Origin of the sequence: Kitasatospora sp. NPDC101176, from assembly GCF_044768035.1 — a bacterium.
Classification (GTDB): domain Bacteria; phylum Actinomycetota; class Actinomycetes; order Streptomycetales; family Streptomycetaceae; genus Kitasatospora.
The window spans coordinates 1-52382 of sequence record NZ_JBIWPA010000021.1; the positions used below are offsets into that span (position 1 = coordinate 1).

At 72.9% G+C, this 52382-nt stretch carries 39 protein-coding genes; 12 read left to right on the forward strand and 27 right to left on the reverse strand.

The genetic code is table 11. From position 1 onward, the window contains the following. Positions 1 to 218: 218 nt before the first annotated feature. From ACIRS1_RS25475 to uvrA, 11 genes are all read right to left on the reverse strand, one after another. Entirely contained in the window at positions 219 to 506 is a 288-nt protein-coding gene (locus ACIRS1_RS25475) for an RNA polymerase-binding protein RbpA (protein ID WP_030308030.1), read from the reverse strand. A 206-nt stretch (positions 507 to 712) separates the two neighbouring features. Further along, the gene (gene secG, locus ACIRS1_RS25480) at positions 713 to 949 is read right to left on the reverse strand and encodes a preprotein translocase subunit SecG (RefSeq protein ID WP_360216041.1); all 237 of its coding nucleotides are present in this window, start codon (positions 947 to 949) and stop codon (positions 713 to 715) included. An 87-nt stretch (positions 950 to 1036) separates the two neighbouring features. Continuing rightward, positions 1037 to 1822, reverse strand: a complete 786-nt coding sequence (tpiA, locus tag ACIRS1_RS25485; protein ID WP_402843800.1) for a triose-phosphate isomerase — start codon at positions 1820 to 1822, stop codon at positions 1037 to 1039. A gap of 4 nt (positions 1823 to 1826) precedes the next feature. Then, on the reverse strand, positions 1827 to 3029 hold the full coding sequence (locus ACIRS1_RS25490) for a phosphoglycerate kinase (RefSeq protein ID WP_402843803.1): 1203 nt from the start codon (positions 3027 to 3029) through the stop codon (positions 1827 to 1829). Positions 3030 to 3180: 151 nt separating this feature from the next. Beyond that, the gene (gene gap, locus ACIRS1_RS25495; protein WP_402843806.1) at positions 3181 to 4185 is read right to left on the reverse strand and encodes a type I glyceraldehyde-3-phosphate dehydrogenase; all 1005 of its coding nucleotides are present in this window, start codon (positions 4183 to 4185) and stop codon (positions 3181 to 3183) included. A 301-nt stretch (positions 4186 to 4486) separates the two neighbouring features. Beyond that, the gene (whiA, locus tag ACIRS1_RS25500; protein WP_218199523.1) at positions 4487 to 5467 is read right to left on the reverse strand and encodes a DNA-binding protein WhiA; all 981 of its coding nucleotides are present in this window, start codon (positions 5465 to 5467) and stop codon (positions 4487 to 4489) included. After that, positions 5458 to 6543: a uridine diphosphate-N-acetylglucosamine-binding protein YvcK gene (yvcK, locus tag ACIRS1_RS25505; protein ID WP_387901889.1), complete on the reverse strand. Its 1086-nt coding sequence runs from the start codon at positions 6541 to 6543 to the stop codon at positions 5458 to 5460. Before yvcK ends, whiA begins: the two co-directional genes overlap by 10 nt. 76 nt (positions 6544 to 6619) lie before the next feature. Further along, positions 6620 to 7450, reverse strand: a complete 831-nt coding sequence (gene rapZ / locus ACIRS1_RS25510) for an RNase adapter RapZ (protein ID WP_402844002.1) — start codon at positions 7448 to 7450, stop codon at positions 6620 to 6622. Between the two features lie 172 nt (positions 7451 to 7622). Then, positions 7623 to 9680: an excinuclease ABC subunit UvrC gene (gene uvrC, locus ACIRS1_RS25515; protein ID WP_387901829.1), complete on the reverse strand. Its 2058-nt coding sequence runs from the start codon at positions 9678 to 9680 to the stop codon at positions 7623 to 7625. Between the two features lie 63 nt (positions 9681 to 9743). Beyond that, entirely contained in the window at positions 9744 to 10181 is a 438-nt protein-coding gene (locus ACIRS1_RS25520; protein ID WP_402843811.1) for a Rieske (2Fe-2S) protein, read from the reverse strand. 128 nt (positions 10182 to 10309) lie between these two features. Continuing rightward, the gene (uvrA, locus tag ACIRS1_RS25525) at positions 10310 to 13222 is read right to left on the reverse strand and encodes an excinuclease ABC subunit UvrA (RefSeq protein WP_402843814.1); all 2913 of its coding nucleotides are present in this window, start codon (positions 13220 to 13222) and stop codon (positions 10310 to 10312) included. 268 nt (positions 13223 to 13490) lie between these two features. On the opposite strand from uvrA, the gene ACIRS1_RS25530 reads away from it, so the two are divergent. Next, positions 13491 to 14225 (forward strand): maleylpyruvate isomerase family mycothiol-dependent enzyme, encoded by a 735-nt coding sequence (locus ACIRS1_RS25530; protein ID WP_402843817.1) that lies wholly within the window; start codon positions 13491 to 13493, stop codon positions 14223 to 14225. Positions 14226 to 14279: 54 nt separating this feature from the next. Then, a complete protein-coding gene (locus tag ACIRS1_RS25535; RefSeq protein WP_402843820.1) occupies positions 14280 to 14933 on the forward strand; it encodes an MBL fold metallo-hydrolase in 654 nt (217 codons plus the stop codon). A 65-nt stretch (positions 14934 to 14998) separates the two neighbouring features. On the opposite strand, the gene ACIRS1_RS25540 is transcribed toward ACIRS1_RS25535, so the two are convergent. The 4 genes from ACIRS1_RS25540 to zapE all read right to left on the reverse strand — a co-directional run bounded on the left by ACIRS1_RS25540 (position 14999) and on the right by zapE (position 20273). Then, positions 14999 to 15985 (reverse strand): TerC family protein, encoded by a 987-nt coding sequence (locus ACIRS1_RS25540; RefSeq protein ID WP_402843823.1) that lies wholly within the window; start codon positions 15983 to 15985, stop codon positions 14999 to 15001. A 247-nt stretch (positions 15986 to 16232) separates the two neighbouring features. After that, entirely contained in the window at positions 16233 to 16811 is a 579-nt protein-coding gene (locus ACIRS1_RS25545) for a TerD family protein (RefSeq protein ID WP_360216011.1), read from the reverse strand. Between the two features lie 248 nt (positions 16812 to 17059). Further along, positions 17060 to 19153, reverse strand: a complete 2094-nt coding sequence (gene uvrB / locus ACIRS1_RS25550; protein ID WP_360216008.1) for an excinuclease ABC subunit UvrB — start codon at positions 19151 to 19153, stop codon at positions 17060 to 17062. Between the two features lie 37 nt (positions 19154 to 19190). Then, positions 19191 to 20273, reverse strand: coding sequence for a cell division protein ZapE (gene zapE / locus ACIRS1_RS25555; RefSeq protein WP_387901837.1), 1083 nt, complete (start codon positions 20271 to 20273; stop codon positions 19191 to 19193). A 63-nt stretch (positions 20274 to 20336) separates the two neighbouring features. Here zapE and ACIRS1_RS25560 point away from each other — a divergent pair, with 63 nt between their 5' ends. From ACIRS1_RS25560 to msrB, 4 genes are all read left to right on the forward strand, one after another. Next, positions 20337 to 21128 carry a pyrimidine reductase family protein gene (locus ACIRS1_RS25560; RefSeq protein ID WP_402843828.1) on the forward strand — a complete coding sequence of 264 codons (792 nt, stop codon included), beginning with the start codon at positions 20337 to 20339 and terminating at the stop codon, positions 21126 to 21128. A gap of 50 nt (positions 21129 to 21178) precedes the next feature. Continuing rightward, positions 21179 to 21640: an indole-3-glycerol phosphate synthase gene (locus ACIRS1_RS25565; protein WP_360215996.1), complete on the forward strand. Its 462-nt coding sequence runs from the start codon at positions 21179 to 21181 to the stop codon at positions 21638 to 21640. 134 nt (positions 21641 to 21774) lie between these two features. Next, on the forward strand, positions 21775 to 23184 hold the full coding sequence (gene murC, locus ACIRS1_RS25570) for a UDP-N-acetylmuramate--L-alanine ligase (RefSeq protein ID WP_402843832.1): 1410 nt from the start codon (positions 21775 to 21777) through the stop codon (positions 23182 to 23184). 22 nt (positions 23185 to 23206) lie between these two features. After that, positions 23207 to 23614: a peptide-methionine (R)-S-oxide reductase MsrB gene (gene msrB / locus ACIRS1_RS25575; protein ID WP_402843835.1), complete on the forward strand. Its 408-nt coding sequence runs from the start codon at positions 23207 to 23209 to the stop codon at positions 23612 to 23614. Between the two features lie 115 nt (positions 23615 to 23729). Here the strand turns inward: msrB and ACIRS1_RS25580 are convergent, their stop codons facing one another. From ACIRS1_RS25580 to ACIRS1_RS25610, 7 genes are all read right to left on the reverse strand, one after another. Then, positions 23730 to 24923, reverse strand: a complete 1194-nt coding sequence (locus tag ACIRS1_RS25580) for a cytochrome P450 (RefSeq protein ID WP_402843838.1) — start codon at positions 24921 to 24923, stop codon at positions 23730 to 23732. Next, the gene (locus ACIRS1_RS25585; protein ID WP_402844004.1) at positions 24920 to 25558 is read right to left on the reverse strand and encodes a GTP-binding protein; all 639 of its coding nucleotides are present in this window, start codon (positions 25556 to 25558) and stop codon (positions 24920 to 24922) included. The genes ACIRS1_RS25580 and ACIRS1_RS25585 overlap by 4 nt, the downstream gene beginning before the upstream one ends. A 55-nt stretch (positions 25559 to 25613) precedes the next feature. Continuing rightward, positions 25614 to 25967, reverse strand: a complete 354-nt coding sequence (locus tag ACIRS1_RS25590; protein WP_360215984.1) for a DUF742 domain-containing protein — start codon at positions 25965 to 25967, stop codon at positions 25614 to 25616. Beyond that, positions 25964 to 26395: a roadblock/LC7 domain-containing protein gene (locus tag ACIRS1_RS25595; RefSeq protein ID WP_360215981.1), complete on the reverse strand. Its 432-nt coding sequence runs from the start codon at positions 26393 to 26395 to the stop codon at positions 25964 to 25966. Before ACIRS1_RS25595 ends, ACIRS1_RS25590 begins: the two co-directional genes overlap by 4 nt. Further along, positions 26392 to 28263: an ATP-binding protein gene (locus ACIRS1_RS25600; protein ID WP_402843851.1), complete on the reverse strand. Its 1872-nt coding sequence runs from the start codon at positions 28261 to 28263 to the stop codon at positions 26392 to 26394. The genes ACIRS1_RS25595 and ACIRS1_RS25600 overlap by 4 nt, the downstream gene beginning before the upstream one ends. Before the next feature lie 105 nt (positions 28264 to 28368). Continuing rightward, the gene (locus tag ACIRS1_RS25605; RefSeq protein WP_402843854.1) at positions 28369 to 29379 is read right to left on the reverse strand and encodes an MBL fold metallo-hydrolase; all 1011 of its coding nucleotides are present in this window, start codon (positions 29377 to 29379) and stop codon (positions 28369 to 28371) included. 164 nt (positions 29380 to 29543) lie between these two features. Further along, complete coding sequence (locus ACIRS1_RS25610; RefSeq protein WP_402843856.1) at positions 29544 to 30290, reverse strand: hypothetical protein; 747 nt, start codon at positions 30288 to 30290, stop codon at positions 29544 to 29546. Positions 30291 to 30699: 409 nt separating this feature from the next. Here ACIRS1_RS25610 and ACIRS1_RS25615 point away from each other — a divergent pair, with 409 nt between their 5' ends. The 3 genes from ACIRS1_RS25615 to ACIRS1_RS25625 all read left to right on the forward strand — a co-directional run bounded on the left by ACIRS1_RS25615 (position 30700) and on the right by ACIRS1_RS25625 (position 34048). Next, positions 30700 to 32058, forward strand: a complete 1359-nt coding sequence (locus tag ACIRS1_RS25615) for a DUF692 domain-containing protein (protein ID WP_402843859.1) — start codon at positions 30700 to 30702, stop codon at positions 32056 to 32058. 46 nt (positions 32059 to 32104) lie between these two features. Beyond that, a complete protein-coding gene (locus ACIRS1_RS25620) occupies positions 32105 to 33196 on the forward strand; it encodes a TIGR04222 domain-containing membrane protein (RefSeq protein ID WP_402843861.1) in 1092 nt (363 codons plus the stop codon). Positions 33197 to 33265: 69 nt separating this feature from the next. Continuing rightward, positions 33266 to 34048, forward strand: a complete 783-nt coding sequence (locus tag ACIRS1_RS25625) for a TIGR04222 domain-containing membrane protein (RefSeq protein ID WP_402843864.1) — start codon at positions 33266 to 33268, stop codon at positions 34046 to 34048. Positions 34049 to 34159: 111 nt separating this feature from the next. Here ACIRS1_RS25625 and hemQ read toward each other — a convergent pair whose 3' ends face one another. The 4 genes from hemQ to ACIRS1_RS25645 all read right to left on the reverse strand — a co-directional run bounded on the left by hemQ (position 34160) and on the right by ACIRS1_RS25645 (position 44494). Then, entirely contained in the window at positions 34160 to 34885 is a 726-nt protein-coding gene (hemQ, locus tag ACIRS1_RS25630; RefSeq protein ID WP_360215960.1) for a hydrogen peroxide-dependent heme synthase, read from the reverse strand. Beyond that, complete coding sequence (hemG, locus tag ACIRS1_RS25635; RefSeq protein WP_402843867.1) at positions 34882 to 36315, reverse strand: protoporphyrinogen oxidase; 1434 nt, start codon at positions 36313 to 36315, stop codon at positions 34882 to 34884. Before hemG ends, hemQ begins: the two co-directional genes overlap by 4 nt. A 192-nt stretch (positions 36316 to 36507) precedes the next feature. Further along, positions 36508 to 37407: a hypothetical protein gene (locus tag ACIRS1_RS25640; RefSeq protein WP_402843870.1), complete on the reverse strand. Its 900-nt coding sequence runs from the start codon at positions 37405 to 37407 to the stop codon at positions 36508 to 36510. A gap of 31 nt (positions 37408 to 37438) precedes the next feature. Beyond that, on the reverse strand, positions 37439 to 44494 hold the full coding sequence (locus ACIRS1_RS25645; protein WP_402843872.1) for a ricin-type beta-trefoil lectin domain protein: 7056 nt from the start codon (positions 44492 to 44494) through the stop codon (positions 37439 to 37441). Positions 44495 to 44838: 344 nt separating this feature from the next. Between ACIRS1_RS25645 and ACIRS1_RS25650 the strand changes: the two genes are divergently transcribed. Continuing rightward, positions 44839 to 49230 (forward strand): ricin-type beta-trefoil lectin domain protein, encoded by a 4392-nt coding sequence (locus ACIRS1_RS25650; RefSeq protein ID WP_402843875.1) that lies wholly within the window; start codon positions 44839 to 44841, stop codon positions 49228 to 49230. A 66-nt stretch (positions 49231 to 49296) separates the two neighbouring features. On the opposite strand, the gene hemE is transcribed toward ACIRS1_RS25650, so the two are convergent. After that, positions 49297 to 50310 carry a uroporphyrinogen decarboxylase gene (gene hemE, locus ACIRS1_RS25655; RefSeq protein ID WP_387901895.1) on the reverse strand — a complete coding sequence of 338 codons (1014 nt, stop codon included), beginning with the start codon at positions 50308 to 50310 and terminating at the stop codon, positions 49297 to 49299. A gap of 236 nt (positions 50311 to 50546) precedes the next feature. Between hemE and ACIRS1_RS25660 the strand changes: the two genes are divergently transcribed. Next, on the forward strand, positions 50547 to 51209 hold the full coding sequence (locus ACIRS1_RS25660) for a DUF3000 domain-containing protein (protein ID WP_360215942.1): 663 nt from the start codon (positions 50547 to 50549) through the stop codon (positions 51207 to 51209). Positions 51210 to 51529: 320 nt separating this feature from the next. Next, positions 51530 to 52246: a response regulator transcription factor gene (locus tag ACIRS1_RS25665; protein WP_360215939.1), complete on the forward strand. Its 717-nt coding sequence runs from the start codon at positions 51530 to 51532 to the stop codon at positions 52244 to 52246. The last annotated feature ends 136 nt before the right edge of the window (positions 52247 to 52382 follow it).

Sequence of the window (52382 nt, forward strand, 5' to 3'; positions counted from 1 at the left end):
GCCCCTCAAACGCGCCCAACACCGCAACTGGCCACCACCACAACCAGCAACAGTCACGATCAGCCAGCGAGACACGAATTAAGTCACCGGCATTGCGCCTAGGCCCTGTCCGGCGGACGGGGGCCGGCAGCGGCCGCCGACGCGAAAGGGGCGCCACCGTCGATGACGGTGGCGCCCCTTCTCAGCACTCGGCCCGCGGCCCGCGGGTCGGTCCGACCTCAGATCTCGCCGCGCAGCTTGGCCAGCGCCTCGGCGAGGATCGCCTCGCCGTCGGCGTCGGTGCGCCGCTCGCGGACGTAGGCGAGGTGGGTCTTGTAGGGCTCGTTGCGCGAGGGCGCGGGCGGGTTGTGCTCGTCCTGCCCGGCCGGGAAACCGCAGCGCGGGCAGTCCCAGGTGTCCGGGATGACGGCCTCGGCGGCGAAGCTCGGACGGGTCTCGTGCTTGTTAGCGCACCAGAAGGAGATCCGGTTGCGGGGGGCGGACTCGCCGCGCTCCGCCTCGCCCATCGGGCCGGCTCCGACCCTGCTGCCACGGATGGCGTTGCCACTTGCCACGGTCTGACTCCCTGCGTGCTGGTGCGCCGACCCGCCGCGGTGCGCGTCGGTGGCGAAAGTCGTCCTAGTGTAAGCAGGAGTTAAGCGTCCACCGCCATCGCCTCCGCCCCCCGACCGTCCCAGGATAGGCGCTCGGGCGACGGGGCGTCAGGGTTACGTCAGCTCTTGTACTTCAGCACCAGGCTCAGCACGATGATGCTGGCGAACCAGCCGACACCGACCACGATCGTGATGCGGTCCAGGTTGCGCTCCGCCACCGCCGAACCACCACCGGTGGACATGGCGCCGCCACCGAACATGTCCGACAGGCCGCCGCCCTTCCCCTTGTGCAGCAGCACCAGCAGGATCATCAGCAGACTGAAGATGATCAGGGCAATCGAGAACCCGAGAACCACGACGGGACCAACTCTCTCGTATCTTCGGCGAAGGGGCCGGGCCGCGTTCGGCGGTCCGGCCCCAAAGCCTACGTTGCTGCAGCGGCGTTAGCCTACTGCCTGCTCACGGTAGCGCACGATCTTGACGAACTCGTCGGCGTCCAGGGAGGCGCCGCCGATCAGGCCGCCGTCGACGTCGGGCTTGGCCATCAGGCCGGCCGCGCTCGACGACTTCACCGAACCGCCGTACAGCACGCGGACCTTGCCGGCCAGCCCGGCGTCGTACAGCTCGGCCAGGCGCTGCCGGATGGCGGCGCAGACCTCCTGCGCGTCCTCCGGGGTGGCCACCTCGCCGGTGCCGATCGCCCAGACCGGCTCGTAGGCGACCACGACGGACTCGGCCTGGTGGGCCGGGACGTCGGCCAGGCCGCCGTCCAGCTGGGCCAGGGTGTACTCGACGTGGGTGCCGGCCTTGCGGACGTCCAGCGGCTCGCCGATGCACAGGATCGGGGTGACCCCGGCCCGGTAGGCGGCCTTGACCTTGGCGTTGACGATCTCCTCGTCCTCGCCGTGGTACTGGCGGCGCTCCGAGTGGCCGATCACCGCGTAGGTGCACTTGAGCTTGGCCAGCATCGGGCCGGAGACCTCGCCGGTGTAGGCACCGGAGTCGTGCTGCGAGATGTCCTGCGAGCCGTACTTGATCTTCAGCTTGTCGCCGTCGACCAGGGTCTGCACCGACCGCAGGTCGGTGAACGGGACCAGGACGGCGACCTCGACGGCCTCGTAGTCCTTGTCGGCCAGCGCGAACGCCAGCTTCTGGGTGTGCTGGATGGCCTCGAGGTGGTTGAGGTTCATCTTCCAGTTGCCCGCCATCAGCGGGAGACGCTCAGTCATTGCTTCAGCCTTCCAGGGCGGCGAGACCGGGGAGGGTCTTGCCCTCCAGGTACTCGAGGCTCGCGCCACCGCCGGTCGAGATGTGTCCGAATGCGTTCTCGTCGAAGCCCAGGATGCGGACGGCCGCGGCGGAGTCGCCGCCGCCGACCACGGTGAACGCGTCGCTGTCCAGCAGGGCCTGCGCGACGGCCTTGGTGCCGTTCGCGTAGTCGGGGTGCTCGAAGACGCCCATCGGGCCGTTCCAGAACACCGTGCCGGCGTCGGCCAGCTTGGCCGCGTACAGCTCGCGGGTCGCCGGGCCGATGTCCAGGCCCTCCTGGTCGGCCGGGATGGCGTCCGAGGCGACGACGGTGGGGTTGGCCGGGGCCTTGGTCTTGAGGTCGGGGAACTCGGCGGAGACCAGGACGTCCACCGGCAGGACGAACTCGACGCCCCGCTTCTCCGCCTCGGCCAGGTACTCCAGGACGGTCGGGATCTGGTCCTTCTGCAGCAGGGAGATGCCGACCTCGTGGCCCTTGGCCGCGAGGAAGGTGTACGCCATGCCGCCGCCGATGAGGATCCGGTCGGCCTTCTTCAGCAGGTTGTCGATCACGCCGAGCTTGTCCGACACCTTGGCGCCGCCGAGCACGACCACGTACGGGCGGGCGACCTCGTCGGTGAGCTTCTTCAGCACGCCGACCTCGGTGGCGATCAGGTCGCCGGCGGCGTGCGGCAGCAGCGCCGGCAGGTCGAACACCGAGGCGTGCTTGCGGTGCACGGCGCCGAAGCCGTCGCCGACGTACAGGTCGGCCAGGGCGGCGAGCTGCTCGGCGAAGGCGCCGCGCTCGGCGTCGTCCTTGCTGGTCTCGCCGGCGTTGAAGCGCAGGTTCTCCAGCAGCACGACCCCGCCGTCGGCCAGCGCGGCCACGGCGGCGCGGGCGCTCTCGCCCACGGTGTCGGTGGCGAAGGCGACGTCCTTGCCGAGGATCTCGCCGAGGCGCACGGCCGCCGGCGCGAGCGAGTACTGCGGGTCCGGCTCACCCTTGGGGCGGCCGAGGTGGGAGGCGACGACGACCTTGGCACCGCGCTCGACGAGCTTGGCGATGGTCGGGGCGACCGCACGGATCCGACCGTCGTCGGTGATCGTGCTGCCGTCCAGCGGGACGTTCAGGTCGGCGCGGACGAACACGCGCTTGCCGGCGACGTCGAGGTCTTCGATGGTCTTCACGGGTTCTTCGGTCTCCTGGGGACATGGTTGGTGCGCAGAGGCGGCACGGCGCAGGGGCCGCCTGAGAAGTCCTTGTACGCATGACCAGGGCCCGGTCGGCATGGTGCGCCGCCCGGGCCCTGGCCCTCACCTCACGTCAGCTCCCACTGCGTCAGAGCTGCCCGCCGACGAGGGCGGTCAGGTTGACGAGGCGGTTCGAGTAGCCCCACTCGTTGTCGTACCAGCCGAGCACCTTGACCTGGTTGCCCTGGACCATGGTGAGCTGGGAGTCGAAGATGCAGGAGGCCGGGTCGTTGACGATGTCCGACGAGACGATCGGGTCCTCGGTGTAGGTCAGGATGCCCTTGAGCGGACCCTCCGCGGCCTTCTGGAAGGCGGCGTTGACCTCGTCCTTGGTGACCTCGCGCTCGAGGGTGACGACCAGGTCCGTGATGGAGCCGGTCGGGACCGGGACGCGCAGCGAGGTGCCGTCCAGCTTGCCCTTCAGCTCCGGCAGGACCAGGGCGGTCGCCTTGGCGGCGCCGGTCGAGGTCGGGATGATGTTCTGCGACGCGGCGCGGGCGCGGCGCAGGTCCTTGTGCGGGAAGTCCAGGGTGACCTGGTCGTTGGTGAACGCGTGCACCGTGGTCATCAGACCCTTGACGATGCCGAAGCTCTCGTTCAGCACCTTCGCCATCGGCGCCACGCAGTTGGTGGTGCAGGAGGCGTTGGAGATGATGTCGTGGTTGGCGGCGTCGTACTTGTCGTCGTTGACGCCCATCACGATGGTGACGTCCTCGTCGGTGGCGGGCGCCGAGATGATGACCTTCTTGGCACCGGCGCCGAGGTGCTTCTTCGCAGCCTCGGCCTTGGTGAAGATGCCGGTGGACTCGACGACGATGTCGGCGCCCAGGGCGGCCCACGGCAGGTTGGCCGGGTCACGCTCGGCGGACACCTTGAAGGTGTGGCCGTCGACGGTGATGCTGTCCTCGGTGTGCGAGACCTGGCCGGGGAAGGTGCCCAGCGTGGTGTCGTACTTGAGCAGGTGAGCCAGGGTCTTCGTGTCAGTCAGGTCGTTGACACCGACGATCTCGATGTCCGCGCCCTGGGCCTTGACCGCGCGGAAGAAGTTGCGGCCGATGCGGCCGAATCCGTTGATGCCTACCCGGATCGTCACGAACCGATCTCCTCGTTAGGTACGCCGGAGCTAAGCCGACGGGGGTGAGATTTGGGAAGTCCCCGACCGCCTATGACCCTACCCCTCCCGGGCCTTTCGGGGCACATCGCGCCACGTGCCAAGACGGGGCGTGGCGCGGCGTAAACCCGATTTCAGGCCGACCGTCCTTGCCCGCCCAGGCAGTTGGTCCCGGGCCAGTGGTCTCGACCAATTTCGGGTCCCGGAGACGAGGACGGCCGGTGCCCGCAATCCGGACACCGGCCGCAAATCGCTCACCCCGAGCGGTCACTGTGCGTGATCGTCAGTTGAGCGCCATCTCGTCGGTCAGATTGGCCTCGGTGCTCGGCAGCCCGAGCTCGGAGGCGCGCTTGTCGGCCATCGCCAGCAGGCGGCGGATCCGGCCGGCCACCGCGTCCTTGGTCAGCGGCGGGTCCGCCAGCGCGCCCAGCTCCTCCAGCGAGGCCTGCTTGTGCTGCATCCGCAGCTGACCCGCCGCGGCCAGGTGCTCGGGCACCTCGTCGCCGAGGATCTCCAGGGCCCGGGCGACCCGGGCACCGGCCGCCACGGCCGCGCGGGCCGAGCGGCGCAGGTTGGCGTCGTCGAAGTTGGCCAGCCGGTTGGCGGTGGCCCGGACCTCGCGCCGCATCCGGCGCTCCTCCCAGGCCAGCACCGACTCGTGCGCGCCGAGCCGGGTCAGCAGCGCGCCGATCGCGTCACCGTCGCGGATCACCACCCGGTCCACGCCGCGCACCTCGCGGGCCTTGGCCGGGATCCCGAGCCGACGGGCCGCGCCGACCAGGGCGAGGGCCGCCTCGGAGCCGGGGCAGGTGATCTCCAGCGAGGAGGAGCGGCCGGGCTCGGTGAGCGAGCCGTGCGCCAGGAAGGCCCCGCGCCAGGCCGCCTCGGCGTCGCAGGTGGCGCCGGAGACGACCGCCGGGGGCAGCCCGCGGATCGGTCGGCCGCGACCGTCCACGAGACCGGTCTGGCGGGCGAGCAGCTCGCCGTCCTTGACCACCCGCACGACGAAGCGGCTGCCGCGCCGCAGCCCGCCGGGGGCCATCACCACGAGGTCGGAGGAGTGACCGAAGATCTCCAGCAGGTCCTTGCGCAGCCGTCGTGCGGCCGCGCCGGTGTCCAGCTCCGCCTCGATCACGATGCGGCCGCTCACGATGTGCAGCCCGCCCGCGAACCGCAGGATCGCCGACACCTCCGCCTTGCGGCAGCAGGCCCTGGTGACCGGGAGCCGGCTGATCTCGTCCTTCACCGCTGGAGTCATCGCCATGGCCCGATCCTTCCATGTGTCCGGAAAATCCGGTCGTACGCGGCTGCCAACAGCTCCGGGTCGTGTCGCGGGGTGCCGTCGGTGCGGGCCACCCGGCCGAGCACCAGAGCGGCCCCCATCCGTTCGGCGGCCTTCTCCAGACCGGCCAGGTCCGCCTGGCCGAAGGCGCCGCCGGTGACGGCTCGCTCGTCCACCAGGATCGCATCCACGGCGAGCTCCGGAGCGTGGTCGGCGATCACCTCCAGGTGGCGCTGCGGGGTGAAACCCTCGGTCTCGCCCGGCTGCGGGGCCAGGTTCAGGGTGAGCAGGCGCCGGGCGCGGGTCTCGGTGAGGGCCTTGGCCAGCTCGGGCACCAGCAGGTGCGGCAGCACGCTGGTGAACCAGGAGCCGGGCCCGAGCACCACCCAGTCCGCCTCGCGGACCGCGGTGACCGCCTCCGGGACGGCCGGAGGCTCGTCCGGGAGCAGCCGGATCGACTGCACGGTGCCCGGCGTGACCGCGACGCTGGCCTGCCCGCGGACGGCCGACACCTCGCCGGGCCGCTCCGGGTCGTGCCCGCGCACGGAGGCCTCGATGTCCAGCGGCACCGCCGACATCGGCAGCACCCGGCCCTGGACGTTCAGCAGCCGGCCGACCCACTCCAGGGCGGCCACCGGGTCGCCCAGCTTCTCCCAGAGCGCGACGATCAGCAGGTTGCCGACCGCGTGACCGCCCAGGTCGCCGCTGCCGGTGAAGCGCTGCTGGATCACCTCGGACCAGGTGCGGCCCCAGTCGTCGTCCCCGCACAGCGCGGCCAGCGCCTTGCGCAGGTCCCCGGGGGGCAGCACGCCCAGCTCGGCGCGGAGCCGGCCGCTGGAGCCGCCGTCGTCGGCGACGGTGACCACCGCGGTCAGGTCGCTGGTGAGGCGGCGCAGCGCGGAGAGCGAGGCGGACAGCCCCTGGCCGCCGCCGAGCGCGGTGATCCTGGGGGCCGGGTTGGCCCGGGCGGGGCTGCTGCGCGGCCGGCTCGGGGCCGACGGCCGGGGCGGGCCACCCGCCCGGTCGGCACTCCTGTTCTGCGGCTGCCGCCCGGGCACGTATCCCGCCACACTCACCTCGCGTTCCTCGTCGCCGCCACCGGTCCTCGCCGGCGGCCCGGCAGGGAGGCGGCGGTTACTCCCGTCCCATGTCACGGTGGACGAGCACCGTTTCCACTCCGTCCGCGATGAGACGCTTGGTCAGGCGCTCGGACATCGCGACGCTGCGGTGCTTGCCACCGGTGCAGCCTACGGCAAGCGTCATGTAGCGCTTCCCCTCGCGCCGGTACCCCTCGGTGACGATGCGCAGCAGCTCGGCGTAGCCGTTGAGGAACTCGTTGGCCCCGGGCTGCTGGAACACGTAGTCGGCGACGTCCGCGTCGGTGCCGGTGCGGGCCCTCAGCTCGGGCACCCAGTGCGGGTTGGGCAGGAAGCGGCAGTCCACCACGAGGTCGGCGTCGACGGGCAGCCCGTACTTGAAGCCGAAGGACATCACGGTGGCGCGCAGCTCGGGCTCGTCGTGGTCGGCGAACTGGGCGTCGAGCTTGGCCCGCAGCTGGTGCACGTTGAGGTTGGAGGTGTCGATCACCAGGTCGGCCTCGCCGCGCAGGTCCCGCAGGAGGTCGCGCTCCTGGGCGATGCCGTCGACGATCCGGCCGTCGGCCTGGAGCGGGTGCGGGCGGCGCACGCTCTCGAAGCGGCGCACCAGCGCCTCGTCGGAGGAGTCCAGGAAGACCACCCGGAGGCGGACGCCGCGCTTCTCCAGCTCGTCGAGCGAGGTGAGCAGGTCGTCGAAGAACTGGCGGCCGCGGACGTCCACGACCACGCCGATCCGGGCGACGTTCCCCTGCGAGCGCGCGCCCAGGTCGACCATCGTCGGGATCAGGGCCGGCGGCAGGTTGTCCACCACGAACCAGCCCAGGTCCTCCAGGCACTTCGCTGCGGTGGAGCGGCCGGCTCCGGACATGCCGGAGATGATCACCAGCTCCGGCGCGTTCTCGGCCACGTCTGACACGGTCACTTCGGTTCCCCGCTCTCGGTCTTTCTGCTGGGGAGAACGCGCAGGGCGCGGCCGGCCTTCCCCGGCCCGGACGGGCGGGCGGGGGCCGGGCGCGTCGGCTGACGGGCGGCGTCGGCCGTCATGGCGTCTCCTGGGATGGTGCGGTCTGGGGCGCTGCGGCCACCGGCTCGGCGGCGTGGTCGGCCCCGTCCTCGATGATCTCGCCGGTCGCGGTGTTCACCGCGGGTGCGGCGGGTGTACGGGACGACAACGCCGCCGCAACAGTCTCCGCCGTGCGGCGTCCGATGCCGGGTACGGCGCAGAGTTCGTCGACGGTGGCGGCCCGGAGCCTCTTCAGCGAGCCGAAGTGCTTGAGCAGCGCCTGGCGGCGAGTCTCGCCGAGGCCCGGGACGGAGTCCAGTTCCCCGGCGGTGAGTCGCTTGGAACGCTTGCTGCGCTGGTAGCCGATCGCGAAGCGGTGGGCCTCGTCGCGGACCCGCTGGAGCAGGTAGAGGCCCTCACTGGAGCGCGGCAGCACGACCGGGTCGTCCTCACCGGGCAGCCACACCTCCTCCAGCCGCTTGGCGAGGCCGCACAGCGCGACGTCGTCGATGCCGAGTTCGTCCAGGGCCCGCCGGGCGGCGGCGACCTGCGGCTGGCCGCCGTCGACGACCAGCAGCTGCGGCGGGTAGGCGAAGCGCCTGGGGCGGCCGTCCTCGGTGCGGTGGTCGTCCCCGGCGGCGCCCGGGTCGTCCTCCTCGGGGACGGCCCACTCGCCGGTCTGCTCGCGCTCCTGGAGGTAGCGGCGGAAGCGGCGGCTGATCACCTCGTGCATCGAGCGGACGTCGTCCTGGCCCTCGAACCCCTTGATCTGGAAACGCCGGTACTCGCTCTTGCGGGCCAGGCCGTCCTCGAAGACGACCATCGAGGCGACCACGTCCTCGCCCTGGAGGTGCGAGATGTCGAAGCACTCGATGCGCAGCGGCACCGAGTCCAGTTCCAGGGCGTCGGCGATCTCCTGCAGGGCGCGGCTGCGGGTGGTGAGGTCGGAGGCGCGCTTGGTCTTGTGCAGGGCCAGCGCCTGCTGGGCGTTGCGCTGCACCGTCGCCATCAGGTCCCGCTTGTCGCCGCGCTGCGGGATCCGCAGGTCGACCTGGCTGCCGCGCAGGCCGCTCAGCCACTCCCGGACCGGCGCGGCCGGCTCGGGCAGCGCGGGCACCAGCACCTCGCGCGGGACGGACTCGTTGCGCTCGTCCTGGCCGGCCCCGCCGTAGAGCTGCTGGAGGGCGTGCTCGACCAGGGCAGCGGTGTCGACGTCCTCCACCTTGTCGGTGACCCAGCCGCGCTGGCCGCGCACCCGGCCGCCGCGGACGTGGAAGATCTGGACGGCGGCCTCCAGTTCGTCCTCCGCCAGGGCCAGCAGGTCAGCGTCGGTGGCGTCGGCGAGCACGATGGCGTTCTTCTCCATCGCGCGCTTGAGGGCGCCGATGTCGTCGCGCAGCCGGGCCGCCCGCTCGTACTCCATCTCCTCGGCGGCCTCGCGCATCTGGTCTTCCAGCCGGCGCAGGTAGTTGCCGGTGCGCCCGGCCATGAAGTCGCAGAAGTCCTCGGCGAGCGCCCGGTGTTCGTCCGCCGAGACCTTGCCGACGCAGGGTGCGGCGCACTTGCCGATGTAGCCGAGCAGGCAGGGTCGGCCGACCTGGCGGGCGCGCTTGAACACGCCGTTGGAGCAGGTGCGGACGGGGAAGACGCGCAGCAGCAGGTCGACCGTCTCGCGGATCGCCCAGGCGTGCCCGTACGGGCCGAAGTAGCGCACGCCCTTCTTGTGCGCCCCGCGCATCACCTGGACCCGCGGGTACTCCTCGTTCAGGGTGACCGCGAGCTCCGGATAGCTCTTGTCGTCGCGGTACTTGACGTTGAACCGCGGGTCGAACTCCTTGATCCAGGAGTACTCCAGCTGGAGCGCCTCGACCTCGGTGTCGACCACCGTCCACTCCACCGAGGCCGCGGTGGTGACCATGGTCGCGGTCCGCGGGTGCAGGCCGGCCAGGTCCTGGAAGTAGGACGACAGGCGCGGCCGCAGGCTCTTGGCCTTGCCGACGTAGATGACCCGCCCGTGGGCGTCGCGGAACTTGTAGACGCCCGGTGAGGTGGGGATCGCGCCCGGAGCCGGGCGGTAGGTGCTCGGGTCAGCCATGGGTCCACCGTACCGAGTGGGGCCGGTGCTGCGGAGGGGTGATCGACGGGGAGGTCAACTGCGTCAGCTCGGGGTCACCTTGAGGTTCCCGCCCTCGACCGCGACGGCGTAGGCGGGCAGCGGCGTGGGAGCCGGGCCGTCCAGCACGGCGCCGTCGGTGACGGAGAACCGGCTGCCGTGGCAGGGGCAGTCGATCTGCTGGTCCTTCACCTGGTCGACGATGCAGCCGGCGTGGGTGCACTTGGCGCTGAAGGCCTTGTACTGCCCTTCGGTCGGCTGGGTGACGACGATCTTCTGCTCGCGGAAGACCTTTCCGCCGCCCACCGGCACCGCCGAGGCCGCGCCGAGGTCCACCGGGCCCTTGGCGCTGCCGCCGCCGGAGGAGGAGGACGAACCGCAGCCGGTGACCGCCACGGCGCCGCCGGTCGCCAGCACGGCCGCGGCCCCGCAGAGCAGGGTGCGGCGGGAGGCGGTGGGGCTGGTCTCGGGGGCCTCGGACATCGGTGTGCTCCTACGGTTGCTGCTGCTGCGAGGGACCACGGAATTCTATGCCGCACGCGCCCGGCCGCTCCCGCCGCTCCCGCCCTCCGGGGGCGACGGGAAGGCCGGGCGCGGCCGGGCGGGCGGGCCTACTTCTTCGCCGCGGCGGCGCGCTTGCGCGGCGCCCGCTTGGCCGGGGCGGCGACCGGGGCGTCCGCGAAGTCCCCCGGCAGGATGTCCCGGAGGAACTTGCCGGTGTGGCTCTCGGGGACGGCCGCGATCTGCTCCGGGGTGCCCTCGGCGACGACCGTGCCGCCGCCGGAGCCGCCCTCGGGGCCCATGTCGACGACCCAGTCGGCGGTCTTGATGACATCGAGGTTGTGCTCGATGACGATCACCGTGTTGCCCTTCTCCACCAGGCCGCTGAGCACCTTGATCAGCTTGCTGATGTCCTCGAAGTGCAGGCCGGTGGTCGGCTCGTCCAGCACGTAGACCGTCCGCCCGGTGGAGCGCTTCTGCAGCTCGGAGGCGAGCTTGACGCGCTGCGCCTCACCGCCGGACAGCGTCGGCGCGGACTGGCCGAGCCGGACGTAGCCGAGGCCGACGTCGTTGAGCGTCCGCAGGTGCCGGGCGATCGCCGGGACGGCCTCGAAGAAGGCCAGCGCCTCCTCGATCGGCATGTCCAGCACCTCGGCGATCGACTTGCCCTTGTAGTGGACCTCCAGCGTCTCCCGGTTGTACCGGGCGCCGTGACAGACCTCGCACGGCACGTAGACGTCGGGCAGGAAGTTCATCTCGATCTTGATGGTGCCGTCGCCCGAGCAGTTCTCGCAGCGGCCGCCCTTGACGTTGAAGGAGAACCGGCCCGGCAGGTAGCCGCGGACCTTGGCCTCCTGCGTCTCCGCGAAGAGCCGGCGGACGTGGTCGAACACGCCGGTGTACGTCGCCGGGTTGGAGCGCGGGGTGCGGCCGATCGGCGACTGGTCGACGTGCACCACCTTGTCCACCTGGTCGGTGCCGGTGATCCGGGTGTGCCGGCCGGGCACGCTGCGGGCGCCGTTCAGCTCCCGGGCGAGGTGGGTGTAGAGGATGTCGTTGACCAGCGTCGACTTGCCGGAGCCGGAGACGCCGGTGATCGCGGTGAACGTGCCCAGCGGGAAGCCGACCGTGACGTCCTTGAGGTTGTGCTCGCGGGCGCCGTGGACGGTCAGCTGGCGCTTCTTGTCCCGCTCGCGGCGGCTCGCCGGGATCGGGATGGACCGCTTGCCGGACAGGTACTGGCCGGTCAGCGACTCCTTGTTGCCGAGCAGCTGCTTCAGCGAGCCGGAGTGCACCACCCGGCCGCCGTGCTCGCCGGCGCCCGGGCCGATGTCGACCACCCAGTCCGCGGTCTTGATGGTGTCCTCGTCGTGCTCGACCACGATCAGCGTGTTGCCGATGTCGCGCAGCCGCACCAGCGTCTCGATCAGCCGGTGGTTGTCCCGCTGGTGCAGGCCGATGGACGGCTCGTCCAGCACGTACAGCACGCCGACCAGGCCGGAGCCGATCTGGGTGGCCAGCCGGATGCGCTGGGCCTCGCCGCCGGACAGCGTGCCGGCCGCCCGGTTCAGCGAGAGGTAGTCCAGGCCGACGTCGACCAGGAAGCGCAGCCGCTCGTTGACCTCCTTGAGGACGCGCTCGGCGATCTGCTTGTCCCGGTCGTTGAGCTTCATCGCGCCCAGGAACTCGGCGCAGTCGCTGATCGACATCGCCGAGACGTCGGCGATCGACTTCTCCTCGACCGTCACCGCCAGCACCACCGGCTTGAGCCGGGTGCCCTGGCACGTCGGGCAGGGCACCTCGCGCATGTAGCCCTCGAAGCGCTCGCGGCTGCTGTCGCTCTCCGCCTCGGTGTGCCGGCGCTGGATGAACGGCACGGCGCCCTCGAAGCCCGTGCTGTACGAGCGCTCGCGGCCGAAGCGGTTGCGGTAGCGGACCTGCACCTCGTGCTTGTGCCCGTACAGCAGCGCCTTCTTCGCCCGGGCCGGCAGACCGGCCCACGGGATGTCGGTGCGGAAGCCCAGCTCCCCGGCGAGCGCGTCGATCAGGCGCTGGAAGTACTCCTTGGCGTGCCCGGCCGACCACGGGTGGATGGCGCCCTCGTCCAGCGAGCGCTCGGCGTCGGGCACCACCAGCTCCGGGTCCACCTCCATCCGGTTGCCCAGGCCCGAGCAGTCCGGGCAGGCGCCGAACGGCGAGTTGAAGGAGAACGAGCGCGGCTCCAGCTCCTCGAACGACACGTCGTCGTACGGGCAGTAGAGGTGCTCGGAGTACATCCGCTCGCGCTCCGGGTCGTCCTCGGGGAGGTCGACGAAGTCGAGCACGACCATGCCGCCGGACAGCCGCAGGGCCGTCTCCACCGAGTCGGTGAGCCGCCGCTTGGCGCTCTCCTTGACGGTCAGGCGGTCGATCACCACCTCGACGGTGTGCTTCTCCTGCTTCTTGAGCTTCGGCGGCTCGGCGAGCTGGATCGTGGCGCCGTCCACCCGGGCGCGCGAGTAGCCCTTGGACTGGAGGTCGGCGAAGAGGTCGACGAACTCGCCCTTGCGCTCGCGCACCACCGGGCTGAGCACCTGGAAGCGGGTGCCCTCGGCGAGCTCCAGCACCTTGTCGACGATCGCCTGCGGCGACTGCTTGGCGATCGGGCGGCCGCAGTGCGGGCAGTGCGGCTTGCCGATCCGGGCGAACAGCAGGCGCAGGTAGTCGTAGACCTCGGTGATCGTGCCGACGGTCGAACGGGGGTTGCGGTTGGTGGACTTCTGGTCGATCGAGACGGCCGGGGAGAGGCCCTCGATGAAGTCCACGTCGGGCTTGTCCATCTGCCCGAGGAACTGGCGGGCGTAGGAGGACAGGGACTCCACGTAGCGGCGCTGGCCCTCGGCGAAGATCGTGTCGAAGGCGAGCGAGGACTTGCCGGAACCGGAGAGGCCCGTGAAGACGATGAGGGAGTCGCGGGGCAGGTCGAGCGAGACGTTCTTGAGGTTGTGCTCGCGAGCACCGCGGACGATGAGGCGGTCGGCCACTGCTTCTGGCGCCTTTCTCCGGACGAGAGGGCTTGCGGTGTGAGAGGTGTGCTTCTTCCAGGATGCGGCAGCCAGCCTATAGCTCAGACGTTCGAATATCGACTTTGTCCAGCGGAGTCCACCCGAACGAGTGAGAGCGTCCGCCGCGCCGTCCGCACACGGACCGAAAACACCCCTGCTCAGGGCGCGCGTTCGGCGGTAGCGTCGGCTGGTCAACGAGCGAGGCCCCCCGTGGGCAACGCGCCGTCGCCCACGGAAGGCCGATCCGATGACCGACCCGCAGTCCGCCGCCGCCACCGCCGCCCGGCACCTGGCCCTGGTCGAGGAGAGCACCGAGCACCTGCTGGACACCGCCGCCGCCCTGGCGCCCGGGGCCCTCGCCGAGCCCTCGGCACTGCCCGGCTGGAGCCGCGGCCACGTGCTGGCCCACCTCGCCCGCAACGCCGACTCCCTGGTCAACCTGCTGACCGGCGCCCGCACCCGCACCGACATCCCGCAGTACTCCAGCGAGCAGGCCCGCGACCAGGGCATCGAGGAGGGCGCCGGCCGCCCGCTGGACGTCCAGCTCGCCGACCTGCGGGACTCCCACCTGCGCTTCGCCGAGGCCGCCGGGCAGATGACCGCCGAGGACTGGGCGACCGAGGTGCGCCACCGCTCCGGCGCCGTCTTCCCGGCCTGCGACCTCGTCTGGAAGCGCCTCGCCGAGGTCGAGTACCACCTGGTCGACCTCGACGCCGGCCGCACCCCCGCGCACTGGCCGGAGGAGTTCGCGGCGGTCGAGTTCCGCAGGCTCGCGAGCAGGCTGGCCGGCGCCGACCTGCCCGCCGTCGCCCTGGTCGTCGACGGCACCGGGGAGCGGGCCACGATCGGCACCGGAGGGCCCGCGCCCACCGTCGGGGGCCCCGTCCGGGCCCTGACCGCCTGGCTCTCCGGCCGCTCCGACGGCGACGGCCTGCGGCACGCGCCCGACGCGCCCCTCCCCCCGCTTCCCCCCATGGGCTGACGGCGCGAGGATGACCCTGAACCCTGTAGCTGGCCCCGGACGAGGAGCGGACGGATGACGTACCACGGAGCGGTCAAGGTCGGCGGACCGCCGGACGTGCGCGAGCTGGCCCACCTGATCATCACCAAGGTGGCCGTCGGCCCGTACGACAACAACGCCTACCTGCTGCGCTGCCGGGCCACCGACGAGCAGCTGCTGATCGACGCGGCCGCCGACGCCCCGGTGCTGCTGGAGACCGTCGGGGACCAGTTGGCCACCGTGGTCACCACCCACCGGCACCACGACCACTGGGGCGCGCTCGCCGAGGTGGTCGCCACCACCGGCGCCCGCACCGCGGCCGGGGAACACGACGCCGAGGGCGTCGAGGTGCCCACCGAGCTGCTGCTCGCCGACGGCGACGTGCTGCGCGTCGGCCAGGTCGGGCTGACCGTCCGGCACCTGGTCGGGCACACCCCGGGCGCGATCGTGCTGGTCTACGACGACCCGCAGGGCCACCCGCACGTGTTCACCGGCGACTGCCTCTTCCCCGGCGGCGTGGGCAACACCTGGGGCGACCCGGAGGCCTTCCGGACCCTCTTCCGCGACGTCAACGAGAAGATCTTCGACGCCCTCCCCGACGAGGCCTGGGTGTACCCCGGCCACGGCAACGACACCACCCTCGGCGCCGAGCGCCCCCACCTCGCGGAGTGGCGCGAGCGCGGCTGGTGAGCCGCGGACGGCCGGAGCCCCCGCGACCGGTGCGGTCACGGGGGCTCCGGGCGTGCGGGGCTCGGTCAGGCGTCGAGCTTCTCGGCCTCCGCCCGCTCGGCGCGCTCGGCCTTCTTCGAGGCGCGCAGGCTGGTCACCGTGGTGACGGCCAGGACGACCACGATGAAGCCGAGCGAGACCGGGATGCCGATCTCCGGGGCCCAGGTCGCGCCGGCCTCGTGGGCGGCGTGCAGCACCAGCTTCACGCCGATGAAGCCGAGGATCACCGACAGGCCGTAGCTCAGGTGGACCAGCTTCTTCAGCAGGCCGCCGATCAGGAAGTACAGCTGGCGCAGACCCATCAGGGCGAAGGCATTCGCGGTGAAGACGATGTACGGGTCCTGGGTCAGGCCGAAGATCGCCGGGATGGAGTCCAGGGCGAACAGCACGTCCGTCGTCCCGATCGCCAGCATGACGATCAGCATCGGGGTCATCAGCCGTCGGCCGTTCTCCCGGATGAAGAGCTTGGTGCCGTGGTACGTGTCGGTGGACGGGAAGCGCCGCTCGATCGACTTGAGCAGGCGGTTCTCCTCGAACTCCTCGTCCTCCTCGTCGGCCCGGGCCTCCTTGATCAGCTTCCACGCCGTCCAGATCAGGAAGGCGCCGAAGATGAAGAACACCCAGGAGAACTGGGTCACCAGCGCCGCGCCGCCGGCGATGAACACCGCCCGCAGCACCAGCGCGATGATCACGCCGAACATCAGCACGCGCTGCTGGTAGATCCGCGGCACGGCGAACTTGCCCATGATCAGGATGAAGACGAAGAGGTTGTCGACACTGAGCGACTTCTCGGTGATGTACCCGGCGAAGAACTCACCGGCCGGCTGGCCGCCGGAGTGCCACCAGAGGAAACCACCGAAGATCAGCGCCAGCACGACCCAGACGACCGTCCAGGTGCCGGCCTCCTTGAGGGAGACCTCGTGCGGCTTGCGACCCCCGATGAAGAAGTCCGCCACGATCAGTGCGATCAGCACACCGATCGTGGTGGCCCACATGGTCATGGAAACGTCCACTACTGCTCCTCCGGCAGGTAGGCGAGACAGTCATCGTCACTGCCGGAGGTCTCTTCCGCCCGTCGGGCCGCCGCCCCGGGGTGCCACGACGGGCACCCGTGATGACGGGGTCGGCTGTCGAGGAATACTCCCCTCCGCTGCCATCGAGAGTAACAGGGAAGGCAAAGAAAGGTAAAGAAGGTAAAGAACCGTCAGGGACGGAGCCCGCCCGGGCCGCAATCGTCCGCAGTCGTCCGGGCCGGAGCCGTCAGAGGTACGGCTCGATCGCCGGCAGCAGGTCCTGGAAGGTCCGGCCCTTCGCCGGCGCCCCGATCGCCTGCATCTCCCAGCCGCCCGCGCCGTCCCGGAACACCTTCGCCATCACCTGGCCGGTGTGCGGCCCCCCGCCGGCCAGTTCGTACCGGGCCAGTTCCTCGCCCGTGGTCTCGTCCACCAGCCGGCAGTGCGCCTGGCGCACCTCCGCGAAGGTCTGCCCGGTGTAGGAGCTCACCGTGAACACCACCTGGGTGATGTGCGGCGGCACGTGCATCAGGTCCACCAGGATCGCCTCGTCGTCCTCCGCGCCCGAGCCGCCCTCCAGGTTGTCCCCGGTGTGCCGGACCGAGCCGTCCGTGCTCTCCAGGTGCTGGAAGAACACCACGTCGGACGGGGTGTGCTCGGCGTACAGCAGCGCCGAGGCGTCCAGGTCGATGGTCCTCGTCCGGCTGCCGAACAGGCCCCGCTTGGGCGCCGCCTGCCAGCCGAGCCCCATCCGGACCACGGTCAGCGTGCCGCCCTGGCCCTTCTGCAGACTGACCCGCTGGCCCTTGGCAAGGTTCACGGACACGGCGTCGTCCTCTCTGCCCGGCCGCGCGGTCGGTCCCCGCGCGGCACCACGGTGGAACACCCCGTGCCGTCCCCCGGCTGAGGCCCCCTCTTGTTGCCGCGCCCCCGTCCCGAGGGCGATGCCGCAGGCCAGCCTAGGGCCTGCGGCACCCCCGCCTCCCCCGCGTCCCCCGCTTTGTGGCGAGTCTGAGACACCGCGGGGCGACTGACCGCCGCGGGAACGGGGAAAGGCGCGCCCCGGTGGTGCGGCTACGCCACGCCCGCCTCCCGCATCTGGCGCAGCTCCTTCTTCAGCTCCTTGACCTCGTCCCTGAGCCGGGCCGCCACCTCGAACTGGAGGTCGGCCGCGGCCGCGTGCATGCGGTCCGTCATCGACTGGATCAGCTCCGCCAGCTCGGCCGCCGGCAGGCTCTCGCCCTTCCTGCGCTCCGCGCCCAGGGCCGGCACCGGCGCCTTGCCCTTGCCCGCCGCACCGCGGTAGCCGGTCGAGAGCAGCTCGTCGGTGTCCACGTCCTCGCGGGCGAGGGTGTCCAGGATGTCGCCGATCTTCTTCCGCAGCGGCTGCGGGTCGATCCCGTGCTCCTTGTTGTAGGCCTGCTGCACCGCCCGGCGGCGGTTCGTCTCGTCGATCGCCTTCTCCATCGACGGGGTGATCCGGTCCGCGTACATGTGCACCTGGCCGGAGACGTTGCGGGCCGCGCGCCCGATCGTCTGGATCAGCGAGGTGCCGGAGCGCAGGAAGCCCTCCTTGTCCGCGTCCAGGATCGCCACCAGCGACACCTCGGGCAGGTCCAGGCCCTCGCGCAGCAGGTTGATGCCGACCAGCACGTCGTACCGGCCCGCCCGCAGCTCGCGCAGCAGCTCCACCCGGCGCAGGGTGTCCACGTCGCTGTGCAGGTACCGGACCCTGATGTCCAGGCCGAGCATGTAGTCCGTGAGGTCCTCGGCCATCTTCTTGGTCAGCGTGGTGACCAGGACGCGCTCGTCGCGCTCCACCCGCTTGCGGACCTCGTGCACCAGGTCGTCGATCTGGCCCTCGGTCGGCTTGACGATCACCTCGGGATCGATCAGGCCGGTCGGGCGGATGATCTGCTCGACCTGGCCGTCGCCGCGGGACAGCTCGTACGGGCCCGGCGTCGCCGACAGGTACACCGTCTGGCCGATCCGCCCCAGGAACTCCTCCCACTTCAGCGGGCGGTTGTCCATCGCGGACGGCAGCCGGAAGCCGTGCTCCACCAGCGTGCGCTTGCGCGAGGCGTCGCCCTCGTACATCGCGCCGATCTGCGGCACGGTGACGTGCGACTCGTCGATGACCAGGAGGAAGTCCTCCGGGAAGTAGTCGAGCAGGGTGTTCGGCGGGGAGCCCGGCTCGCGGCCGTCGAAGTGCATCGAGTAGTTCTCGACGCCCGAGCAGGTGCCGATCTGGCGCAGCATCTCGATGTCGTAGGTGGTGCGCATCCGCAGCCGCTGGGCCTCCAGCAGCTTGCCCTGCTTCTCCAGCCTGGCGAGCGTCCCCTCCAGCTCCTGCTCGATGCCGGTGATCGCCCGCTCCATGCGCTCCGGGCCGGCCACGTAGTGCGAGGCGGGGAAGACGTAGACCGACTCGTCCTGGCTGATGATCTCGCCGGTGAGCGGGTGCAGGGTGTACAGCGCCTCGATCTCGTCGCCGAACATCTCGATCCGGACGGCCAGCTCCTCGTAGACCGGGAAGATCTCGATGGTGTCGCCGCGGACCCGGAAGGTGCCGCGGGAGAAGGCCACGTCGTTGCGGGCGTACTGGATGTCGACGAAGCGGCGCAGCAGGACGTCCCGGTCGATCTCCTGGCCGACCTTCAGCGGGACCATCCGGTCCACGTACTCCTGCGGGGTGCCGAGGCCGTAGATGCAGGACACCGACGCGACCACCACCACGTCCCGCCTGGTCAGCAGCGAGTTGGTGGCCGAGTGCCGCAGCCGCTCGACCTCCTCGTTGATCGAGGAGTCCTTCTCGATGTAGGTGTCCGTCTGGGGGACGTACGCCTCGGGCTGGTAGTAGTCGTAGTACGAGACGAAGTACTCGACGGCGTTGTTCGGCAGCAGCTCGCGGAACTCGTTCGCCAGCTGCGCGGCCAGCGTCTTGTTCGGCGCCATCACCAGGGTGGGCCGCTGCAGCCGCTCGATCATCCAGGCCGTGGTGGCCGACTTCCCGGTACCGGTGGCGCCGAGCAGGACGACGTCCTTCTCCCCGCCCTTGATCCGCCGCTCCAGCTCGGCGATCGCCGCCGGCTGGTCCCCGTTGGGCTGGAAGGGACTGACGACCTCGAAGGGCGCCACTGACCGCTCAATACTCGTGATGGGTCGCACGGGTCCACCGTACGACCCACCACCGACAGTCGGGGGCCTACTTGGCGCTGTCGCGGGCGAGGGCGACGAGGCGGGAGACGGCGCGGAGGTACTTCTTGCGGTAGCCGCCGCGGAGCATGTCCTCGGGGAAGACCCGGTCGAAGGGGAGGCCGGAGGCGGTGATGGGGAGTTCGCGGTCGTACATGCGGTCGGCGAGGACGACCAGGCGCAGGGCGGTGGACTGGTCGTCGACCTGGCGGACGCCGCGCAGGCAGACGGCGGTGACGTCGTCCAGGAGCGCGCCGTAGCGGCTGGGGTGGACGGCGGAGAGGTGGCCGAGGAGGGTGTCGAAGTCGTCCAGGGAGGCGCCCGGGGTGCGGGCGGCGACGGCGTCGACGGTCTCGTCCGGGTAGGGCGGCGGGGCGTCCGGGAGGCCGCGGTGGCGGTAGTCCTGGCCGTCGATGCGCATCGGGCGGAAGTGCGCGGACAGGCCCTGGATCTCGCGCAGGAAGTCGGCGGCGGCGAAGCGGCCCTCGCCGAGCTTCTCCGGCAGGGTGTTCGAGGTGGCGCAGAGCTTGACGCCGTTGTCGACCAGGCGGCCGAGCAGGGTGGAGACCAGGACGGTGTCGCCCGGGTCGTCGAGCTCGAACTCGTCGATGCACAGCAGGGTGTGCCCGGAGAGGGTCTGGACGGCCTGCTGGAAGCCGAGCGCGCCGACCAGGTTGGTCAGCTCGACGAAGGTGCCGAAGGCCTTGGGGCCGGGGGCGCCGTGCCAGAGCGAGGCGAGCAGGTGGGTCTTGCCGACGCCGTAGCCGCCGTCGAGGTAGACGCCGGCCGGGCCGGTGGGCGCGGGGGCGGAGCGGCGGAACCAGCTGCGCTTGGGTGCGGAACCGTTTCCCCGGCCGAGGGTGGCGGCGAACTGCTCCAGGACCTGGACGGCCTCGTACTGGCTGGGCTGGGTCCGGTCCGGAATGTACGTCCCGAAGCTCACGTCGGAGAACCGGGGCGGAGGCACCATCTCGGCGACGAGCCGCTCGGCGGGCACGACGGGGCGGCGGTCGGCGAGCGCGATCGGGGAGCCTGCCGCACTCGCGGGGGCTATGGACTCGGTCGCGGTGGCGGGGCGGGGAGCTGCGGGCACGTTAGTAGAGGGTACGCCTGGTCCCGACCGCCTCCGAACGGCCCACGGTGGAACACTGGGGGCATGCATCAGTTGATCACCCCGCTGGACGGACCGGCCGTCGATCCGGCCTCGACCGAGGCGCTCTCCGCCGTCTACGCGTACCCCGACCAGGTGAATCACGGGCGCCCGTGGCTGCGCGCCAACATGGTGGCCGGCCTGGACGGCGGGGCGAAGCTGGCGGGCCTCTCCGAGGGCCTGTCCGGGGACGCCGACAAGCGGATCTTCGGGGTGCTGCGGGCGCTGGCGGACGTGGTGCTGGTGGGCGCCGAGACCGTCCGGGCGGAGGGCTACGGGCCGGCCAGGGTCGGGGCCGGCTTCGCGGCCGCGCGGGCGGCGGCCGGGCAGGCGCCGGTTCCGGCGATCGCGGTGGTGAGCCGTTCGCTGGCCCTGGACCTCACCTCCCCGCTGTTCACCGGGCCGCTGGTCAGGACGGTGGTGGTCACCACCGCGGACTCCCCCGCCGAGCGCCGCCGGGCGGTCGCGGAGGTGGCCGACCTGGTGGTCGCCGGGGAGGGCTCGGTGGACCCGCGGGCGGCCGTGGCGGCGCTGGCGCAGCGGGGCTGGACGCGGCTGCTGACCGAGGGCGGCCCGCGGCTGCTGGGGCAGCTGGCGGCGGCCGACCTGCTGGACGAGCTGTGCCTGTCGGTGGCCCCGCTGCTCACCGGCGGGGACGCGCCGCGCATCATCCACGATGCGGAAATGCCTGACGTGCGGCGGATGCGGCTGGTCTCATTGATCGAGCAGAAAGGATTCCTCTTCACCCGCTACCTGCGTCGCCCGGGTCCGGACGATCCCGTGACCCACCGGTCGTGATGCCGTTATGCGATGCCGGGGCCCCGGGCCGGCCACTGGAAGGGACTCACGTGTTCAAGACGGTACTGATGATCGAAAAGGCTCTCTCCGACGCCGACGTGGAGCTGGTCACCACGCTCCACAGCGAGGAGAAGGTCTCCTTCGTCGTCCTGATGCAGCCGCGCGGCAAGCAGGACGAACTGCTGCGGGCGCTGGACGACGTCGCCCTCGGCCACCTCGACAAGGTGGTGCACGAACACGACGAGTCCGAGACCGGCCCGACCGTCGCCACCGAATCGCTCGAACACAGCCTGCGCCACCTACGCGCGGCCGGGGCCGAGGCGATCGGCGAACTGGTCGAGGAGAAACCCCTGGACCGGCTGCGCGCGGCGGTCGAGGAGCACCGCGCGGACGAGGTGGTGGTGCTCACCTCCCCGCACTTCGTGGAGGAGTTCTTCCACCGCGACTGGGCCTCCCAGGCCCGGCACAAGGTGGGGGTCCCGGTGCTGCGGCTGTTCGCCAGCGACTCCTAGCTCCGGCGGCCGGTGGTGCAGAATCGTCCTTGCGGTCCGCCCGCGAGGACGACTCCCATGCGTCCGCCCGCCCTGTCCCGCCCTCCTCGCCCGCCGCCGGGCAGGAGGGGCCCATCGTCCTACGGAGCCCCGCCTTGAACGACGCCGCGCACGACCTGCACGCCCCGCACTTCATCGGCATCGGCGGCGCCGGGATGTCCGGCCTGGCGAAGATCCTCGCGGTGCGCGGCGCCAGCGTCTCCGGCAGCGACTCCAAGGAGTCCGAGACCGTCCTCGCGCTGCGCGCCCTCGGCGCGACGGTGCACGTCGGCCACGCCGCGGAGCACGTGCCGGACGGCACCAGCAGTGTGGTGGTCTCCAGCGCGATCCGCGCCGACAACCCGGAGCTGGCCGCGGCCCGCGAGCGCGGCATCCCGGTGGTGCACCGCTCCGACGCGCTGGCCGCGCTGATGGGCGGGCGCCGGGCGCTGGCCGTGGCCGGCACCCACGGCAAGACCACCACCACCAGCATGCTCGCCGTCGCCCTCGGCGAGCTGGGCCTGGACCCGTCCTACGCGATCGGCGGGGACCTCGACGCGCCCGGCTCCAACGCCCACCACGGCACCGGCGAGATCTTCGTCGCCGAGGCCGACGAGAGCGACCGCAGCTTCCACAAGTACGCGCCCGAGGTGGCGATCGTGCTGAACGTGGAGCTGGACCACCACGCCAACTACGCCTCGATCGACGAGATCCACGAGTCCTTCGAGACCTTCGTCGGCCGGATCACCCCCGGCGGCACCCTGGTCGTCTCGGCCGACCACGACGGCGCCCGCGAGCTGACCGCCCGGCTGGCCGGCCGCGAGGGCCTGAACGTGGTGACCGTCGGCTCCGCCGAGGACGCCGACGTGCGGGTGCGCTCGGTGGTCGCCCACGGCATGACCAGCGAGGTCACCGTGGAGCTGGACGGCGCCGAGCTGGTCTTCACCGTCTCGGTGCCCGGTCGGCACTACGCGCACAACGCGGTCGCCGCGCTGGCCGCCGGCGTCGCGCTGGGCGTCCCGGCCGCCGACCTGGCCAAGGCGCTCGGCGCCTACACCGGCGTGCGCCGCCGCCTCCAGCTCAAGGGCGAGGCCGCCGGCGTCCAGGTGATCGACTCCTACGCCCACCACCCGACCGAGATGACCGCCGACCTGGAGGCGATCCGGGAGGGCCTGGACGGCGCGGGCCGGGTGCTGGTGGTCTTCCAGCCGCACCTGTTCAGCCGCACCCAGCAGCTCGCCGAGGAGATGGGCCGGGCGCTGACGCTGGCCGACGCCTCCGTGGTGCTGGACATCTACCCGGCCCGCGAGGACCCGATCCCGGGCGTGACCAGCGAGCTGATCGTCGACGCGGCCCGCCGGGCCGGCGCCGACGTCACCCCCGAGCACTCCTTCGCCGCGGCCCCCGCCCTGCTGGCCGGCCTGGCCCGCCCGGGCGACCTGCTGCTCACCATGGGTGCCGGCGACGTCACCAACCTGGGGCCCGAAATTCTGGAGCAGCTCGCGAACGTTGCCACCAACGTCTGACGTACCCCGACCGGGAGCCGTGATGAGCTACGAGATCGAGAAGACCGAGGCCGAGTGGCGGGAGGAGCTCAGCCCGCAGGAGTACCACGTGCTCCGCGAGGCGGGCACCGAGCGCCCGTTCACCGGTGAGTACACCGACACCAAGACGGTCGGCGTCTACGGCTGCCGGGCCTGCGGCGCGGAGCTGTTCAGCTCCACGACCAAGTTCGACAGCCACTGCGGCTGGCCGTCCTACTACGCGCCGCTGGCCGAGGACCGGGTCGAGTACATCGAGGACACCACGCTCGGCATGCGCCGGGTCGAGGTGCGCTGCGCCCACTGCGGCGGGCACCTGGGCCACGTCTTCGAGGGCGAGGGCTACGGCACCCCGACCGACCAGCGGTACTGCATCAACAGCATCTCGCTGACCCTGAAGCCCGCCGAGGACTGACGGGCGGCGCACCGGACCCGGCCGAGGGCCCGGGCACCCGTACCGACGGGGTGCCCGGGCCCTCGCGCGTCCGGCGTGGACCGGCGGCGCCCGGCCGCGCCCGGCCGCGCCCGGCTCAGCCCACCACCGGGGCGAAGCGGACCGGGAGGTGGACCAGCGCCCGGTGGAAGGGCCCGGGCCGCCACACCAGCCCGTCGGCCGGCGCGGTCAGTTCGAGGTCGCTGAGCCGGCTGGTGAGCTGCTCGATCGCGGTGATCGCGATCAGCAGCGCCGGGTCGCGGGCCGGGCAGGCGTGCGGGCCGGCCGCCCACGCCAGGTGGGCGCTCTCGCCGCTGCGCAGCTCGGTGCCGTCGGTGGGCGGCGCGGCCTGCGAGTTGGCGGCCGCGTAGGAGACCAGCATCAGCGAGCCGGCCGGGACCTCCCGCCCGTGGAAGGTGATGTCGTAGCGCGGGTAGTGGGCGGAGAGGTTGGCGAGCGGCGGCTCGTGCCAGAGCACCTCGTCGATCGCCTGGTAGGCGGTCATCGCGCCGCCGATGAGCGAGCCGGCGTAGCGGGCGTCGGTGAGCAGGCGCAGCAGGGCGTTGCCGATCAGGTTGGTGGTCGGCTCGTGCCCGGCGATCATGGTGAGGGTGATCTGCCGGATCACCTCGTCGTCCTCCAGCCCGGCCGGGTGGGTGACGAACCAGGAGGTGAGGTCGTGCCGGGGCCGTTCGCGGCGCTCGGCGACCATCGCGGTGACCACCGCGACGAGGTCCCCGTACGCGGCGACGGCCTTCTCGGTGGACTCGATCATCCCGGCGATCCCGGCCACCAGGCGGGTGCGGTGCTCGTCGGGCACGCCGAACCAGGTGGTGAGGACGAAGGCCGGCAGCTGGCGGGCGTACTCGGCGATGAGGTCGGCGGTGCCCGCCCCCTCGAAGCGGTCGATCAGCTGGTGGGCCACCTCGGCGACGCGGCGCTGCAGCCGGTGGGGTTCGAGCAGCGCCAGGCCGTCGGTGATCACCGCCCGGTAGCGCTCGTGGACCTCGCCGTCGCTGAACAGGGCGGTCGGGCGGTAGCCGAGCACGGGCAGCAGCGGGTTGTCCGGCGCGACGGTGCGCTGCCACTCCCGGGAGTCCTTGGAGAAGGTGTCGGTGTCGCGCAGCAGGTCCAGGGCGGCCTGGTAGTCGGTGACCAGCAGGGCCTCGACGCCGGGTGCCAGCTCGACCGGGGCCACCGCACCGTGGCGCCGCAGCCGGTCGTAGACCAGCTGCGGGTCGGCGGCGAAGACCGGGCCGTAGATCGGGGTCGGGCGGGGGTCGGTGCTCACGGGCGCTCCTCGGCGGCGGAGACGGCGGACGCGGCGGAGAGGTCGGCCGTGGCGGAGGGGTCGGCCGTGGCGGGGTCGGCGGACGGGCCGGCGGGGTCGGCCGTGGCGGGCAGCCCGTCGAGGACGTGCTCGGCCAGGGCGATCAGCGCGTCGAGGCTGGCGCCGCGCTCGCGGGCGTCGCAGAGCAGCAGCGGGGTGGTCGGGTGCAGGTCCAGGTGGGTGCGCAGCACCTCCACCGGGTGGACCGGCGCGTCCGGGAAGCAGTTGACGGCGACGGCGTACGGCAGTCCCTGCTCCTCGACCATGTCCATGATCTCGAAGGAGTCGGCCAGCCGGCGGGTGTCGGCGAGCACCAGGGCGCCGAGGGCGCCGCGGGCGATGTCGTGCCAGAGCGGGAAGAACCGGCGCTGGCCCGGGGTGCCGAACATGTAGAGCACGACGTTGCCGGGCAGGGTCAGCCGGCCGAAGTCGACGGCGACCGTGGTGGTGGCCTTCTCCGGCAGGCCGGCCAGGTCGTCCACCGGCCGCCCGGTCTCGGTCATCGCCTCCTCGGTGTGCAGGGTGGCGATCTCGGAGAGGGTGCGGATGAGCGTCGTCTTGCCGACCCCGAACGGGCCGGCCACCACCAGTTTCATCAGCGTCTGGTCCCGGTCGGGCAGGTAGCCCACCCGGCTCGGCCGGTCGGCCGGGCTACCGGAGCGCACGGAGTCCAACGAGGAGCCTCTCGACGATGGAGCGGTCGGTCTGCTGGGCGGGCGGGATCGGTGCGCGGGCGCGCAGGCTGCCCGCCTCGACCAGGTCGGCCGCGAGGAAGACGGTGGCGCTGACCGGCAGGCGCAGGTGCGCGGCGGCCTCCACCACGGTCAGCGCGCCGGGGCGCAGCAGTTCCCAGAGCCGCCGGTGTTCGGGTTCCAGGTCGCCCGGCGGTTCGGCGCGGTCCGCGAAGAGCACGGTGAGCCGCTCGAAGCCGGCGGTGCCGGGGCGGCTGCGGCCGCCGGTGGCCAGGTAGGCGGGCACCATCCGCCTGCGGGGTACGGCGGTCATGACCGGTCGGTGGCGTCCTGCTGCCGGGTCGGGCTCGCGAGCGCGCGGCCCAGCGCTGCGACCTGCACCTGCATCTGGTAGGCCACGTTGCCGAGTTGGGCCTCCGGGGAGGTGAAGACGGCGAGCGAGGTGTTCTCCCCGGCCGGGACGACGATGGCGTAGCCGAGGTCGGACTCCACGACGGTCTGGTCCAGCCGGGGGCGCTCGGCGCCGGTGAACGCACCGGTGAACGCGCGGGCGGCGGCGTGCACGGTGGCGGTCATCGCGGCGACCCGCTCGGCGGAGGCCCGGTCGAGCCCGTCCGAGGCGCCCTCGACGAGGCCGTCGCCGGTGGCGATGACCGCGTGCAGCACTCCCGGCAGTTCCAGCAGCGGGGTCAGCACCCACGAGATCTCGTCGGTGGCGGTCTGGCTGGGCGAGCTGCTCACTGCTCGGCTCCTTCAGGGGTCGGGGCGGGCGGACGGGCGGTGGTGTGGACACCGCTGTCGCCGGCCGTGCTGGACGGGTCGGTGGTGCGGGGCGAGCCGGTCGGACCGGTCGGGTCGGTGGGGTCGGCCGGGTCGGTCGCGCCGGTCCGGCCGGCGGCCCGCGCCACGGCGGCGCGGCCGGAGTCGGTGCCCTGCTGCAGCGCCTCCCAGTGGGCGGCGGCCCGCTCGGGCGTGCGGACGGGCGCCGGGGCCGCCCCGGACCGCACGGTGGCGGCCACCGCGGCCCTGGCCTGCGGGGCGGCCGCGGGGGCTCCCGGGCCGTCGGCGGCGAGCGGGCTGCGGCGGCGCCGGCTGGGCAGGCCGGTGCCGTCGTCGACCGGGTCGGCCGCCGTCCGCGGCACCACGTGGATGGCCGGCGCGGCGTGCGGGCCCGGCTGGTGGTGCCGGTCGGCGAGCACCGGCGCCCCGCCCTCGTCGGCGTCCCGCATCGGCGGGACGGCGTGGACGGCGGGTGCCGGAGCCGGACCGGCACCGGCCCGCAGCGGCAGCGGGGTGAGCACCGACAGCGGCTGCTCGTCGTCGACGACCGTCACCAGCGCGGCCGGGATGCGCAGGATGGTCCGCATGCCGCCGTACGGCGAGGGCTCGATGTGACAGGAGAAACCGTACTGGCGGGCCAGCTTGCCGATCACCGCGAAGCCGGTCTTGGGCGGGTTGCCGAGTTCGGTGAGCAGGACGTCGGGCGGGCCGGCCAGCAGCCGCCGGGCGCGGCGCAGCTGGTCCTCGTCCATGCCGATGCCGCTGTCGTCGATGATCACCAGGGCGCCGCGGCCGCCCTGCTGGACGGTGACCGGGATGTCGGTCTCCGGGTGCGAGTAGGCCGAGGCGTTGGCGAGGAGTTCGGCGACCGTGATGGCCAGCGGCTCGGCGGCCCGGGCGACCACGGCGAGGCGCTGTTCGCGGAGGTGGTTGGCGACCTTGATCCGGGCGTAGCCGGGCACCCTGGAGAGCGCGCCGACGACCACCTCGGCGAGCGGCGAGTCGGTGCGGGCCAGCCCCGGCCAGGCCTCGCAGAGCACCGCGACGGTCTGGATCCGGCGCAGCGCGACCTCGTTGCGGAAGTCGACCTCGAGCAGCCGCGGGTCGTCGTTGTCGTGCTGGAGCTGCTGGACCAGGCTCTGGATCTGGTAGAGCAGGGTCTGGATCCGGGAGGTGGCGCCGCGCATCGCGGCGCGGGCGGCGGCGTCGACCCGCTCGCGCTCGTCGGTGAGGGCGGCGGTGGCGGCGTCCAGCACGGACTGCAGCGCCCGGACCGCCTCCGGGCCGACGGCCTGCGGGTCCAGCGGGCCGACCAGCGGGGCGTTGGCGTGGCTGAGCCGCACGGCCGTGGCCGCCACCCGCTCCTGGGCGAGGTGGCCGATCTCGGCGAGCAGCGCCGCGGTGCGCCGCTCGGCCTCGGCCAGCCCGCGTTCGGCCGCCTCGGCCCCGGCCGCGGCGGCGGCGGTGCGCTCCTCGGCGGCCCGGGCGTCGTCCTGCGCGGCACGGGCCGCGTCCCGGGCCGCGCGGACGGTGTCCTCGGCCTCGCGCACCAGGCCGTCGGCCACCCGGGCGCGCTCCTCGGCGGTCCGGCCGCGGGTATCGGCCTCGCGGGCCTCGCCCCTGGCCTCCCGGGCGCCCTCCTGGGCCTCCCGCACCCGCCGTTCGGCCTCGACCAGGCGGGCGTCGGCGGCGCGCACGCGCTCCTCGGCGTGCGCGCGGGCGGCCTCGGCGGCCGCCGCCCGGGTGACCGCTCCGGCCCGGGCGCGGGCGAGGACGGCCGCCGCCAGGGCGGCGAGCAGTGCCAGGGCTGTCAGCACGATCTGCGTCATCGAAGTCCTCGGGAGTCCTCGGTGGGGCGGGTGCGGGCCGGGCGGGCGCCGGGCCGGGGCGCGGGGCGGGGCGGCGGCATCGCCGACGGCCGCCCCGGCGGGCCGTCAGTCCCGGCCGGTCCGCGGGCGCGGGATGCGAGCGGCGTCCTCGGCGAGCTCCCGGGCCACCTGGGCGACCTGGCCCATGGCCTCCAGGACGTCGGGCACCTCGGTGCCGTCCAGGTGTCGGTACTCGGCGGCGACGGTGAGCACCAGCCGCTCGGGCAGGCCGAGTTCCGGGTGGCGCCGCTCGGCTATCACCCGCCGGGCGGCGTCCAGCGCGGGTACCCCGGCGGCGTGCAGGGCGTGCGCCCGCTCCCGGACGTGGGCGAGGTAGCCGATGTGCTCGCGGACGCCGTCGCGGTCGAGCACCGGGCCGTGGCCGGGCACGAAGATCTCGGCACCGGTGGCCAGCGCCTGCTCGCAGGCGCCGATGACGTTGTCCAGCGGCCCGGCCCAGTGCGAGGGGTGGTCGCCGGGCTGTTCCGGGGTCGAGCTGAAGATCACGTCGCCGGTGAACACGGCGCGCTGGTGCGGGAGGTGGACCATCAGGTCGCCGCCGGTGTGGGCGGCGGGGAGGCTGGAGATCTGCACCGGGTAGTCCCCCACCCGCAGCTCCAGCTCACCGGTGAAGACGGTGTCCGGGCGGACGGGATCGGTGTCGGACCAGTCGAACCGCCCGAAGTGCTCCTTCAGGTAGCCGCCGAGCGCGGAGTCCGGGTCGCTGCCGGTGACCAGCGCGTGCTGCTGCCGGGGGGTGGGCTCCCAGTGGATGTGCTCCAGCGCCTCGCGGGTGGCGATCACCTCGGCGTCCGGCACGACTCCGGCGCCCCACAGGTGGTCGCCGTTGGCGTGGGTGACGACCACCCGGTCGATCCCGACCCCGGCCGGCAGCAGACGGCGGCTGGCCGCGAGGAACTCGCCGGCCAGGGCGGGGTCGTAGGGTGTGTCGATCCAGAGCGCGGTCTTCTCCGAGGCCAGCAGCCCGCAGTTGGCCAGGCCCCAGCCCCGCTTCGGGGGGAGCCACACGTACAGGTCCTCGGCAATCGCGCTCACGTTCGCACGGTTGATCGTCATGTGCGCGATTATGCCCATGCCGACTCGACAACGCGGCAAAACCTGCACGCACTGCAGGAGTTGATGCCCCAGACTCTCCCGAGCTGTCCGGATTCGACCCTCGTGGTCGAGACCAATCGTCTCACTGTCCGGACGATTCGTGGACACTCGGGGCGGATCCCGGCTCAGAGCGGGGGCAGGATGCGACACACCTCGACCGTGACGTCCACGGTGTCCAGACCGATGACCCGCCCCTCCACCGCGACGAATCCTTTCTCCCCCGAGCGGAACAGCGCGGCCAGCGCGGACTTGCGGCCCGCCCCCGCCAGCGCCTCCACCGCCATCGCGGAACCGAAGGCGAACACCCCGCAGAGCACGATGCACGGCGCCTGCCGGGACGTCCGGGTGACGAAGATGAACCCGTGGTCCCGGATCAGTTCCCCGGCCGCGTTGTAGAGCGCCTCGAAGGTCATCCCGCCCCACCGGGCGCGGGCCGCGTCCGGGTACTCGACGCGGAAGTCCGGGAACACCGATTCCAGCACGCCGCCGGAGTAGGAGTTGACGCCCGGTCCGCCGATCGAGAAGGTCGGCATCCGCGGGTCCTGCGCACCGGCCACGACCAGTTCGATCGTCGCCTTCCGGTTGACCTTCCGCAGCAGGTCGATCAGCTGCGCTATCGCCCGGGCCTCCGCCATCGGCATGAACAGCACGTTCTTGGGCTCCCGGCTGGTCAGCCGGCAGCCGTCCGAGGCGTAGGCGAACTCCGCCACCTCCAGGCTGGGCGTGACGATCTGCACCCGGCCGTACGGGGCGAGCAGCGCCCGCAGGAATCCGTACCGCAGGAACAGCCTCGTCCGGGCGAGGGAGCGGGCCGCGAGGAACCCGATCACGGCCGGGACCGATGCGATCAGAACCTGGAGCAGGATCTCCATATGATCCCCCGGGGGAAGACTCGGCCACGAACTGTGTCCCGTCAGGTAAATCCCCGCCCGCGGCCGGAAATACCCACACCACCGCAATTCGACCCGCCGGAAGATCCGAACTCCTCCCTGCGGGCGCCGGATCCACCGGGCCGGGGGTTCGCGGGCCGTCCGCGGTGCGCCGTCGCGCGCCCCCGCCCACCCCCGGGAACACCCCCCACCTGCGAGGACGTCAGGATCCGGGAGTTACAGTCCTACCGAGTCAGAACCCAAGCTCAAATAATGCTCTGAGAAGACCGGTCGAGGCTTGGCAGCCACCCCGCCCGGGGACATCCTCAGCATCACGGCCGCGCGGTCCTGGCGACGACGCCCGCACCATCCGACGGCCGTTCCCACCCAGCCCTCCGAAGGGGGCGAACCGATGACCTCCCCTGCACTTGACCTGCCCGCACGGGCAGCCGCCGGCACCGCCGCCCCGAGCCGCCCGGGCACCCGCCCGGACGTCACCCTCGGCGTGGGCCTCGGCTGGCGCAGCGAGATCGACACCGTCGTCGAACGCCAACCGGGCCTGGACTGGGTCGAGGTGGTCGCCGAGAACATCTGCGCCGACCACCTCCCCGAGTCCCTCACCGCACTGCGCGCCCGCGGCGTCACCGTCGTCCCGCACGGCGTCGCCCTCGGCCTCGGCGGCGCCGACCGACCCGACCCGGACCGGCTCGCCCGGCTCGCCGGGGCGGCCCTCGCGCTCGGCTCCCCACTGGTCACCGAACACCTGGCCTTCGTCCGGGCCGGCGGCCTGGAGGCCGGCCACCTGCTGCCCGTCCCGCGCACCCGGGAGTCCCTGCGGGTGATCGCCGAGAACGTCCGGATCGCCCAGGATCAGCTCCCGGTGCCGCTCGCCCTCGAGAACATCGCCGCCCAGCTGGCCTGGCCCGGGGACGAACTGACCGAGGGGCAGTTCCTCGCCGAACTCGTCGAACGCACCGGCGTCCGGCTGCTGATCGACGTCGCCAACCTGCACACCAACCGGGTCAACCTCGGCATCGACCCGGCCGCCGAACTCGACCGGCTCCCGCTGGAGGCGATCGCCTACGTGCACGTCGCCGGCGGCCGGATGGTCGACGGCGTCTGGCACGACACCCACGCCCACCCGGTCACCCAGCCGGTCCTGGACGTCCTGGCCGAACTCTGCGCCCGGATCACGCCCCCCGGCGTCCTGCTCGAACGGGACGCCGGCTTCCCGCCGCCCAGTGAGCTGGCCGGCGAACTGGACGCCATCCGCGGGGTGCTGGAGGGGAGCACCCCGCGGACGGCCCACCCGGCCGCCACCCGGACCGGGGCACCGCGGCGGAGCGGGCGCACGGACACCCGCACCGAGACGCCGCTTCCGGGCGAGCGCGCGAACCTCCGCCGCCGGCAGGAGGAGCTGCTGGCCGCCCTGGTGGCCGGCGGGCCCGTCCCGGCCGGCTTCGACCCGGCGCAGGTCCGCGCCCAGTCCACCGGACTGGCCACCAAGCGGCGCGACACCGCCGCCAAGGTGGCGCCCGAGCTGCCCCGCCTGCTCGGCGACCGGTACGGGCCGCTGTTCCTCGCGTACGCCCGCACCCACCCGCAGACCGGCGGCTACCGGGCCGACGCCCGGGCCTTCGCCGAGTGGGTGCTCACCGACGGCGGCCCGCCGGCCGCCGACCACCGCCGGGCGCTGGAGCAGTGGCTCCGCCCGGCCGACGAGCGGCCGTCCGGCCCGCTCGCCCGCCTGCGCCGGGCCCTGCGGCGCTGACAGTCCTTCTCCACAGCACGACACCGCACACTCCGGGGGAACGCCCATGTGGCACGACACCTACTTCCTGATCCCCGCCGCCCTGCTGGCGGCGGCCGTCCTGTACGCCTCGCAGACCCGCCAGCGGGTCGGTCACGTGCCGCGGGCCATGGGCCTGCCCGGGCGCGGCCTGCCGCTGCTGGACGCCGCGTTCCTGGCCGGCGGTCCGGGCCGGGTCTTCGACACCGCACTGGTCCGGATGCACATGGCCGAGCGGGTGGTGATCAGCCGCGCCGGCCTGGTCACCCTGGTCGACCGCCGGCCGTACGACGCGGTCGACCAGGCCGTGATGGACGCCGTCGGCCCGACCGGCAGCCGGGAGATCGCCGCGCTGCGCCGGGAGGTGATGCGCTCGGCCGCCGTGCAGGAGATCGGCGACCGGCTCTCCGACCGCGGGCTGATGCGCCGCCCGGACCGGCTGCGGCGGGCCCGGACCGCGCACCTGCTGCTCCGGCTCGCGGTGCTGGACGTACTGGCCTTCACGGTCCTCGCCGTGGTCCTCGACGACGGCGAGCCCGGCTACGACCGCGTCTCGTTCTGGGTCCCCGGGTTCCTGCTGCTGGTGGGCCTGGTGGCGCTGGCCGTCACCCGGCCGCACCGGGGCCGGATCACCCCGGCCGGTCAGCGCCAGCTGGCGCTGATGCACGGCAGCACCCCGTGGCGGCCCAGCGCGGGGCTGTCCCCCGCGCTGGCGGGCGGCGCGCTGCTGGGCGCGCTCGCGCTCGGCGGGCTGGCCGCGGCCGGGCTGGACGACCAGGAGCTGGAGGCGGCGATGCTGGAGGCCTCGGCCGAGGAGGAGGCGATGCGGCAGGCGTCCGCGGGCGCCTTCGCGTCCTCGTCCTCCTCCTCGTCGGGTTCCTCCTGCGCCTCCACCACCACCTGGTGCGGCTCCTCCTCCGACTCCGGTTCGTCCGGTTCGTCCGGCTGCGGCGGGAGCAGCAGCTGCGGGTCCTCGTCGTCGAGCTGCGGGTCCTCGTCCTCCAGCTGCGGGTCGTCCTCGTCGAGCTGCGGCTCCTCGTCCAGCAGCTGCGGGTCGTCCTCGTCGAGCTGCGGCTCCTCGTCCAGCAGCTGCGGCGGTGGCGGCGGCTGCGGGTCCTGACGTCACAGTTCGGTATCGCGCACCGGGAAGCCGTTCCCCGGGCCGTCGGAGCAGGCATACAACAAGCCCATGTGGTTGCTGTTCCTGATACCGGCGTGCGTCGCGGCGGTGCTGTCCTGCCTCCGGCTGGTGCGGACGACCGCGACCGCCGACGCCCTGGCCGAGCAGGACGGGCTGCGCCCGCCCGAGGCCGTCGGGATCGGGCTGTACGAGACGGCCTACCTGGCCGGCGGACCGGACCGGGTGGTCGAGCTCGCCCTCGTCCTGATGGCCGGCCGGGGGCGGCTGCACCTGGCGCACACGGGGTGGACGACGGTGGTCGACCCCCGGGGCCGCAGCCGCCTGGAGCGCGCGATCGTCGCCACCGTCGGCCCCGAGGGCCAGTGCCGCACCGACGAGCTGCGCCAGGCGATGGCCGGACACCCGACGGTGCTGGAGATGGGCGCCCGGCTCTCGCTGGCCGGCCTGGCGACTCCGGCCCTGGTCCAGCGCAGCACCGTCCTGGTGGTCCGGCAGGTGCGGCACGCACTGCTGCTGACGCTGGTCCTGCTGGCGGCCGCGCTGGCGCTCAGCGGCTTCACCGGTGGTGACGCGCTCGCCCCGCTCGCCTGGTTCTCGCTGCCGCTGGTGCTCACCGCGGGCACGCTGCTGATGGCCCGGGTGGACGTCTACCCCTACACCCGCTGGGCCTCCCCGATCGGTCAGGAGGTACTGCGCGAGGTGCGCCCGGCCCGTCAGCGCGGCCTCGCCGACGACGAGGAGCGCGAACTGCTCACCGCCGTCGCCATGAACGGCCCCGCCGCCCTCGCCGACCCGCGGCTGCGCGCCGCGCTGCGCCCGCACCGCACCTGAACCCGCGGGCCCGTCGGCCGGGCGGCGCACGGGCCCACCGGACGGCCCCCGGACAGACCGGAGGCCGGCTCCCCGAGCGGGAACCGGCCTCCGGACACGACGAGCCGCAGGTCAGGCCAGGCCGCCCAGCAGCTCGCTGACCGGCTTGCGGCGGCCGGTGAAGAACGGCACCTCCTCGCGGACGTGCAGCCGGGCCCGGGAGGGGCGCAGGTCGCGCATCAGGTCGACGATCCGGTGCAGCTCGTCCGCCTCGAAGGCGAGCAGCCACTCGTAGTCGCCGAGCGCGAACGAGGCCACCGTGTTGGCCCGCACGTCCGGGTAGCCGCGCGCCATCTGGCCGTGCTCCGCGAGCATCGCGCGCCGCTCGGCGTCCGGCAGCAGGTACCACTCGTAGGAGCGGACGAACGGGTACACGCAGACGTAGTCGCGCGCGCGCTCGTCGGCGAGGAACGCCGGGATGTGCGACTTGTTGAACTCGGCCGGGCGGTGCAGCGCCATGTTCGACCAGACCGGCTCCAGCCGGCGGCCCAGGGCGGTGCGGCGGAAGCGGTTGTACGCCTCCTGCAGGTCGTCCGAGTCGGCGGCGTGCCACCAGACCATGATGTCGGCGTCGGCGCGCAGACCGGAGACGTCGTAGGTGCCGCGCACGGTGACGTCCTTCGCGGCCAGCTGGGCGAAGAGCTCGTCCACCTCGGCGGCGAGGGCGGTGCGGTCCTCGGGCAGCGCGCCCTCGAGCTTGAACACCGACCACATCGTGTAGCGGATGACCTGGTTCAGGTCGCGTGCCTTCTTCTTCTCGGGCTGCTGCTCCGGCTGCTGCTCAACGGTCTCAGTCATGCGCCCATTGTCCTCTCCGTGGGTCCTTCCCCGGTGGCCGGGGTCAACAGTCCGTCGAGGGCCGCCACCGCGGCGGCCGCCGATCCGATGCACGCCGGGATGCCCACCCCGTCGTAGGCGGCGCCGCACAGCGCCAACGCACCGACCCGCTCCGCGGCCGAGCGCACCCGGGCCACCCGGTCCAGGTGTCCGACCGGGTACTGCGGCAGGCCGGCCCGGAAGCGTGAGACGGCGGTGGCGTACGGCCGTGCGGTCAGCCCGATCGCCTCGCCGAGGTCGGCCAGCGAGCGGGCCACCAGCTCCTCGTCGGGCAGCTCCAGCGCCTCCTCCTCGCGGTGGCGGCCGAGCGAGGTGCGCAGCAGGAACGCGTCCGGTGCCGAGCGCTCCAGCCAGCCCCACTTGTTGGAGGAGAAGGTCGAGGCCTTGATCCGCCGCCCGTCGACCGGCGGCACCAGGAAGCCGCTGCCGGCCGGCGCCCCGGCCAGGTCGGAGCGGCGGAACGCCATCGTCACCAGGGCCATCCCGGCGTACTCGACGCCGTCCAGCCCGGCGGCGGCCACGGGGGCGTCGGTGCGCAGCAGTCGGGCCGCGGCCGGTGCCGGGGCGGCCAGCACCACGGCGTCCGCGTGCAGCGCGGTGCCGTCGCCGGTCAGCACCCGCCAGCCGTCGGGGGTGCGGCGCAGCTCCGTCACCGGGGTGTCGGTGCGCAGGTCGGCGCCGGCCTTCGCGCACGCCGCGGCGACCGCCTCCGGCAGGGTGCCGATGCCGCCGCGCAGGCCCTGGAAGACCGGGGTGCCGACCACCGCGGGCCGCGAGGCGAGCCGGTGCACCCCCTCGACCAGCGAGCCGCCGCCGCGGGCGATCGGCAGCAGTTGCGGTACGGCGGCGCGCAGCGAGATCTCCTCGGCCCGCCCGGCGTAGACGCCGCCGAGCAGGGGTTCGACCAGCCGGTCGACGACCTCCTGGCCGAGCCGGTCGGCGACGTAACGGCCGATCGCCACGTCCTCGCCGACCTCGGTGGTGCGCTCGTGCCGGGCCCGGTCCAGCCCCTCGGCGGTGAGCACCCCGGAGGCGGCCAGCGCGTCGAGGTCGCCGGGGACGCCCATCACCTGGCCGCCCGGCAGCGGGCGCAGCGCGCCCCGCGTCCAGATCGCGGCCTTCGCGGTGGTCGGCGGCTCCAGCGCGTCGGCGAGGCCGACCGCCCGGGCCAGCTCCACCGCCTCCGGGCGCCGGGCCAGCACCGACTCGGCTCCGAGGTCCACCCGGACCCCGCCGACCTCGCCGCCCCACAGCTTGCCGCCGAGCCGTTCCGACGCCTCCAGCAGCGTGACCCGGGCCCGGGCCGGCCCTCCGGCCGCCCCGCTCAGGAAGGCGGCCGCGGCCAGGCCGGCGATCCCACCACCGATGACGACGACGTGTGCATCCGACATGCTCCGCAGTCTCGCAGGTCTTTACCCGGAGTCCTCAATCCGCTGCACGCCCGGCCACCGGCGCGGGCCGGAGCACCCCGCAGGAACAGCCCGCGCAGGCCCGTGCGGCGCCCCGGGGAACGGCGCGGGGCCGGGGCCGGACGCACCCCGCAGGGTGGTCCCGCCCCGGCCCCGCCGGTGGTGGTGTGCGGATCAGACGGTGTCGGCGTACCAGATCCGGCTCGGCGGCTCGCCGGCCTCGGTGGCCGCGCTGAACCGCTTGGGCACGCCGGGCCGCAGCGCGGGCTTCAGCACCCGCCAGGTCCGCTCGACGGCCTCACCGGTGAAGCCGTCGAACTCCGGCGTCACCCGGATCAGCACCGCCCCGCCGGGGAGTTCGGCCACCTCGTGGAAGCCCCCCGCGGCGAGGGCCGCGGTGCCGCCGAGCTCGCGGGCGATCTCGCGCGGGACGACCGTCAGCCACTCGTACCCGCGCAGCAGCCGCCGCGACTGCGGCAGCGTCATCCCGGGCAGCGGAGGCCCGACCCGCTCCTCGTGCTCGGTGCGCCCGAGCGTCCGCGCGTAGCCGATCTGCGCGTAGGACGGGTCGACCTCCTGGGCGAAGTCCCGCAGCAGCTCCGTCCAGCCGGCCTGTTCGGCCGGCCCGAAGCGGCCCTCGGGCGCCTGTGCGGAGAGCCTGACCCAGTCCTCGCAGTCCTCGTCCCGGGCGACGCCCATCCGCAGCAGCGGTTCGCCGGGCAGGCCCTCGCCGTCCAGCCGGTAGAGCGCGAGCTCCGCCAGCTGGACGTCCCCGGCCAGCCAGGTCTGCAGCTTGGGCAGGTTCTTCCGGGTCAGGACCTTGGCGCGGTGGGTGATCCGGCCGGTCCTGCGGTTGACGGTGTCGGCCGACACGAAGCCCCAGAGGGCTCCGGCCGGGCCGCAGGGCACCGCCTTGGTCAGCGAGTCCTCGGCCAGGTCGGTGCTGTCGAGGACCGCCTGGAGGGTGGGACCCTCCAGGCGCTCCGCACCCTCGACGAGCCAGCGCCGGGCGAGGTCGGCCAGCGCCTCGGCGCCGGCGTACTCGGTGTCGATCTCGCAGCGGATCGTGTGCATGGGCTCTTCGTTCCTTCTCGACCGGTCCGGTCTACGGTTCGGCGGTGCCGGCCGTGGCGCAGTAGGCGATGAAGCCTATGACAAAGACCACGGCCGCTCCGAAGTTGGTCTCCTGCTGCCTGGTCATGATCGGACCGTGCACCTCGAACCCGCCGCCGCCGTCACCGCTGCCCGCGGTGGGGGCGTGCGGCATCTCGCCCGGTGTGGCCGGGGCGGTGTTCGCCGTCGCCCCGGTGATCGGCCGGGTGGTGGTCCAGCCGGGCCTGCGCCCGCGTTCGCTGAGCGGGACGGGCGAGGGCTGCGGCACCGGGACGGGGTGCGGGACGGGGTCGGGTTCGCCGCCCCGGTTGTCCTCCTTCGACCACTTGTAGGTGATGATGCCGTCGGACTTGCCGTCCTTGGCGGTGATGAACTCGGCCGGGTTGGCCATGTTGGGCACCGGACCGAGTTCGGTGCCGAGCCTGCCGCCGGCCTTCACCGTCCGGGTGTCGCCGCTCGCGATCAGCATGACCTGGAGCTGGCGGACGTAGCGGGCGAGCTGCGCCGGCCCGGCGGCCTCCGCGCCACCGCCCTCGTGCTTGACCTCCCAGACCAGGACCTCGTCCTTGCCCCACTCGACGATGTCGGCGTAGCCGGGCTTCTTGTTGCCCTTGGACGAGCCCTCACGGACGAAGACGTCGTTGTCGAAGTCGTCGTACGGGCGCTGCGCCTTGAGGTAGGCGGTGGCCATCAGGACGGCCGTGTCGTGCCGCGGCGTCCAGACCTTCCACCACTTGTACTCCTCCTCCGTCGCCGGCTCGTCGTCCCCGAGGTCCCCGGGTTCGACGTCGTCGCTGGCGGTCTCCGGGGTGCTGGCCTCGGCCTGCCGCTTGGCCCGCTCCTGCTGCATCTGCCATTCGCGCAGGTCGGGGTCGTAGAGGCCGGACGGGTCGCTGCGGTTGACCGGGTCGCTGTGGGAGTAGCCGTAGCTGTTCCACTGCTGCGGGTCGTCGGGGACGAGGACCGGGTCCGGGCTGACGAAGCGCCCGGTGCTCGGCTGGTACTGCCGGGCGCCGAGGTTGGTCAGTCCGGTGACGTCGTCCTTGAGGCCGCCGACGAAGCCCTTGTCGCCGGCCCAGACGCCGGCCGCGGGCTGGGAGCCGCGCGGGTTGCCGAAGGGGTCCATGGCCCGCCGGGTGACGGCGAGGCTGGTGGCGTCGACGGTGAGCAGGCCGCTGTTGTGGTGGTCGGCGAGCTGGACGGTCATCCCGCCGGCACCGACGCGGACCATGGTGAGCCCGCCCGGGACGGGGTAGTACCGGGTGCCGGTGAGGGTCTTGGCGACGGAGTCGTAGACGAGCTCGTCGCCGGCCAGGTTGACGGTGGTCTTCCCGGGGTTGCGGCGGACCAGCTGGTTGCCGTCCGCGTCGTAGACGTAGCTGGTGGTCTGGCTCGGGGCGCTCCACTTCTGGCCGGCCGGGACGGTCGACCCGCAGTCGTTGACCACGAGGGCGGTGCTGTTGGTGCTGACGTCGCCGGGGACGGCCAGGCAGCGGGCCGCGCCCGCGTTGAGGACCGTGCCGTCGGCGCGCGGCGTCCACTTCTGGGCGGCGCCGCCGTCGCAGGGCTGGAGCTGCACGGCGGAGCCGGCCGCGGTGCCCGTGGCGGTGAGGCACTTGTCGAACACCTTGAGCAGGCTGCCCGCGGTGGAGAACCGCTGGCCGCCGCCGGTGCCGCAGGTGTAGATCTGCACGACCGTGCCGTTGGCGGAGCTGCCGCCGCGCATGTCCAGGCACTTGCCGCCGACGCCGGTGACCGGCCCGGCCTGGGCGTAGGCGTCGAGCTTGCCCTCGGTGTTCCAGGTGAGGTCGGCGGTGCCGGTCCTGGAGGTGTAGATCGAGGTGGTGTTGCCGCCGGCGTCGTAGGTGTCGCGGCCGGAGACGGTGGTGGCGGCGCCGACCGTGGTGCCGGTGCCGGTGAGCGCGTGCGGGCCGCCGTTGCCGGCGGAGGTGTTGACCGTCCCGGGGGCCGGGAAGGTCTGGGTGGTGACGGTGTCCTTGGTGGAGTCGCCGCCGGTGTCGTGCTGGACGAACCGGGTGCGGTTGCCCGTCACGTCGTAGCCGTACTCCTGCCAGTACGGGTTGCCGCCGCCGACGGTGGTCAGCGCCGGCGCGACGGCGCCGCTGGTCGGGCTGGTGTTGGTGCAGCGGCCCTGGTCCAGGGTCTGGTGCTGCTGCGGGTCGGGGACGGTGACGGTGCCGGTGTCGGTCCAGGCGGTGGTCAGCCGGCCGAGGCTGTCGTAGCCGAAGCACTGCAGGTCGCGTGCGGCCGGGTTGTTGTCGGGGACGGTGTTGATGGAGGTGACGCGACCGGAGTCGTCGTAGGTGTAGCCGGTCTGCTGGACGGCGCCGGTGGTGGAGGTCTGCTTGTCCAGGAACTGGTTGCGCAGCCGTCCGGTGGCCTGGTCGTAGTCGTTGGTGACGACGACCTGGGTGGCCCAGGGGTTGACGGTGGAGCGGACGACCCGGCCGTAGGCGTCGTACTCGGTCTGGGTGTCGTACGTGGTGGCGCCCGCGTACTTGAACATCTGGCCGTAGTCGTTGTACGAGAACGCGACGTCGTCGACCGGCAGGCCGCCGAGGGCGGGGAGGATGCTCTCCTTCAGGTTGCCGGTGATCTTGTCGTAGGTCGCCGTGCTGGTGTACGTGAACGTGCCGGTCTGGCCGATCTCGCTGCCCGGGATGCTGACCGTCGCCCCGGTCTTCCGGTAGGCGTCGTCGTAGCCGGTCACCGCCGTGGTGTAGGCCTGGCCGGTCGCGCCGCCGACGTAGCGGGTGGACGAGGTCGGCTTGCCCTTGACGACGGTGTCGTAGACCCAGCCCGCCAGCTGGTTGGCCGGGGCCACCGTGCCGTCGTACTCACCGGTCTTGCGGCCGGTAAGGTCGTAGGTGAAGGCGAGCCGGCGGCTGCGGCCGTCGGTGGTGGTGGCCACCCGCGAGGCCTCGTCGTAGGTCTGCACGACGCTGCCGGTGTCCGGGTCGGTCGCGGAGACCTGGCGGTGCCGCAGGTCGTAGCCGAAGGACCAGCGGTTGCCCGCGGCGTCGGTGCGCGACTCGGGCCGGCCGTCGACGGTGTAGGTGTACGTGGAGACCACCGCGTCGGCGCGGTTGCCGGTGGCGGTCGGGGTGTTGTACTGCCAGCGCTCGACGGTGTGGTTGCGGGCGTCGGAGACGGCGCTGGTGGGCCAGGTCCCGGCGGGCGGGAGCAGGTCGACCCGGTCCACGCCGGCGTACGTCGTGGTGGTGCGGTTCTGCTCGACGCCGAGGGACCACGACGCGACCACCACGGCGCGGCTCTGCCCGTCGTAGGTGGTCCGGGTCTGCAGCGGGACGGTCGAGTCGTCGGCCGTCACCAGGGTCGAGGTGGGGCCGGAGTCCTTGTTGTACCAGGCCGGGTCGGCGGTCTTGGCCCGCCCCTGCGAGTCGTAGCGGGTCCCGGAGAGCATCCGGCCGGTGTAGGCCGGGTTGGCGGGCGAGGTCTGGGTCTGCCGGGTGCGGCCGAAGCCGTCCAGGATGTCGATCTTGCGGGTCTGGACCGGAGTGCTCAGGTCGCGCTTGAGCACCAGGGTCGTCACCGAGGACGGGACACCGGTCTGGTTGGACAGGTTGTAGGCGTAGCTGACGTTGGGGTTCGGGTTGGCCCCGGGGGTGCGGCCGGCCAGCCAGACCCCGGTGAGGCGCCCGAGGGAGTCCCAGGCCTGGGTGCTGACCTTGTTGTTCGGGTCCTTGACGGTCAGCGTGTTGCCGCGGCGCGGGTCGATGGTGGTGACGGTGTCCCAGGTGGCGTTGGCCACGCCGGGCACCGGCGCCGAGGAGGTCAGCGTGGACGGGATCTCGCCGGCCGCGGCGGCCGCGTACGAGGTCCTGGTGGTCGCGCCGCCCGGGTGCTGCGCGTCCTTGACGGTCAGCGCGGTGACGGAGTCGGTGCGGCCGTACTTGTCGAAGGTGACGTTGGTGGTGGTGGTGAAGGTGGCGCTGCCGTCCGCCTCGTAGCGCTCCAGCTCCTGGGAGCCGCTCGGGTTGGCGGTGGCCGCGGCCTGGCCGTACGGCAGGTTGTCGTACAGCACGCGGTTGCGGGAGACGGTGTTCCCGGCGTTGGCGGTGGCCGTGCAGGCGTTGGCGCCGGAGACCGTGAGGGTCTCGGCGGCCAGGTCGGTGCGGACCGGGTCGGGCCCCTGCGCGTACGCGGTGAGGGTGCAGACGTCGGGCAGCCCGTCGGCCTGGTCGAGCACGCTGCGGGCGCGGTTGGCGTGGTCGCTGTCGGACACCGTGGTCTTGGTGGTGGTCCGCCAGGTCTGGTCGGCCTTCAGGCCCTGGGTGGTCGTCGAGCGGGTGGTCGCGGTGTAGCGCGCCACGAGGTCCGGCAGCCCGTTGCCGCGCGGGTGGGTCGCGGTGGCGACCTCACCGGAGGCCGCGTTGACGGTGCGCGAGGTGACCTTGCCGTCGGCCTGGTCGAACACCTCGGTCTGCAGGACCTGGCCGCCCAGCCAGTCGACGTCCACGACGTCCCGGCCGAGCGCGTCGGTCAGGTGGACGCTGCGGGTGCTGCCGTCCTTGCGGACGTCGCCGTCCATGCCCTGCCGGTAGGTCGCGCGGCTCTGCGACCTGGGGCCGTCGTTGCCGCTGCCGATGGTGGTGGTGACCACCCCGAAGCCGCGGAAGTCGCCCCAGGTGCGGGCGTTCGCCTCGGTGAGCTCGGCGTCGTCGCGGTGCCAGCCGGGCTTGGCGTAGGCGTACTTGGTGATCTTCTGCGGGGCGTCGGTGGCGGTGTCGTTCTCGGTCAGCGAGGCGACGGTGTAGTGGTTGAACCAGTCGAGGACCGGGTCCGACCCGGCCACCGAGCCCGGCGGCAGCCAGCGCACCGGGTAGCAGCCGAGGCTGTTGTCGTCCTCGGCCGCCGGCATCACCTTGTTGATCCGGGAGCAGGCCGGCAGGTTGTAGTCGACGTTCAGGACGCCGCCGGTCTCGTTGTGGATCTGCTGGATGCGCGGCCGGTTCATCAGCGGCGGCGCGGGCACCAGGTCGGTGCCGTCCACCCGGTTGGGCAGCATCACCGGGGTGAAGCTCACCGCCGGGGTGCTGAGCTGGGTCGCGCCGGCCTTGCCGGTGCGCACCACGGAGTCCAGCCACAGGGCCTTCTGGCTGGTGTTGTCGTTCGGGTTCGGGAACGAGTGGTTGAGCTGGTAGGAGTCGACGTCCTGCCAGGCGTTGTTGACCCGCACCTGGGTGGCGACGCCGGAGAGCCGCTTCGTGGTGAAGTAGCTCGGGCCGTAGTGGGTGCAGGTGCCGTCCTGCTTGCACTCCTGGTCGACCGGCACGTCGGGCCAGTTGGTCTTGTTGGCCTCGGTGCGCTGGGACGGGTCGCAGTTCGCGGTGTCCACGCAGCGCTCGGCGGTGGAGAAGACGACCTTCGCGGCGGGCTGCAGGCCGCCCTTGGCCGCGACCTGCTCGTCGAGGCGCTGGCCGTACGCGATCGTGGCGGGCAGGTTCGCCCGGGTGTAGGAGGTGCGGGTGCCGTTGCCGTTGTTCTGGCCGCCGCCACGGGCGTACCAGTTGGTCTCCGGCGACCACGTGTAGGTGGTCAGGTTGCCGCGGGCGTCCACCACGTAGTCCAGCGAGAGCCGCTGCCACATCTGGCACCAGGAGGCCTTGCCCTGGCCGGAGTCGTAGCACGGGTCGCCGCTGCCGGGCGAGTAGACCGGCACGGTGGAGACCGAGTTGGACGCCGGATCGCTCTTGTCGCCGCCGGGCAGGTGGTTCAGGCCGAAGTAGTACACCGTGCCGGAGGAGTCGGTGACCTTCGCGTAGGCGCCGTCCCGGGCGTCGTTGCCCGCGCCCGAGCCGAACTCGATCCTGGTGCCGTCGTCGTCCTTGAGGTGCCAGACGCCGGTCGCGGCGTCCGTGGTGGCGCCGGAGGAGCCGGCGTTGCGGTCCCGGACCAGCTGGCCGGAGTGCGAGCCGAGCGAGAGGGCCGCGTTGAAGCCGGCCCAGCACTGGTCGCCGGAGCCCTTGATGCCGTCCTTGTCGCAGGGCTTGAAGCTGCGCTCGATGAAGCCGGGGTTGAGCTCCCAGCCGTCACCGGCCCAGGAGGCCTGGGCGTTGGTGGCCGAGGTCTTCCCGTCGACCGTCGAGGAGTTGTACGAGAGCGCGACCGCGGGCGGCTGGCCGCCGAGCGACGGCGGCACCTGGACCGGGTAGCTGTACGTGAGGGCGCCGGAGGAGCTGCCCGCCGCCCAGGCGGAGGAGGGGGTCAGCGTGGAGGCGTTGTAGCTGCCGCCGCCGCCCGAGGAGGTGGTCTCGGCGGCCAGCAGCAGCGGGGCCGCCGCGGGGGCCTGGGCCGAGGCTCCGCTCGCGGACGCGGCGAAGGAGGCCTTCACGGCACCGCCGGCCGGCACGGCCGGGTCGCCCGCGGCGGGCAGCGACACCTCGGCGACGATCCGCTTGGCGGCGGCGTCGTAGCGGGCCGGCACCGGGGTGCGGACCTGGCAGGAGGGGAGCTCGGGGGTGGTCGCGGCGCAGGCGGGCAGCGTGACCAGGCGGCCGCGGGAGGCGAACTCGCCGCCGGTGGCCGCGTCCAGCGCGGCGGAGTCGACGCCGACGGTGACCGGCACGGCCGCCTCGGCGCCGCCCCGCCCGTCGGCGGCCGCACCGGCCGCCCGCTGCGCCGTGAGGCTGAAGACCAGCCCGTCGACGCCGGACACCCGGGCGCTCGCGCCGTCCTTCTGGACCACCGTCACCGCCGCGGCCGACGCCGCGGCCTCCGGCTTCGGGGCGACCCAGACCGGCAGCGCGCCGGCCTTGACGGGGGCGTCCGGCCGCGCGGCGGCGAGGTCCGCGGTGGCGGACCCGTGCACCGCCGGCGCCACCGCGGGCGCCTTGCCGGCCCGCTGCGGCACCGGGTAGTGCGGTGCAACCGCGGCGGCCTTGGCGGCGTCGGTGACCTTGACGGAGGTGGTGCCGGGCAGCGGGGTGCCGGGCGGCTGCCACACCTTGGAGAAGTCGGGCCCGCTCGCGGCCTGCGCGGCCGGTCCGAGCAGCGAACCGGCCACCACCAGGGCGATCGGCCCGGCTATCCATCGCCAGGGAATTCCCCTGCGATCGGGTCTGTCCGGAATTGACACGTTCCCACCCCCGTTTTCTTGAAAGAGATTTGACTGGTCATCGGCACAGTCGGTTGCGGAACCTAGCAGCCGGGCATGTCGCCCCACCAGCGAGAAAGCGTCCGGCAGGCGGGGTGATCCATCTCACTGACCGGCCATTCGGTTCTTTTTGCGCCAAAATCCCGACACGGCCCTTGCGAAGGTTTTGTCGACGAGGCGTGAGAACTGCCAGGGTGCGCTTGACCTCTGCGTATCCGCACTCGCGGAGCGCGTCGCACACCCGGGGGAGCCCGATGCCACGCATACCCAGACCCGCCAGGCCGACCAGACGGTCGACCGCCGCCGCGGTCTCCTTGGTCCTCACGACCGGCCTGTTCACCGCCGCGCCGTTGGCCGCCCACGCCGCCACCGGCACGCCGGCCCCCACCGCGCCGGCCACCGCGCCCTCCGGGCAACCCACCCGCCCGACGCCGGACCGGATCCAGAGCGCCGTCGAACGCGCCAAGCGCGAGGGCAAGGACGTCCCCGTCCCCGAACTCACCGACGAGTACACCACGGTGGTCGCGACGGCCGAGGGCAAGCTGCGCTCGGAGCAGCACGAGCTCGCGCAGCGCGCCAAGCGGACCGACGGCTCCTGGGCCCCCCTCGACGACACCCTGGTCAAGCGTGGCGACGGCACCGTCGCCCCCACCACCGCCAGCGGCGACCTGGTCATCTCCGGCGGCGGCGACGGCCCGCTGGCCACCATGACCACCAAGGACGGCAAGCAGCTCGCCGTCTCCTCGCCGTTCCCCGGCAGGCTCCCCGCCCCGAAGCTGACCGGCAACACGGCGCTGTTCAGCGGCGTCGCGCCGGACACCGACCTCGAGGTCACCGCCACCAAGTGGGGCGGCTACACCACCGTGGTCGTGCTGCGCACGCCCGCCGCCGCGGCCAACCCGGCCGCGCGCAACCTCGTCTTCCCCACCACCACCAAGGGGTTGGAGCTCGGCAAGGACGCCACCGGCGCGCTGACCGCCTCCGCCGGCGGCACCCCGGTGTTCACCGCGCCGACCCCGCAGATGTGGTCCGCCAAGGAGGCGCGCACCCCGGCCGCCCGGGCCGCCGCGAAGTCCGCCGCCGCCGAGCCCGCGTTCGCCGCGGCCCCCCGCGCGGCCGCTCCGGCCGCCCCGGCCGCCGGACAGGACGCCGCCGCCGGCGCCGCCACCCGCACCGCGCCGGACGCCCCGAGCACCACGGCCGGTCCCGGCTCACTCGCCACCGTCGCCGACATCCCGGTGGCCGAGGCCAAGGTGGCCCAGGCCGGCGGGAACGGCAAGGGCGCGATCACCCTGACCCCGAGCCCCGACCTGCTCGACGGCGCCAGCACCTCGTACCCGATCTACGTCGACCCGTCCTGGGGCCAGGACGCCCGCGGCAAGCAGCACCACGCCTGGGTGATGCAGGCCCACAACACGACCGGCAACTTCGACCGCACCGGCTCCAACGACCGCGACCGCCCCGGCTCCGGCTACCAGGGCTGGGAGTCCCCGTACGGGATCGAGCGGGCGCTGTTCGAGTTCGACCTCAACGGCTACGCCGGCGCCACGATCAACTACGCCAACCTGCGGATCAACCAGTACATCTCCTCGGACCACTCCTGCTCGACGACCTACCCGGTCAACCTCTACCGGGCCCGCGAGTTCGACTCCTCGGTGTCCTGGAACAACCACGAGGTCCGCGAGTGGCTCGACGGCAAGAACGTCGCGGGCAACGGCACGCTCTCCGAGTGCTACAACGACCTGCCGATCGACTTCAACATCACCAACGCCCTGCGCGACGGCATCCGCAACACCGGCGTGCCGCTCGCCTTCGCCGTGCTCGGCCAGGAGGGCAGCGGCCAGCGGATGGGCTTCAAGCGGTACTCGTACGACGCGACGCTCAGCAGCCAGTACGACTTCCCGCCGCGGGTTCCCGGCAACCCGCGCACCTACCCGACCCCGCACCGGGTCACCAGCTCCGACACCGACTCCTGCGCGGACGTGCCGGTCTCCTCGTACGGCTACGTGACCGCCACCAACACCACGCTCAAGTCCACGGTCAGCAGCCCCAACCAGGGCCAGCTCACCGAGTACATCGGCATCTGGGACAACACCACCGGCGGCAACACCGTCAACAACGGCTGGTCGGGCTTCGTCGGCACGGGCAGCGAGGCCTCGTACGATCTGCCGGTCGGCACCCTCCAGGACGGCCACTCCTACGGCTGGCAGACCCAGGGCGACGACGGCCTGCTGCGCGGACCGGCCTCGACGGTCTGCCACTTCGCCGTCGACATGACCCCGCCGGTGTTCACGTTCGGCGCCTTCACCGACCCGGCCACCCAGTTCCCGCCGGCCGGCAACGGTCAGACCACCAAGCTCCGGCTCGGCGACACCGGCCACATCCCGGTGGTCGCCTCCGACCCGAGCCCGGGCGCCGGCCTGGTCTCCTCGGGCCTGGCGTGCGTCCAGTGGGGCTACGACCCGCAGCTCTCCGGCGCGCAGCAGACCTGCGGCAACGGCGGCACGCTGTCGATCGGCGACATCACCACCAAGCCGACCCACTGGGGCACCAACACCCTGTACGCGCGGGCGATCGACGAGGCCGGGAACTCCTCCCAGACCGTCTCCTACTCGTTCTACGTGCCGTGGGCGCCGGGCCCGGTCGCCTTCGGCGACACCACCGGCGACGCCCGGCCGGACATCCTGCTCGCCGACACCGCCGGCAACCTGATCGCCCACGGCCGGGCCACCGACCCGGGCAACACCAGCGTGCCGCCCACCGGCACCGCCGCACCGGCCGCCCAGGCCCCGGGCGCCGACGCCGCCACCAACCCCCGGACGTGGAAGGACTACCGCGTCGCGCACCGCGGATCGGTGGACCCGACGACCAACCTGGACGACCTGTTCGTCCACAAGGACCCGAGCGGCCCGGGCGCGGGCGACGGTGACGACGCCCTCTACTACTACTCCAACACCCTGTCCGACCCGGGCCGCTTCACCCGCGGCACGATGACCCCGCTGGACCGCCCGGACTGCGACACCGCGTACGCCACGTCCTGCGCCGGCCACCACGACGGCGGCAGCTGGTCCCAGGCCCGCCAGATCACCCCGATCGGCTCGGCCAAGGACACCCGCACCCCGAGCCGCCAGGTGACCGACGCCACCGGCGTCTTCGCGATCGACTCGGGCAACCTCTGGTTCTACCCGGTCAAGACCAACCACACCCTGGCGGCGCCGTCGCTGGTCTCCACCGGCAACTGGGACGACAAGGACCTGATGGTCCCCGGCAACACCCTCGCCATCGGTGCCGCCACGGCCACCACCCCGGCCCTGTGGGTGCGCAACCGGACCAACGGCGACATCTTCCAGTACGCGCTGACCACCGCCGCCCGGCCGGACGGCTCGACCACGGTGACGGCCGTCACGGCCAGCCCCGCCACCAGGATCGGCTGGGGCGTCAACGGCACGGGCTTCCCGACCATGGGCGCCGACGGCGACCTGACCGGTGACGACGTGCCCGACCTCTGGGGCGTCGACCAGTCCGGGACGATCCACGTCTGGCCGTCGGCCGTCACCAACGGCCAGGTCACCGGCTACGCCGGCGACCACTTCCGCGGCACCACCCAGGCGCCGTTCGTGCAGTTCCCGCTGACCGGCGACGCCAAGGCCAACCCGGCCGCCCAGAACGGCACCGCCGCCAACGTGTCCTTCGCCGACGACACCGTCGACGGCCGCACCACCAAGGTCGCGGTGTTCGACGGCACCGGGGCCAACAAGTCCACCGTCACCGGCGCCCGGAACGCGGTGGACGCCCGCCAGAGCTTCACCATCAGCACCTGGGCCTACCTGGCCAAGGACGACTCCGGCGTGGTGGTCAGCCAGGACACCCAGCACGGCAGCTCGTTCATGATCTACGCCGACCACGGCGCCTGGCGCTTCGCGATCGCCAACGGCGACAACGACCAGTGGCCCTACGACTACGACAACGCCACCGGCCCCGCCGGCGCGTACCGGCTCAACACCTGGACGCAGCTGACCGCGAGCTACAACGCCGCCACCGGACAGATGAACCTGTACGTCAACGGCAGCCTGGCCGGCACCGGCCAGCACAACGCCTCGACCAGCCCGGCCCCGAACGGCAACCTGGTGCTCGGCCGCTACCGCGCCGCCAGCGCGCCGTCCAACTTCCTCACCGGGCGGATCAGCGACCTGGCGGTCTACAACTCGGCGGTCGCGGCGACCACCGTCAACAGCCCGGTCCGGTTCTCCGCGCACATGGGCCGCTGCCTGGACGCGCCGAACAACAACACCGGCAACGGCATGCACCCCCAGCTGTGGGACTGCAACGGCACCGACGCCCAGCGCTACAGCCTGAACGCCAACGGCACGCTCACCATCAACAACCAGTGCGTGGCCGCGAGCGCCAACGGCACCGCGGTGGGCACCCAGATCATCCTCTGGAACTGCCTCGGCGAGGGCGGCCAGCAGTGGCGCTACCGGGCCGACGGCAGCATCTACAACCCGCAGTCGGGCCTGTGCCTGGACGTCCCCTGGGCGAACAGCAACGCCGGCACCACCCTCCAGCTCTTCACCTGCAACGGCACCACCGCGCAGCGCTGGAGCATCCCGACCGTCAGCACCCCGGTCCTTCCCGTGAACCCGTAGCGGTCCACCGGAACGACGGAAGGGCCCGTCCCCCCGAGGGGGGCGGGCCCTTCGCCCGTTCCGGGGTCAGCGCGCGCTGGCCTCGTGCACGAAGGCGACCAGACGGCTCAGTGCGTCCGGGTCCATCGAGGGCATGACGCCGTGGCCGAGGTTGAAGACGTGGCCGCTGGTACCGAGCGCCTCCGCGGCCCGCAGGACCTCGCGGGCCTTGCTCTCGACGACCTCGGTGGGCGCGAACAGGACGGCCGGGTCGAGGTTGCCCTGCAGTGCCTTGCCGGGGCCGACCCGCTCGGCCGCCACGTCCAGCGGCACCCGCCAGTCGACGCCGACGACGTCCGCGCCGGCCTCGCCCATCAGGCCCAGCAGCTCGCCGGTGCCGACGCCGAAGTGGATCCGCGGCACGCCGTAGGAGGCGACGGAGTCGAAGACCTTGGTGCTGGACGGCATGACCGAGCGGCGGTAGTCCGCCGGGGCGAGCGAGCCGACCCAGGAGTCGAAGAGCTGGACCGCCGAGGCGCCGGCCTCGATCTGCACCTTCAGGAAGGCGGAGGTGATGTCGGCCAGCCGGTCGACCAGGGCCGCCCACAGCTCGGGCTGCCCGTACATCATGGCCTTGGTGTTCTCGTGGTTCTTCGACGGCCCGCCCTCGACCAGGTAGCTGGCCAGGGTGTACGGCGCGCCGGCGAAGCCGATCAGCGGCGTCCCGCCGAGCTCGTCCACCAGCAGGCCGACGGCCTCGGTGATGTAGGGGACGTCGTCCGGCTCCAGCGGGCGCAGCCGCTCGAGGTCCGCGAAGGTGCGGATCGGGTCGGCGATGACCGGCCCGATGCCGGGCTTGATGTCGACGTCGATGCCTACCGCCTTGAGCGGCACCACGATGTCGCTGAAGAAGATCGCCGCGTCCACGCCGTGCCGGCGCACCGGCTGGAGGGTGATCTCCTTGACCAGCTCGGGCCGCATGCAGGACTCCAGCATGGGGATGCCCTCGCGGACCTTCAGGTACTCGGGCAGCGAGCGTCCGGCCTGGCGCATGAACCACACCGGGGTGTGCGGCACCGGCTCGTGCCGGCAGGCGCGCAGGAACGCGGAGTCGTGCGCGGCGCCGCGGCGCGCGGGGGTGGTTCGGCCGTCGAGGGCGGCCGCCGTGGTGTCTGCCGTAGTCTCGCTCACGGGTCAAATCTTCGCACGCGCCCCGGGGCGCTCTCTCCGGGCCGGCTCGTCGGTTCCTCCAAGATGTGGCCCGGTTTGCCGTTCCGGCACGCCGCTCGGACGGAAGTTGCGGCGTTAACCGGGGTTCTCGACCTAGTCTTCGGGTCATGGCAGCGGTCGGCGGGCACCCCGCACAGGGTGGCGGAGCAGGTGGCGGAACTGGTCGGGAGGGGGCGCCGAGCGAGTTCCGGGCCGCCGTGGAGGCCCTCGACGGGGCCCGACTGCGGCCCGAGGTCCAGCTCTCCCCCGCCCCGGCGCCGCGCCGGCTGGCCCCGTACGCGTTCGCGGTGACCGCCTCGGTGGAGGTGGACGGCGAGGAGCTCGCGGACGGGCGGCTGGTGCTGCTGCACGACCCGGCCGGGCAGGAGGCCTGGAACGGCGAGTTCCGGGTGGTGACGATGACCCGCGCGGAGCTGGAGCCGGAGATGGCCGGCGACCCGATGCTCTCCGAGGTCGGCTGGGCCTGGCTGCTGGACGCCCTGCAGACGCACGGCGCCGGGTACGCGGAGCCGTCCGGCACGGTGACCCGCTGCGCCTCGCAGTACTTCGGCGGCCTCGCGGACCGCCCCTCCTCGACCGAGATCGAGATCCGGGCGTCCTGGACGCCGGCCGACGGCCGGTTCGAGCGGCACCTGGCGGCCTGGGGGGACCTGCTGTGCACCAGCGCAGGCCTGCCGCCGGTCACCCCGGCCCCGCAGGCGCCAGCGGACGTGCCGTCACTCGGCGGAGTGGTCCCGATGCCCGCACGGCGACGCCCGCGCTCGCACTGACGAGTGGCGTCCGGCCCGGACGGCACCGGCCGGTCCGACGCCACCCCCAGGGCTGACAACGTGTGACTTCCGTCGCACTCTGCGTCAATTACCCGCCCGAAACCGACCGATTCATGACGAATCTGATCGATTTTGTGCGAATACCGGGCATGTCGCATCAGTCATATGCGCGATTTGTCCGTATTGTTACTCACTAGATCGTGATCTTTCGCTAAAGCCGGGCACGGTAGCTGCCGAAGCAGACTGTGACCCTTTCCGAACGCGGAACACTCCGACCGCCCCCATCGGGGTTCCGTCCGCCACTCCCCGCAGGAGGCCTGGTGTCGGTCCTTCTTGAGCACCCCGCAAACGTGGTCGCCTACCGGCCGACCAAGCCCACCGCCATGGTGGTCATCGCCGATCCCCGCGTCCGAAACACCGTCACCCGCCACCTGTGGGCGCTCGGCGTCCGGGACGTGATCGAGGTGTCCTCGATCGCCGAGGCCCGCCCCCGGGTCTCCACCCCGCGCGACATCTGCGTCGCCGACGTGCACCTGCCGGACGGCTCCGGGCTGACCATCCTGGCCGAGACCCGCGCCGCGGGCTGGCCCAACGGGCTGGCACTGTCCGCCGCCGACGACATCGGCGCGGTCCGCAGCGCGCTGGCCGGCGGGGTGAAGGGCTACGTCGTCACCGGCACCCGCACCAACGTCGCGATGCCCGGCCGCCCGGGCCTGCCGCTCGGCGCCGCCGGACTGGCCGGGCGGATGCGCCGTCCGGGCATGCCGGGCGTGCCGGGCGCCACCGGTGCGCCGGGCGCCCACGGGGCCCCCGGCGCCCCGGGCACCCAGCAGTCCGCCTACCGCGAACTGTCCGGCCGTGAGGTGGAGGTGCTGCGGCTGGTCGCCGAAGGTCAGTCCAACAAGGCCATCGGCGTGGCGATGGGCCTCTCCGCCCTCACCGTGAAGAGCCACCTCGCCCGGATCGCCCGCAAGCTGGGCACCGGCGACCGGGCCGGCATGGTCGCGGTCGCCCTGCGCACCGGCATCATCCACTGAGCCGATCGGACCGGACCGCCGCGGGGGGGGGGGGGGGGCCGCCCCGCGGGGCCCCCCCCCGGGGCCCCCCCGGGGGGGCCCGCGGCCGCCCCCCCCCCCGGGCTGCACAACCCCCACAAAACCCCCCCCCCCCGCC

Coding starts and splice junctions, on each gene's coding strand:
- ACIRS1_RS25660 (WP_360215942.1), top strand. CDS start 50,547: ATGGCAGCGGTCGGCGGGCACCCCGCACAGGGTGGCGGAGCAGGTGGC.
- ACIRS1_RS25620 (WP_402843861.1), top strand. CDS start 32,105: ATGTGGCACGACACCTACTTCCTGATCCCCGCCGCCCTGCTGGCGGCG.
- ACIRS1_RS25615 (WP_402843859.1), top strand. CDS start 30,700: ATGACCTCCCCTGCACTTGACCTGCCCGCACGGGCAGCCGCCGGCACC.
- ACIRS1_RS25520 (WP_402843811.1), bottom strand. CDS start 10,181: ATGTCCGAGGCCCCCGAGACCAGCCCCACCGCCTCCCGCCGCACCCTG.
- ACIRS1_RS25605 (WP_402843854.1), bottom strand. CDS start 29,379: ATGACGATCAACCGTGCGAACGTGAGCGCGATTGCCGAGGACCTGTAC.
- ACIRS1_RS25585 (WP_402844004.1), bottom strand. CDS start 25,558: ATGAAACTGGTGGTGGCCGGCCCGTTCGGGGTCGGCAAGACGACGCTC.
- ACIRS1_RS25625 (WP_402843864.1), top strand. CDS start 33,266: ATGTGGTTGCTGTTCCTGATACCGGCGTGCGTCGCGGCGGTGCTGTCC.
- whiA (WP_218199523.1), bottom strand. CDS start 5,467: ATGGCGATGACTCCAGCGGTGAAGGACGAGATCAGCCGGCTCCCGGTC.
- ACIRS1_RS25475 (WP_030308030.1), bottom strand. CDS start 506: ATGGGCGAGGCGGAGCGCGGCGAGTCCGCCCCCCGCAACCGGATCTCC.
- hemQ (WP_360215960.1), bottom strand. CDS start 34,885: ATGACTGAGACCGTTGAGCAGCAGCCGGAGCAGCAGCCCGAGAAGAAG.
- ACIRS1_RS25610 (WP_402843856.1), bottom strand. CDS start 30,290: ATGGAGATCCTGCTCCAGGTTCTGATCGCATCGGTCCCGGCCGTGATC.
- ACIRS1_RS25535 (WP_402843820.1), top strand. CDS start 14,280: ATGACGTACCACGGAGCGGTCAAGGTCGGCGGACCGCCGGACGTGCGC.
- msrB (WP_402843835.1), top strand. CDS start 23,207: ATGAGCTACGAGATCGAGAAGACCGAGGCCGAGTGGCGGGAGGAGCTC.
- ACIRS1_RS25590 (WP_360215984.1), bottom strand. CDS start 25,967: ATGACCGCCGTACCCCGCAGGCGGATGGTGCCCGCCTACCTGGCCACC.
- ACIRS1_RS25530 (WP_402843817.1), top strand. CDS start 13,491: ATGACCGACCCGCAGTCCGCCGCCGCCACCGCCGCCCGGCACCTGGCC.
- tpiA (WP_402843800.1), bottom strand. CDS start 1,822: ATGACTGAGCGTCTCCCGCTGATGGCGGGCAACTGGAAGATGAACCTC.
- ACIRS1_RS25600 (WP_402843851.1), bottom strand. CDS start 28,263: ATGACGCAGATCGTGCTGACAGCCCTGGCACTGCTCGCCGCCCTGGCG.
- uvrC (WP_387901829.1), bottom strand. CDS start 9,680: ATGGCTGACCCGAGCACCTACCGCCCGGCTCCGGGCGCGATCCCCACC.
- ACIRS1_RS25650 (WP_402843875.1), top strand. CDS start 44,839: ATGCCACGCATACCCAGACCCGCCAGGCCGACCAGACGGTCGACCGCC.
- hemG (WP_402843867.1), bottom strand. CDS start 36,315: ATGTCGGATGCACACGTCGTCGTCATCGGTGGTGGGATCGCCGGCCTG.
- rapZ (WP_402844002.1), bottom strand. CDS start 7,450: ATGTCCGGAGCCGGCCGCTCCACCGCAGCGAAGTGCCTGGAGGACCTG.
- ACIRS1_RS25640 (WP_402843870.1), bottom strand. CDS start 37,407: ATGCACACGATCCGCTGCGAGATCGACACCGAGTACGCCGGCGCCGAG.
- ACIRS1_RS25560 (WP_402843828.1), top strand. CDS start 20,337: ATGCATCAGTTGATCACCCCGCTGGACGGACCGGCCGTCGATCCGGCC.